This is a genomic window from Hydrogenivirga sp. 128-5-R1-1, from assembly GCF_000171895.1.
Genome location: NZ_ABHJ01000003.1, coordinates 164,298 through 212,333 on the forward strand (window position 1 = coordinate 164,298; position 48,036 = coordinate 212,333).

The window sequence follows — 48,036 nt, forward strand, 5'->3', positions numbered from 1 at the left end:
AGCTCCGTAAGATAGCGCCCAAGGGAGTGAAGATAGACGTAAACTACGACGCCTCCGTGTTCATAAAGAGGAGCATCAACGACGCTGTCCACGAGATAGTGGTGGGAAGCCTGCTGACAGCCCTCGTGGTGTTCCTATTCCTGGGGAGCGTCAGGTTCACCCTCATACCCGTGTCAGCCATACCCATCTCCATTCTGGGAACCGTCTTCGTCCTGCAGCTGACGGGTAACTCCCTCAACACTATGAGCCTCTTAGCCCTCGCCGTGGCCGTGGGCATAGTCATTGACGACGCCATAGTCGTCCTTGAGAGCATATACAGGAGGAACGAGGAAGGTCTCAGAGGAGTTCAGGCGGCGGAGAGGGGAACCCGCATAGTTATATTCGCATTGCTCGCCTCAACCTCTTCCCTGATAGTCATATTCCTTCCTGTGCTGTTCCTAAAGGGACCCATAGGGACTTTCTTCGGTGTATTTACCCTGTCCCTGATCACCGCGATAGCGGTCTCTTTCCTCGTATCGGTCTCCTTCACGCCCATGCTGTCCGCTCGCCTCGTTTCTTCAGGACATAAGAACCCCTTCATGCGTGCCTATGAGAGGTTTGAAGAGCTCTTTGACGTAGCCCTCAGGTGGTCCTTAGACCACAAGCTCGTGGTGCTGGCCTTTTCTGTTGGCTCTGTGGTGGTTGGCTTCCAGCTGGCTAAAGCTGTGAAGAAGGAGTTCTTCCCCCTCGTTGACGAGGGAAGGTTCATAGTGCGGTTTGAGACGCCCCTGGGCTCCTCCTTTGAGTTCACCAACGGGAAGGCAAAAGAGATAGAAAAGGTGCTCGTGAGCAACCCTCACGTCCTCAGGTACGGCATGGCTGTTGGGGAGGGTCTCGTCAGCCCAACGGTGAACGGGGGAATGTTCTTCGTAACTCTCAAGGACAGGAGGGAGAGACCCCACCAGAGGGAAGTCATGAACATGGTCAGGAGAGAGATAAGGAAGATAAAGGACGTCAGAGCTTCGGTTGATGTACCTTCCGTCATAGGAGCGCGCGGGGGCAGGCAGACGGACATACAGTACGTTGTCAGGGGAGACTCCCTTGAAGAGCTCGGCAGGATAGCGAGAAAGCTGAAGGCTTACCTTGACGAGGTAGGTGGTTACACGGACGTTGACACAGACATAAGGATCAACCAGCCCGAGGTCAGGATAACCATTGACAGGAACAGACTCTACGACCTGGGTCTGAGCGTGAAGGATGTGGGGGACACGCTGAACGCACTGTTTGGCAAGCTCTGGCTCGGGACATACGAGCTTGGCTCTGAGAGCTACGACGTCTACATCAAGGCGAGGGAGGGCTTCCTTAAAACGTACGAGAACCTGAACAGGGTTTACGTCAGGGGCAGGGACGGCGGTCTCGTTCCCATAACGTCAGTCGTGGAGTATGAGCTCGCACCGGGATACAGCGTGATAAACCGCTACAACAGGCAGTACTCCTTTATACTCTTCGCCAACCTCCAGGATAAGAGCCTAGGAACCGCCGTTGAGGAGATAGAAAACTTCTTAAGGAATACACTTCCACCGGGCTACACCTTCGAGCCCACCGGAGCGACCAAGGAGTTCAAGAGAGCCTTTGCCGGGCTCGCCCTCGCGCTGCTCGTCGCCGTCGTGGGAGTTTACATGGTTCTCGCTTCACTCTTTGAGAGCCTCTTGCACCCCTTCACAGTCATGCTCACCCTTCCCCTTGCCGTTGCAGGAGTCTTTGGACTCCTCTACCTGACCAATAACAGTCTTAGCGTCCCCTCTTACTTCGGGATAATCCTTTTGATAGGGATAGTTGCCCGGGATTCGGTGCTCTTTATAGAGAGGATAGTTCAGCTCAGGAAGGAGGGAGAGGGCGTAAGGGAGTCCATAATGAAGGCGAGAAAGGAGAGGCTCAGACCCATACTGATGACCACGCTGACGATAATGTTCGCCCTGCTTCCCGTAGCCTTTGGTCTCACGGAGGGTGCGGAGCTAAGGAAGCCTTTAGCTCTCTCGGTCATAGGTGGATTGATAACCGCTTTACCCCTGAGCCTCTTCGTTATACCCACCGTTTATGAGTTCTTTGAGGGTTTGAGACTCAAACTGAAGAGAGCTTAAGTACCGCCGCAGTCGGTCTCCTCCCGGTAGTAATTCAGGAGGGTTATATCAGAACCTTTCAGGTGCAGCCTTATCACCGCCCTCTCCTCTTCCTCGTAGCAGGCGGTTCCACCGTTCACGAAGTACTCATGGGCTGTAAGCCTATGCCCTCCAACTCTCCACTCCTCCCTGTAAGCCCAACCCGAGAGGGTTTCACCGTCTCCGGTCTTCACAGAGAAAGGCTCTATCCTTTTACTCCGGACACGCTCTCCATCAATCCCCTCCATACTGAGTATTAGAGGGTCTCTGCCGTCGGGGGAGTTGTCATAAAGGAGTGTGAAGTTCAGCTCAGGGCAGTTGACCTCTAACGTTCCGTAAGAACCTACGGGGTCGTCCACCACCGTGCAGGAACCAGCCCTCCTCTCCTCAACGAGAGCGGAGCAGGAAAGGACACTCGCCAGAAGTCCAAGGTAGATGACCTTAGTCAGCATGCTTTCTAAATATATGTCTTACACTCTTGTATAATTGCACTTGCGGAGGAAGGAGATATGTGGAGAGTTGTATATACAGGACAGAGACCTCACTATGAGAACATGGCTCTTGACCAGATAATGCTTGACCTCAAGTCAGAGGGTAAGATACCCAACACCATAAGGTTCCTCCAGTTCAAACCCGAGTGCGTTTTGGTGGGCTACCATCAGTCCGTAGAGGAAGAGATAAGGGAAGAGTACACCTCCAGAGAAGGTATAGACGTGGGAAGGAGGATAACAGGCGGTGGTGCCATATACTTTGACGAGACCCAGATAGGCTGGGAGGTGATAGCTGACAGAAGGGACTTTGGGAACCTCAGCTACGAGGAGATAACCCGTAAGATATGTGAGGCTGCGGCAAAAGCTCTCAACAAGTTGGGCATAAAGGCTGAGTTCAGACCCAGAAACGACATAGAGGTGGAAGGTAAGAAGATCTCAGGGACGGGAGGAGTCTTTGAAGGTAGCGCCTTCCTCTATCAGGGAACGGTGCTCGTGGACTTCAACGTGGAGAGGATGCTAAAGTCCCTCCAGATACCCGTTGAGAAGCTCACCTCCAAGGGCATAAAGGCTGCGGAGGACAGGGTCTCTTGGCTGAAGAAAGAGCTGGGAAGGATACCCGATAGAGAGGAGATATTCAAGGCGTTCGTGGAAGCCTTTGAGGAGGAGTTCGGCATAGAGACCCAGTGGGGAGACCTCACCGAGGAGGAGAAGAAGCTCTTAGAGGAGAAGAAGGGCTACTTCAGGAGCGAGGAGTGGGTCTATAACATCAAGCGTGCTCCCGATAGCTCAGAGGTTCTCTTCGGTATATACAGGTGTCCGGGTGGAACCTTCAGGGTCTCCGCCAAGGTGGACACGGAGAGAAACCTACTCCAGCAGGTGGTTATAAACGGCGACTTCTTCGTAAATCCCAAGAGGCTCATATACGACCTTGAGGCTTATCTCAAGCACACTCCCGTTCAGGACGTTGAGAAGAGGATAAGGGAGTTCTTTGAGGGCAAGGAGTTTGAGAGCGTTAACCTGAAGGTTGATGACTTCGTAGAGGCGGTCATGTTCCCGCTCAGAAAGTTAGAGGCTCAGGAGCTGGGGCTTAAAAAAAAAGAACTGAATAAGGTAATAGGAAGCATCGGGGGAGGGCTGAAGGAGAACATACAGAAGGCGAAGGTTATGCTCCTTCCCTACTGCGCAAAGCCCGCCTGGTGCGATTACAGACACACCGACGACTGCGGAGAGTGCGGTGGTTGCACCGTGGGAGACCTCTACCGTATGGCTTACGAGAGGGGTATGATACCCATTACCATAACCAGCTTTGAGATGCTCAGAGACACCCTCCAGTGGTGCGGTCAGAACGGCTACACCTACATAGGACACTGCTGTTACGAGTTCTACGAAAAGAGATACGAGATATTCAGAAAAGCCAAAGAGTGGGGGGCAAACGGCGTCCTAATAGATATAATCGGGACTACCTGCTACGACCTCGGCGTTGAAGAGGAAGAGAAAGCCTATCACGGAGAGTTTCAGGTAGAGCTTGACCTCTTTGTAGAAGATTCCGAGAAACTCCTCGCACCTCTCAAGAAGGTAGAAGATCAACACGAGAAGCAGAAGAGGGAAAGACCTAACCCTTCAGAACCTCTTAAGGAGTTCATACCCGAGTACTACAAGATACCCAAGGCGGTCTCCGGTCCCGAGGAGGATAGAACACGCCTGCCCATAGTCAAGGAGAAGGACAAGAACGTAGGCTTTATAAACGGCGAGAAGACCGAGTACGACAGAGCCCTTGATCTTGCGGTGGACATGCTCTTAAAGGCGGAAAGACCCACCATAATAGTGGGACCTCTGGTGCTCTGGAGCTGGAACGAGGAGGCGAGAAAGAAGGCAGAACTGGTCAGAAAGCTAAAAGACCTATTCCCGTATCTCAACGTTCACATACTCCCGGATTACAGACCCAAGAACAAGGAATTTGACCCTGCGAGGGAGATAGACCCGCCCAATCCTCACATATCCATACTCCACGGCAAACACGACCTAACCCTGATGCTGGGAGTCCACTGCTACAGAACGGACTTCGTAATAAGACTCCTCAGAAAACACACCGATACAAAGATAGTAACCTTGTGCAACCTATACGGACACCCGGAAGCGGACGTATCCCTGAGCGGTATGAACCCGGAAAAGTTAGAGAGGTTTGTCAAGAGGGCTCAAAAACTTCCCTCAGCCCGAGCCTAAAACCCTTTATGACCTTTGAGGAAACGGAGTCTTTTTCTCCTTCAAGACAGCCCTCATCGTGGAGCTGGTATCTGCCATTTCTAAGGGTTAGGACTTCAACGCATTTCATATCTGGATAGACAAGCCAGAACCCTTTAACGCCAAACCTTTCGTATATGGCTTTTTTGCGCACCGTATCCCTACCGAGGGTGGAAGGAGAGACTATCTCCACCATAAGGTCTGGAACGCCCATTATAGCTTTATCACCCACTATTTTTTTCTTTCTTCCGATATGAAGAGGATATCCGGCTGGAGGACGTTATTCTGGTCAAGAACCACGTCTATAGGTACATCGTAAACCACGCCGAGTTTTTTATTCTTTACATAATCCCACATAGCATAGGTTATGTTCCTTGAAACTGCCTGATGGTAGGGTGTTGGTGCAGGTGCTATGATAAGCTCTCCCTCTATAACCTCGTATCTTTTGCCGTCTCCGAGCTCAAGGTAGTCTTTGTAAGTCCAGAGCTTTTCCTTTGTGGTCATAGGACTAATTTAAAACACCATCATCACCCTGTAAACCACAAAGCCCATAAACCACGCCATCACGAAGCTGTATCCCAAGAAGAGTGTAGCCCTGATCTTGCCTATCTCCCTCACCATCACGGCGTAAGTCCCGAGACAAGAGGTGTATATGAGTATGAAGACCATAAACGCCATGGCACTTGCGGGCGTGAAGTCCTTTCTTATTAACTCTCTGAGTGTATCCTCACCCTCCTCTTCCACCTGCAGAGAGGTTATGCTCAGAGTCAGCATAGAACTGACCGCATCCTTAAATGCAAGCCCGAGACCTAACACCTGATCCTTCAAAGCCTCTGAGAACTTAAAATCCTCTTCTTCCTTAGGTTCAATCCCTTCCGCAGAAGTGTATATGGTTCCCATGGAGCTTATGACTATCTCCCTTGCGAGGAAGGCGGGTATCAGAGAGGTTGTAGCCTTCCAGTTGTCTATTCCCATGGGTTCAAAGATCGGGACGAGCGCCTTACCTATCCCACCCGCAACGCTGTCCGCAGGGTTCTTAACACCCGGAGGCAGGTTCAGGAGTAGCCATATCAAGATAGACGCTCCGAATATGAGCGTCCCAGCCCTGTAGAGGAAGTCTCTAACGTGAACCCAGATTATCGTGAGAACACTTTTTAGAGAAGGCAGTCTATAGGGCGGAAGCTCCATGACGAAGTGGATCATTGATCCCTTGTAAGCGGTCTTACGCAGGAGAAAGCCCGTCAGGAGAGCAACGAGTATTCCCAAAAGGTATAGGAATGTTATCACCAAAGCAGGGTTGTTCTTGAAGAATATTGAGACGAAGAAGGCAAAGACCACCAGCCTTGCAGGGCAGCTCATAAAGGGTATCATCATTATCACCAAGAGCTTGTCCCTCGTTGACTCCATTGTCCTCGTCGCCACTATGGCAGGGACGTTGCAACCAAAACCGAGTATCAGAGGTATAACGCTCTTTCCGTGAAGCCCTATCCGGTGCATGAACCTGTCCATCAGGAAGGCAACCCGTGGTATGTAGCCCGACATCTCAAGGAAGGTGATGAAGAAGTAAAGACTCGCTATCAGCGGAACAAAGGTGAGCACAAAGCCCACTCCACCAACCACCGCCTCCGCAAAGAACCTTAGGAACCATTCAGGCAGACCGAGTGCATTCAGGGCTGAGTAAGAGAGCGGAGCGAGGAAGTCGTTTATGAACCCATCTATCCAGTCCACGAAGGGAGAGGCGAAGTCAAAGGAGAACTTAAAGACGAGGTATATAACCCCTATGAATATCACAAAGCCCAGATAAGGGTGAAGGACGATCCGATCTACCGCATCCGTTATGTCCCTTGCGGAAACCCCCTTCTTCTTGACCACCTCCGCAAAAAGCCCGTGAGCGAAGGCGTATCTCTCATCGCTTATGAGGTCGTGAACCTTCTTACCTGCCTTTTCCTCCAGCTCCTTCTTTATATCCGAAAACTCTTCACCTTCGGTGATGTATTTGATGAGGTCGTGTTTGTTTACGTCTTTATTCGTTATCCTTTCGTAAACACTATTGAGACCCTCTTCCAAAACATCTCCGTAAACTATGGGCTTTGGTATGGCGTTGCTTTCGTAAGCTGAGACTACCGCAGGTAGTATGTCCTTTACCCCCACCCCAGTCCTACCTATCGTCTTGATCACCTTGGCTCCAAGGAGTTCCTCCATTCTCCTATCATCAACCTCTATGCCCAGCCGGTTAGCCTCGTCTATCATGTTCAGGACGACCACCATAGGCACACCGAACTCAAGTAATTCAGCGGTAAGGAGTAGGTTCCTCTCAATGTTGGGAGTTTCTATTATGTTGAGAATGACGTCGGGTTTTTCCTCTTCAAGGAAGTGAACCGCTATCCTCTCATCTTCAGATATGGGTTCAAGGGTGTATATACCCGGCAGGTCTATGAAGTGTATTTCGTAGTCATTGAACTTTACTACCGCTTCCTTCTTCTCAACCGTGACCCCAGGCCAGTTGCCGACCTTAAGGGAAGTCCCGGCTAATTGGTTGAGTATGGTGGTCTTTCCGACGTTGGGATTGCCTGCCACCGCGACCTTTATAACCTTTTTCATTCAAACACCTCAGAAAGATGTAAGCAATCCTAAGAGAACCCCGTAATCTACGAATGTAGTGTGCTCTGTAAGGGTTTTGTGGACACCTAACGCGATGTCCTTGTTAGGCTTGTGATGGTAAACCACGCCAGCAAGTATGTGCGTATCAAGGACTTGTATATCTCTGTCCTCTGGTCTCAGAACCTTCAGCTCTACTCCGTAGGATAGGACATCCCTGTATTCTTTGAATACGCCCAATATAACCCCGTATGAGTCCCTCAACTCCTCCACGTGCCCCGATTTAATATAAACTATGTTGGCGTTGTATATCGTTCCGCCCGCCTCAATCTCTCCTATTAGGTTCAGGTTGCCTGTCGTTTTACCGTAGCCTATGCCTTCCTTTCCGGTATCAAAGTTTATCTGGAGCAGGTAGCCAAACTTGAAATCTCTTTTGTATGGAACATGCTTCATGTAGAAGCCGGAGTCATTCAAGCCTTCAAGTTCACTGCCGTCATAGAACTTGCTGTAAGGGACAAAAACCGCCAAGTCAAGGTTTTTCTTCACTCCTACGGCGAGCTGGAATATATAATCCTGGTGGTAGGTTCCGTCGTAATACCTGAAATAGGTAAGGTTGTTCTCAAGCTCAAAGCCGAAAGGTCGCCCTATAGTCTGGGCATCTTCTCCCATAAAGGGGAAGTAGGCGTATGACTGAGTAACGAGCGTAAAGAGGAGCACAATTTTGAGACAAAATCTCAAAAAGGCACCAGAAAGAGGAGGCATAGTTAGGCGACTTCTATGAACCTGGCAAGGTCTCTATCTATTATCAGCCTTGAGTTATTTAGACGCAGCAGATAAACTCTACCGTTCTTGAGAAGGAGCTTAGCCCTCTTACCCTCTTTTAAACCCATAGCATACAGCTTTCTCATTATGGGGTTATCTTTGTCTCTGATGTGCTTTACAGTGAATTCCTGACCGAGCTGGAGCGCCTCCATGTTCATCCTAACTACCTCCTATTATGATATTAAGATACAATCTCAAAATTGGTTTGTCAACGTGTTTTGAGCCTGTAGAAAACTTCCTCTGATTACGGCGGGAAATAGGCAATGTGGGCGTATATCCACAACGGCACATTAGAACATGATAGACAACGTCCGGCTGGCGAGGATGTTTGAGAACCTTTCAACTCCACAACGGCACATTAGAACTAATAAAGCTGGTGAATATAGAGCCTTATTTGACGAACTTTCAACTCCACAACGGCACATTAGAACTATATGACACCTTTGCGTATAAAGCTGTTAGGTATATCCCGCTTTCAACTCCACAACGGCACATTAGAACAAGTGTATTAAAAATTTCTTAAGGAGGTAGTAGCTACTTTCAACTCCACAACGGCACATTAGAACCGCTTTATCCGTTTGGGTAATACGCTCAGCAAATTTCTTTCAACTCCACAACGGCACATTAGAACGAATACTGAGATACAAGTTCGTCCCCAAAGTTTTTACTTTCAACTCCACAACGGCACATTAGAACCAAGGAAAAATTTTTCTATCCCGTAATTGAGGAAAAAGACTTTCAACTCCACAACGGCACATTAGAACGAATGGGAAGGGCAACGGGTAAGGTTCGGGATATACACTTTCAACTCCACAACGGCACATTAGAACGTTCGTAAAGGGCTGTTCCTTTGACTATGTTCTTGGCCTTTCAACTCCACAACGGCACATTAGAACCCCAAACGAGCCGTCCAATAATATAAGCCAAATCAAAGAATTACGCAACACCCTGTCTTCGCAAATGAAGTTAATTTCCGAAAATCGTCAGTCCTGCAAAAAGGGTCAAAAATTAGGTGCTTCCAGCCCTTGCAAGTCAATAAGCTCAGAAGGGTATCATCAAGGCATCAAAACATCAAGGCATTTTGATGCACCATAAACCGCTACACCCTATTCAGTTGTCAAGGAGCCGGCAGGCTCTTACGTCCTGCTAATGCCTCTAATAGTATAGCATTATTAGTATGAGGAAAAAGAAAAGAGGCTACGTCAGAACTACTGTCTCCCTGCCCAAGGATGTGTGGGAAGAGCTGAGGATAGAAAGCATCAAGAAGAAGACCACCATGGGAGAGCTTATCGCCAAGAAGCTAAAGGAGTTAAAAGACCTTCGTTCCAAGCTAAACATGGTTGACCCCTAACCTTACAGGATATTGTCTGTCAGATCAGGCACGTCCGTAAGCAGTTGGCGCTCGTATTTGGCGCTGTCCTCAAGAACGTATATAATCACAGAATCCTTTTCTCTGTCCACCACCCTCAGTATCTCCGACTTCATTCTCTCCAGCTTGGACTTGGTCAGTTCTCCCTCAAAAACGGACTTCTGGACGTGAGTTATGTATCTTCTGACTATCTTCCTGACCTTGTTTAGCCTCTGCTGGTCTTTCGGTTCCTCCGTGGCTATGTCGTAAACGAGAATTACCTTCACCTTAAGCTCCTGTATATTAGAGGTTGATAGACCTTGTCTCCGACGAGGTGTTTTATTAGCTTGTAAAGCTCAAGCCTAATCAGACTACGGTGGGAAACCTTTCTCTTAAGCTTCCTGTGTTTTACGGTATTGTTCAAAAGCTGGTCAAGCTCCGAGAGGAATATCCTTGCCCCTTCTTTGCTGAGATAACACATGCCCGATTCGTTTACGAAGTGCTCTTCTTTTAGCTTTCCACTCCGAAGGAGTCTTAGTATGAGTCCGTCCGAAAGTATTGGCTTGAATATCTCCGCCACGTCCAGAGAAAGGGAGAACCTCTTTGTGGAGGGCTCGTGCAGGTAGCTGATGGTGGGATTGAGCTGAGTGAAGTATATCTCCCCCAAGACCTTGGCATAGACGAGGGAGTTTCCGAAGGAGATGAGGGCGTTGAGCGGATTCTGAGGAGGTCTCTTGCTCCTTGTTCCGAATTCAAGACCCGTCATCTTCTCAAGCTCCGTGTAGCATCTCTTCCTGAAGTCTCCCTCCACGCTCATGACGTCTTCTACAGTCTTGCATTCAGCGAGCCTTTTAAGGTAATCCTCTGCCTCAAGCTTGTATATGTCCGAAAGGTTCTCAATAGCTCCGAGGACGAAGGACTTGGCGAGGAAAAGCCTCTTCTCGTAGTCAAGATAGTGTTCGGACTGCCTGATTACCAGAAATCCTGATACGTTGGTCTCCCTCGGATAGAAACTCCCAGTATAAAAGCCGTAGCGGTTGAACAGGTGCAGAGCCACGCCTTTCCCAGCCATCAGCTTGAGAACCTTTGAGGTCAGAGAAACCTCTGCCAGCACGAAAATCTCATCTATATCCTCAATAGGTATAACCTTCCTCACCTCGGAGTTCTGAAAGAGAACGGTGTCCTCCTTTCTCTTTATACTGCCGTCGCTCAGGATAAAGTAGCTCCTACCCATAGCAGAATTCGTAGTAAGCACACTTCTTGCAGTAAGGCTTATCTATCACCTTCGGTGGAGTGTGAAGGGAGAGAACCTCTTCTATGCGGGACAGAACGCTTTCCAGTTCCCTTATGTCCTCCTCCGACAGATCCACCCTCTCTATTTTCCTCAACCTCGGATAGTGCAGAAGTCCGTGTGAGACCAGAACGCCTTTGCTCTTGAGATAGAAGACGTAATACTTGACCTGCAATATATGAGCCTCTTCCAGAGCCTTTGAGCTTTTGACCTCGTGAACAACTACACCTTCCTCAGAGGTTATGAAGTCAATACTCACGTTCTCGTCCGAAAAGCCCTCCTCACGCTTGAAGCTCTCCTCGTCTAAGAACTTTCCCAGAGCCACCCTGTCTGAGGCGTGTTCCATCGTAATCCCCTTGGAAAAGAGCCACAGCTTCCTCGGGCAGACCACAGCGTAGGCAACCTGAGTGCCTTTGAACTTAAGCTCCTTCTTCTCCTCAGAGGATATTACCCCCACCCTCTCCCTCCACAAAACCCGTCTCTGATGAGTAGTTCCCGCTTGCCCAGAAAATCCCCTTAAGACCCCTTACAGGCTGAAGTCTTACCTCCCGATAGTAAGGCAAACTGAAAGTGTATCCCAGCACCTCCGAGAAAAGCTCCAATTTCCTGATCGTATCCCTCTCCTGCAGGTATTCCTCCACCAGAGGCTCCACCTCCCCTCTGAAGACCTCAGGGATAACCACCTCGCTCAGGACGTCACGGAACATCTCCTGAGCTTCCCTCTTGTTGAAGAACTTTTCCCTTAGCACCCAGAGGTCGTCTATGTATCTCTTAGCCTCTTCGTATTTGCTGATGTATTCCCTGTCCCTTTCTTCAAGAGCAGAGTAAACCTCCTCCACAAAGCCCAGCTTCCACTCCTCATCAATCAAGCCTTCTTTGAGCTTCTCCTTGGTTATCTCGTGAATGCTCTTTCTGTAAACATTACCTATACCCGAACACTCTTCGGTAAACACAAAAACATTTGGCTCGTCCACCGGCTTTACTCCCTTCCTGTTCTCCCTTCCCATCCTCTGCAGGAGCGAGTCTGCAGTGGAGAGCTCTGTTATCAGAAAGTCCGCATCAAGGTCAAGGGAGACCTCCGCGATCTGAGTTGTTATCCACAGACCTTTTTCCTCAGAGTCAAAGAAGTCCTTTATCTCCTCCTCTTTCTTTTTTCTGTCTTTTTGAATAAACCATGAATGCAAAACCTCTCCCACCCCAAGAGCCTCTTTCAGCTCCAGAGCTTTAGTCCGTGTGTTGGTTATCACGAGGGCTTTACCCCTTTCGGAGAGGCTCTTTATTAACTTCAGCCCTTCCCCGCTTGTGATGGACATTGGGATCAGTTTTACGTTGTGCCTGACGGTATCCGTTATAAATCTACCCTCCTTGAGGTCTATACCTTGCAGGTCTCTGCGAACGTAGGAGGGAAGAGTTGCGGTCATCACCATTACCTTTCCGCCGAATTGGTGAGCCTTTTCTATCGCCTTCACCAGAAACCCGAGCGTCTGAGGTTCAAAGAGCTGGACTTCGTCAATCACCACCCTTGAGTAAGAGAACAGAGATAGAAACTTCTCAAAACCCTTAGGTCTGAAGACAAAGGGAAAGAGCTGGTCGGGAGTGGAGACTATCAGAGGCTTGGCAAAGTTCTTTGTCAGGAATATGTCGCTGACGATGGTGCTCTTGTCAAAGTTCCTCCTGTCTTCGGAGTTTTCAAGTAAAAACAAAGGTGCAGTGGAGTGCAGAAGCCCTACCTCTTCTTCGGAGAACACCTCCCTCGCCCTGCCGAATATGGCGTTTGCGGAGGTTCTGATAGGAATGGTGAAAAAGCCCTTGTCCTTGAGGAAGATAAAGCCCGCCTCCGTTTTTCCGTATCCCGTGGATGCGACCACGAGAAGGTTATCTTCTCTGTTTTCTAAGACAAACTTCTGGAGGTCGTTCAGCTCGCTGTTCTTTTTGGCAAGAAGGTAGTTCTTAACCCTCTCCTCGCTGTCTCTTAATCTTTTAATCTCCACGCTCGCACCGTGCTTTGAACTGCTGGCGTGGTCAATTCTCAGAAGAAAACCTTTAAGCAATGTGTAAAAGCGTGTGAACTCTTTTCCCTCCCTCTCCTCCAGCCTTTTGACCGCCTCCCACTCGGGCTGCTTGAGTATCCTCTTATGGCTCAAGTCCAGACTTTTGCCGAACTCCTCCTTGAGAACTCTCTCAACCTTATCTATGTTGTCACTTAAGGTTCGTAATCGTGGTGGTGGAGTATCGCAAGAGACACAAGCGTTTTTAGAGCCTTGTCCCCAATATCCGGCAAAAATGCGGGAGACAAGAGGTTGTGCTTGACCTCCGGCAGGGAAGTTTTAATCTTCTTAAAATCGGGATTACCTACCTTCTTCTGAAACCGGCAGTGGAGTTTCCCGTAGTCGTGATACTCGCAGGCAAGCTCAAGGGCTTTCCAGAAGGTTTCCCTCTCCTCAGGTTCAAGAGCGTCCTCTATCAGCTCGCCGTAGAGCTCTTGCAGTAATCTCAGGTTCTCCAGCAGTTTATCGGTATGCTCTCTTATGGTCGTACCGTCGGACTTAGCCCAGAGGGCGGAGAGAGCGGTAGACTCCACCTCACAACCCCTCTGTCTTTTTGCTCTTTTCCCTTATGTATTTCCTGTAGTAAGCCTCATCGCTTTTCTCCGCTTTCCTGTCCAAGGGAGTGTGAACGTAAAGGATATAGGTTGATCTACCTACCCATGGGCAGTACAGTTCAAGCTTAACATTCCCGAACCTCCAAACGGCTTCCCCATCGGACAGCCATGGCTTTCTGTAGGATGAAGGTTTCCCATATTTGGCTTTCAGCTGGTCAAAGTATAGGTAGAAGGTATTCTTCTGCATGTCCTCGCTAAAGGTGTAAACAATCTTAAACAAGGTGCCTTTGTAAAACCAGAATACGGCCTCACTGAGTTTATCAAGGTTTATACCAGAAATGGCGTAACCTGTTACATCCGGGTTAGTTATATCTGCTTCTATGATCCTGTAGCCTGACTTCTCTATATTCCAACCCTTTTGCTTTACCACCTTTAGAAACTCCTTCTCGGTTGTTTTACCCAGCTCAAGCCCAAAGGGAGCAGGCGGTTTGGCGAAAGAAAGAATAAACCAACTCAAAAGAAGAAAAACCACAGCTCTAACCATCACTCCACCTCCTCTTTACCTTTCCCATTCAACCCTATCAAAAAGGCGTAGGCTATCCTGTTAAAGCTCCCATCCTTGAGAGCTTCTACGAAGACGTAAGGTATCTCCCTCTCAGCCTCAAGGTAGGCACGTATGAGGTTCTGCTGGAAGGCGTCCGTGTCCCTTCTACGTATGGCGTCAAGGAGTCTGTAAGAAATCCCCTCTATCTTTCTGTTTGCCTTCTCCTTGCCCATGCTTTGCTCGTAGGTGTTCTTAAGAGTCAAGCCCTCGCTGTAAGCCCAATTAACCTGCTTGCTAACTCTCTCTCTGTCTTCCATCTCCAACACCTCCTGAAATTTGATGAAGTAGGTCAAGCCAAAAGGCAGATAACTTTTAAAGCCCATGCCACTCTTTATTAGCTGGGCATTTCTACCACTCAGTCTTTTATAACGCTGTTTATAAAAGAATCCTGACAGTATTTTGTATATGAAATCGTAAAGACTCCTGCCGGAGTAAACGTATTCAAGAAAGACCTCAAAGAGGTTGTTAAAGACTTGCGGATATTTGTCTATGTTTTCCTTTATAGCGCTCGCCAGCCTCGGAGTTATACTGAGCGTATAAATATTGGACTGAGCGTCCCCCACCTTCTCAATCTCAACGATGTAGATGTTCCTGAGAATCCAGTCCGCCTTCCTACCTGCGAGTATCTTTGATGCCTCAACGATTGTCCTGTTCATAAATGACCGAAGGTCTGTTTCGGCTCTTAGAAGGTCGTTCATTCTCTTGGTGTTCTCAAGGTCTGGGAGATACACGAACAGATAAGTCCTCGCAGGCGTTCTATGAAAGCCGAAGGCTGAGAAGTATAAGAATATCTCACACTCGGGACAGAGATACATGTTGCTTTTGCCTTCCCAGAAGAAGTTCTCTACCGTATCAAGACTGGCGGCGAGCGGCGTGAAGTTGGTTGCATCAAGGACTTTGACCTTGCCCTTCTTTATGTAAGCGTGCCTCTCTTTGCAGAAGTAGCAGACCTTTTTGCTCTTTTGATAGTTGAGGATCTCTGAGAACTTCTCTCTTACGAACTCTGCTATAAGCTTTTTACCTTCCGAGAATAGCTGTTGTATATCTTCTTCCTGTTCTAAAAGTACGTTGAAAGCCTCACCTACCTTCTTAGTTCCCGATGGATTGGTAAGAGGGCTGTTGGAGAAGAAGTCGTTTATCTTTTCATACACAACCGTGTTGTATAGGTTGAACTTCTCCTTCCTTTTCTCCAAAATCTCCCTGAACCTTTCAAGGCTGAGGTCTCTGAGCAGGTATTGGCTGTAAATCTCCGGCAGCTTCTCAAAAACTTCCTCATCAAGTTCTATGGTGTTCCCTTTTACGAAATCCTCCCACCTGTATCCCGTATTCTCCAAAGCTCTCAAAAGTCCTACACCCGCAGAGGCGGTAAGCCAGCTGTCTGCGTAAAACCTCACACCCATACCACGTCCCCCTCCCTATCAACAAGGAGCCTACCCTCCACTATGCTGGACTTAGGCAGGAAATACACCCGCTCCCACCGGTAGGTTTTCTCCTCACCTACCTCGTAAAAAGAAGGCAGGCGGAAAGGCACACCGGTTTGGTCAAAGAGCCGATACTTTGACTCGGGAACGAAAGCTAAGTATGTCGTCTCAAGTTCAACCTCTCTTTCCTCCACCTCTACTCTTCTCGGATTCTTTATCCACACAGGATACTCTCCTCCTCCCAGAAACAGGTACACCTTCGGTTTCTGTAAAGCTTTAATGAAACTGCCGATAATCTCACCCTCTCCCAATAGGTGAACCACACAGCGTAGGTTATAAAGCCTTGGCACTTCAAGAGGCAGAACCGCAATCTCCTTATCTTTGCGGTTATATTTCCTGAACCTTATATAGTCCCTAAATATCGCCTCGTAGTCCCCCTGAACCGAGATAGAAAACTCCTCGCCTCCCCACTTCCTGCCCAGAGCTGTGTATAGAAGTCCTATCACGGTAGAGTAAGGCGGGAGAGGGTAGGTCTCTATACCCTTCAGAGAAAACGGCGTTTTGAAGGTGGCGCAGGGAGAATATAGCTCAAACTTCAGACACTCCATAGTACTCCCTCACCTGTTCTTTGAGCCTCTTGAACGCTTCAGCAACCGACCCGGCGCCGAGAGCTTCCCTTATATCCTCCTCGTTTCCGAAGACCCCGGAAAGCATGCCCACAACAGCCTCTTCTCCTTCCGGCAGGTAGTCGTAGCTTTCACTTAGCCTTTGTGTGTTTAGCCAGAGCTTGTCCCTGTCCTCCACAGCCTCCACGCCTTCCATGAAGAAGGGATGCTTCACGCTGAAGACACCTCCCACTACGAATACGGGAGATAGGTTCTCCCACCTTCCCTTTATCTGACGGTTGAGCGTCTTGATTATCTCCAGCAGCTCAAGGACTCTCTTTGCCTTCTCTTTGTTGTCCAGAACATCTTCGGTCGTTCCATCCTCCTTCTCCCACACCCCAACCCTGTCAAGGTCAACGGTTACGGTGTAAAGGTAGTGAGAGGTGTGTTCTTCCGAGTTAGCTATCGCCTGCTCAGGCTTGTCTTCCACATGCTTTATGTATCTGTTGTAGGCGTCTATGTTGTTGAGGAAGTTCATGTCGCCCGAAAACTGAGAAATTGAGAAAGCGTAGGTCACCTTAACGGGACACACCCTTTTTACACTGTCGCCATAGCTAAGCTTGACCTTCTTGTCGGTCTTGAGGTTAGTAAAGAGTCCCCCGAAGAGGTCAAACTCCTCGTAATCCTTGACAAGAGCCTCGCCGAAGGAATCCACATCCAGAGTGCTGTTTTCGGTGTTCTTGGCAACGTACTCCTTTAACCTCTCGTCCAGCAGTCTCCAGCCCTTCTCTTCTTTACCCTTCCTGCGCATATCATACTTGAGCGCCTTGTCAGATACGAAGGTCTTCTGAGAGCCGTCTCCCAAAGAGAGCTTCTTGAGAACAGACACGTTCCCCACACTCTCGCCATAGTTAAGGCTGGTCGCTTTGGCGGTAATGATAGTTAGCGTTAATCCTCCCATGCTTTTTACCTCCTTGTTTATGTAATAACGCTCTTATGAAGAAAAATCTGACATCTACCTCCCCTCCGGACTGAAGGAGTATAAATCTTCAAAGCTTATGTTTATGGCAACGATATCTTTATTGTCTTGCCTTATATATTCAACTTGCCTTCCGTCTTTTACCGCAAATAAAGTAAGCGCAAGTGTAACTGCTGAAGTCCCTCCGCTTATATACACGGATATATCTTCATCGTTGTAGCCTTCACTTTTTATTCTTTTCAAAATTTTAAGTAGTTGGGAGCTTATGTCACTGTAATCATCAAAATTTGTTTTATAGGTTTCTATCCTTTCTTGGCAACCTATTATTTCCTTTAGTTTCTCTGGTTGGCTTTCTTCGCTAACCAAGATAAACCACTTGTGCAACCTGTCTTTATGGAACAGGTATAGCCTTAGGAAAGGAACCCAGTTATGCCACTTTTCTTGATTGAGTTCAATTAGAGCTTTTTCTCCCCTTATATAAGCTTCTTTCATATCTTCAAGGCTCGCTTTACCATTTGGTTTTGAAAGTGCAGAAATAAGAATCCTTTTTGGGGATTTATTAATTTCCGTGCCCAAGTTGTATCTGATATGTATGGCATATAAGGGAACAACTCCTATAGTAAAGAAAAGACTTGCTAAAGCTTTGTAAAAGCTCGACTCAGCTAAAAAATCAGCAAACCAAGATGTGTAAACAATAAATAAGACCATAACCATAAAAGTTGAGTAGCCGGGGATTGAACCTGAAATAAGAGACCGGACAAGAGAGCGAAGATCAATTTCTGGTCTTTCATGAACTTGCTTAGTTATCAGAAGAATCAGAATGAGCAAAGATACAAGAGGGCTAATGAAACTCGGAATCCAGAAAATTGTTATAATGGACGCTAAACCGTAAAGAAATATAGTTTTTGTTTCAACAAAGAAACCTTTAAACAACCTCAAACCATCCATAACCCTTTCTCCTCTTACCCCCCAGCCCGAACATCTCAAGCCCGCCCCTCAGGCATGATACGACTTTTCCAAGCTTTTCCTTGCCTTTCTCTTCATCAAGTCTCATAGGGTCAAATCCAACCGTAAAGCAGAACTCTACACCTTCCAGAGTTAAGAAGAATATAGGATTGGGTTTATCCCAATCTAATGCAGGATTTTTACCCTGACTCTTGTAATACTCCCCGTAGTGAGGGTTCATTATGTCTATTACAAGGTTATCTTTTGTTAGTTTTGTAGGATACGCATCAAAGAAAATAATTGAGCCTTCACACTTTTTGTTCCCGAAGATTAAAGAATATTCATTCTGTAAATCTTCATCTTCTTTGTATTCACCTTCTTCAAGATCTTTGATTTTGTACCTGAAATTTTCAGGTTCTTCAAACATGTCAGGGAAGTTTTCCAATAGGTAAACGTATCTCACCAAACCTTTCACAGATTCCCCGTGTATGTATGGAACTCCGTAAACATGGTGAAAGAGCATTCCATTTTCTACAGGAGAGGGATAACCCATACCCGTGATGAAGCGGTAGCCTATGGTTGCTTTAATGTTCTGGGATACATATCCGGAAGTTGCTGACTTTATAGAGTTTTCCAAAAAATAAACTCCTTTCTCTATAGCCTCAGCATCAAGATTTTTTATTAAGCTATCCAAAAATTTTTCCTTTTTCAACTGAGCGTTTCCGCCACTCAGGAAACCTTCTCTAATACCATGCAACTTGTAAAAGGCAAGGCTCAGATTGGAATACTCCTCTTCAAATGCTACCTCAAGCCCTTTAATTACTTTCATCTTCAATTTCTCCTTCCGCTATTCTCTTTAGCCATGTGGCAAAGGCAAGCACATCTTGAGTTACGAAGAGATATTCTTCAAGTTCTATATCTCCCATACGTTCTTTGAAGCTTTCATAACTGTTTATATCCATACCCCTGCTCTCAAGGTAGAAGATTAGGTGTTTGAGCAACTCCTTGTGAACCGTATCCTTATTTTCTTTGCCTTCCTTGGACTTCAAGAACACGAATGTGGTTATCAACCCATTGTGAACTATCATCGCAGGGAGTTTTCTAACAAGGCTTAGGTATTCCTTCTTTTTCTTTATATCTTTATTTTTCATATCCTTAACAAATTCATAAGCCTTTTTCATCCTCTCTTGCTCAAGGCTTTTCATAATTTGACCACCTCCACTATTCCCTTTCCGGTACTAGAACCACCGCCTATTTGGATTCTTTTGCCGTTCTCTATGTTGAAACCTTGATTTTTTGACACTTTAAAATAAAGAATGCTTTCTGCCGGCACGTACTCTTCAGTCCATAACGCCCCTTTATCAACAGTTCCACTTTCTATATCCACCTTTATGTGTGTCTGTATCTCCGTGAAGGTTTTAACAAAGTAAGTGAATAGGTCATCGTGGACTATGACTACTCTACGCTTATCTACTAATCCAGCAGCAGTGGGTATATCCATATTCTCCTTCTCCTCCTCAGCCTTTAAAGAAAACTCTTCAAGTACAACATATTTTTCGTTATCAATGGAAACAACTACATCGCTGCTGTTAAACACTTTGCATATGTTCTTATCTGATATCTCTATACCACTATATCCTTGCTCTGCATCCTCAGCAAATCTTTTTAGCACATAAGGACAAGTTACGTAGGCAAATATCCCTCTAAGGGATTTGACCGGGAAGTAAAGAATCCTTGCATCTGTGAAAACCACGTTTCCCTCTTTTCTTTGATTGCCAAACAATTCAAATAGCCTAACTATGCTTTCTTCTTCGTCATTTTCTTCAGGGTCGTAATCCATAAGCCGTTCTTCAATATCCTTGGCGCTATTTGCGCCATTGCTTAGCTTCCTTATTTCCTCCGTTCTAAAAACTCCCTTTATAGTTGATGCAGGGACGGCCGGAAAATCTGTGTGAGCTTCCCTGTATATGGGTAGGTCTATATAACCTAACCCTGTACCGGCTCCCACATGCATCGGAGTCAGCACTCTCATAAAATAGGTTTCAAAGGTCATCACTCTACACCTCCCTTGGCTAATATTCCTGTATTCCAGCCGGATTTTAAAAAGTTATCTTTAGGAATCCCATTAGCGTTAGGAATATTACATATTTGCACAATATCTTGTAATCTTGCATCTTCCATAGCCTCCAGCAGTATGACCGTGCCGGGTCTTAGCATCTCTACTGCAGGCTTGTCGTATCCGGATATCAACTCGGAACCTTTTGAGTAAATCCATACGACCTTAAAGCTTGCTTCATCACCGCCATGCACAGGCTTTAGCTTTAGTTCTATATCCGTGTGATTAGGCTTTTCCTCCGTGTTATTGTTCTCAATGTAGGTGTGGGTTAATAGATATAAGCGGTAGTATGAACCTTTTTTTACATTACAACCGTTGTCAAGACAGGAAGGTAGTTTTATATTCTTAACCTTTTCAATCTTTGCAGGGTTCCTTTCGCCGCCGATGAATCCTTCATTTAACACAAGCTTTTCTGCTATGAAAGATATATAAATACCTCGTTTCAATCTTATCCTTTCCTGAAAATAGAGCATACTTTCCTCCGCTGTTTTAGTGTCCTTGTTGATTTGCAATCCGACCTTAAGTTCTGTTTCCGCAAATTCACTCCAGTTCTTAATGTGCTTATCAGATATGCTTCCTTCCTTCCATTCTTTAAAGCCTTCTTCGGTTATAAAGTATCCCTCAGCGCTTTCAAAAGCCTTCAAGGTTCCCTTTATAAGCGGTAGCTGAAAAGCTTTCCCTTTTAGATCTAAATCATTGTAGAACTTTAAAACCCTCCAGTTCCCTCCCTTTTTCCTTTCACCGACTATGTCCGCCGGAGAGGGCAGGTAAATATTTCCGCTGTCATCACACAGAGCTACGCCGTAGCAGGCTCCTTTCTTATCCTTTTTAACAAAAGGGAAGAACGCCATTATGCTGGGTAGTCTCAGACTGCTCAGATAATGCTCCTCACCTCCGGACATATGCCTGAGTCCTCCGAACCACAGGGAGTTGTATGCTTTTACCCTAAACAATTTCATCAGTTTCCACCTCCCTCAGAGTTCCCACGAACCGCGCTACATACAGGAGATTTGCAAAGTTGGTTATGGGAGAGTCTTTTAAGTAGTGCTTTGTCCTTTTGATAAAGCATTCCATCTGAGTGAAGAGTTGCTCCCATTCGTAGTTTCTATCAGTTTTCCTTTTCAAGACTCTCCTGAGCAAAGATAGAAAGATACCTGTATTGTCCTCCGGGATAGAGCTTTCCAGATGCCTTATATCGTAAGCCAAACTTGAACTTACACTTCCATTTCTAAAAGCGTTGACGAGTTCCTCGTAAAGTCCTATATCTTCCCACTTTGCTACGAAAGAGGTTAGATTGCCTGACCTTGTCATTACTCCCAAACATATGGCACCTTTACCTTTCACATCCTTTGCCTTCTTTTCAAGTTTTCCAGCTTCATTAAGCGCTTTCTGAAGGCTCATCTTAGCATGGGTTATCAATGCCCCTGCACTTATGGAAGCCAATTTTTCCTCTTTGGCAAGATCTCCCACAGTGTTTTTAAACATTTGGGCGCACTTACTTGCATAGGTAACCACATCAAAAGGATGCATAAGAGCCATTATGTCTTCACCGCCTGCATAAACCATTAGACGAGGATATTGTTCTTGCCATAATTCTGCTACGTCCTTGGCATACTCGGACAGCTTTTTAGAGAAAACCATATGAAAATTCTCACTTAAAGGCTCTTTTCTTATAGTAGTCTTGATTCCCAACCAGTCTCCTACGCTGTCTCCGTCGGATATTAAAATCGCATAATATGGGTTTTTGTGCTCTATCCCGTATCTTTCCTTTATCTTGTTTGTTAAGGCAGAAACCTTCTTTCTGATTTCTTGGGTTTTATCCTTTCCGAGCATGTACTCCATGTCCTTGAATAAGCCTTCCCATCCGTCTTTTCTAAATAGTTCTGAATCAAGACATATGTAATAATCATCTTCCAAAAGCCTCTTTCTAAGCACGTAAGAAGCGTACTCACCTTTTCTATTGCCTTCTTTAATTTTGAATTCCTCCATTAAGCTATTCACGTCTTGCATTATGTCTTCATTATCACTATCACCTCCAAGCTTTTCAGCTAAAGCTACTTTAAACTTCGCTCCAGCTATTTCTTCCGTTGAAGGATAATGCCAGAAATCACCTGCCAGTTTCTCTTTGAAGTAATACTTAACAGCAAACCTCTTTGTTAAACAAACACCGCAGAGCTTTTCTCCCTTTCTTATGTGTCGTGCATCTTCTTTTTTAAAGACATCTTCAAGATCATCTCTGTCCCAGCTTATAGCTAAGTGGAGCCGCTCTCCACACATAGTGCAGCCGTTGGGATGCTTACCCTCATATTTATTGTCGTCTATTATGGAATGGTAAGGTCTCCAAGACTTTTTAGCTCCCAGAACTCTCTCAGCAAGGTCGTAGGTGTAGCCGTAGTCCGCCGCGTCTATGTTTTCAGAAATATCAAGGAACTCCTGCCAACCTTGTTTATTTACCATGGGAATACATACGGAAAATACATTGAAGTAGTTCTCAACTTGTTTCATAAATTGTTTTTCTGCGTCTTCGTTTAGGTTAATTTGTTCAAGAACCGAGAGATATATACATTCCCACGTCTTATTAAATATGTCTCGTGCTTCTTTCTCTATATCTTCATCCTCTACCAAAGCCACCACTCTGTTGGTGTAGTTAGCAAGATTCTTTGAAAGTTCGCTTAGCTGAGGGTATATAACTTTTCCTTTTCCTCTCTTTTCAAGCTCTAATCCTTTAACCACTTGCTCAGCCAGATATGAGAGTATATAGCTTCCCGTGAACAAGTCTCTGGGTCTCCTCGCTGCGGATATGAAGCCTTGGACAGGTGAGAAGGTGAAGATGAGGAGATGTTTCATGAAAGATCCTCCCTAACAAATTTCGCGCTTCTTCTAATAAATTCATCAACTATATCGGGAGATGGTTTATGCACCTGTATCTGGTTGTTTCCATCGCTCAAGGTTATTTGGTCAGGCAGAGATTGATTTTTTATGTGTATTAGCAGGCAAGAGTATAGATTGTTTTTGGCTCTAATGACCTTGAACCTAATCGGACTAGCAAATCTTCCCGTGTCTGTATTAACCTCTGCTTCTTTGCCATTTAGACTGGAAAATCTAAATCTCAGTGGTAGACCAAAGTAAGCTCGCTTAATCTCCACTTTACCTCCTTCATCTTTTATATCTCCCGATATAAAGCTCTTAACAGTTTCATAGTCAGGTTGCATCCGTTGCCTGAAGTCTCTGAACAGTTTCCCTGCCTCTTCTAAAACTTTCATGGGTTGAGATTGCCTGTAATCCATCCTATAAAATTCCAAGTTTTCAGGTATTCTGCCGCATACAACTTTAAAGGCTTTTTTTAGTTCTTCTGCATCCCACACATCCCAGTTTTTAAAAGGGCTTTTGTATTTTGGTATGAGGCATAAGCTTCCCCATCCCCTTCTACTTCTTGAACCTATGCACCCTATCTGAGATACTATAAACGCAAGTGCTTCTATAGTTTCCTTTATTGCTTCAGGAACAATTACTTCCAAGCTTGCCTGTGGCTTGTTATTTTCACCGCCTAACCAAGGTCTCACTGAAAAGTTCCCAGACCTTATTATGTGATTGCCTTCTTGCTCTCTACACTTTTTCAGAAGATTCTTGTACTTTTCTCTATTTTTATGTGCTCTGAAATTTACGTAAATTATGTTTCCATAACCCATATATACCTTTCCCCAATCTTTACCTCCATCTTTCCACGCTTCCCATCTCACACAATTGGACAGTTCTTTTTTCACATTCCCCTTAATCCTCACCCAAACCTTTCCCGCCCTATCCTGACTACCAAAAAGCTCGCTTTCCAACTTAAAAAGCTCTTCGGGTTTTTGAACATACGCACCCACTATAACCCTGAACCAATACCTAAGCAGTCCAACAAAGCTTGCAGGTCTCAGCTCGGCATACTTGTTAGGTTCAGCTCCCCCGATAAACGCCGGGGTTATGAACTCAATCTCATACTCAAGCTTTTCCATCTTCCACCTCCAGATATCCGAAGCCCTGCCCCGTTCTGAGCCCGAGGCCATATTGGTATATAAAACGCAAAAGCTCCTGAGAGTCTGACACGATTTTAAACTTCCCAATAAAGCCCCTCAGATAACCTCCGTAGTGTTTAATAAACTCCTCTTTAGTTTTTAACCCCTCAAAGGAAAATCTGTTTACCTTCAAGTCCGTTCCCCTTATGTCCCTGTATCTCCTGAGAATATTCTCAAGGAGAGACTCTTCAAATCCCTCTTCAGAAGGGATTATGTACCTTTCCGTAGGCTTTGGCGAACTGAAGCCCATGCGTTCTACAACGACCGGAGATAGTGTCCTATAAACCCCCGTAGGGTCTTTCTCCTCTTCCTGTCTTATCCACTCAACAGCGAACCTGCCTTCTCCTATCGCATGGTCAGCCTTTTGCTTCTTTAATGCCAACGCTCCGTTATAGAACTTAACCGCCAAGATGCTATCGCCCGTTGAGAACCGGAAGTTTATATGCCTTATACCCTCTATAAAATCCTTTGTTATCTTTGCCTCCTTCCCGAAGTAAACCGCAAAGGTGTAAGGTCTCGTCTTTACCTTATCGTATTCGTCCTCCAGAATCCTTTTAAGAAGGGAAATAAATCTCCTTCTGTAGTCTATACCTACCCTAACGGGTGCGTCGCTGACGCTTTTTAGCTTAAGGAGAAACCTCACCCCCTTCCTCCCTGATCCTTCTTATGCTCTCAAGCCCTATCACTTTTGCATAGCTTTTGCCTTGGTAATTATAAACGTAGCCCGGGTTGTAGCAACCGAAGGCAACTCCCACCATGAAAGCCACCGGTACCGGCACCGACAGGAAGAAGTGGAAGCTCTCGTAGTCTTTGCCGCTCCTCAAGTCCTGTATCAGACTGGCGCTCTCTTTTGCTACCTCAAACATCTCCTCCACAGGCACGTTGCCAGAACTCTTATGGCGCACCACGAGGAGCGTAGAGTCCATACCTTGGGTGAATTCCTTTACGCTCGCAACCGGGTCGTGGTAAGCTATCGCAAAGGCAACCACAAGCTCTCTCCCTTCCCCTTCAAGCTGATGGTCTATGTGCTTATAATCCGTGAGCCTCTCTTTGAGACTCCTTACGTTCTCCACCTTTATGGGTTTGTAGTCTCCGTTCTGATAGTGATAGAAAACGAAGGGCTTTTGACTGCCGAAGACAGCTCCCAAGGCAAAGGCAAGGGCGCTGGGCGCGTTCATGGCTATATGCAGAACCTCTCTCGCTCCGAGAGCGCTCTCTATCTCCTTAACTCTGAGGTAGAACTCCCTAACTATCTCCTCCCACACCGACTCCTCGGGCGGTATCTGACCGGTGAGCACAACGAGCCTTTCCTTTGGTATGCCGTTTATAACCTCTAAGAGATCTAAGGTCTTTTCAGGCTCTTCAAAGGTAAGGTGGGAGTGAAAGCTCTGCAGCTCCCCTTCATAGTTCTCCTTGCTCTTGGTTATGTAGAAGGGAATGTGGTATCTCTCCGCATCAAGCCAGTCCTTTAGAGCCCGCACGCTGTCAAGGTATGAGGGTTCAATGAGCCTCAGACCCTCCTTTTGAGCCAAAGCCCTCTTTTTGGGAATGCCATTCACCTCGTAGATGTTCCCTTCTTTATCTATTTTTCCTGTAAAGACCACCTTCGGCGGTGGGTTTTCTATATAAAGACTTACGACCGCAGGTAGCATGTAGCTCTCGCCGCTGAACTCCTCATCAAAGAAGAGTCCGAACCCGCTTCCTAAGAAGTCCTTTATGACCTCCATTGAGCCTTTGAGGTGCTCGTGGTTGGTGATAACGCTCTCCAGACCCCTTATGGTGATTCCCCTCACCAGCCTCTCACCCTCTCCCACCACGGGAACGAAGAACTCCCTGTAAGGGTTTCTGAGAAACCTCTTGGCGTCCTCTTTATCAATACCGAAGGTGGAAGACAGAACCCCAAGGCTCGGATTTGCTCCTTTCTCTTTAACATATCTGACCAGCTCAAACTGACCGAAGGAACTCAGCTCCCAGAGCTGCTCAAAGACCTCGTCCATGTACTCGTCCAGCTTCCCGCTCCATAGGAAGCCTTTAAAGTGCCTGTCTTCAATCTCCGAGAACCTGAACACTCAGCTCCTCCTCCAAGAAGGTGTAAGAGGAAGCCTCGGGAACGTTCTCAATGGTTATGACTTCCTCCCCAATTCCTTCGTATATCACCTCATCGCCGAGGGTGATGACCACCTTCTTGCCGGCATAATCTTTTGGCAGGTGAAGTATCAGTCTGCCTTCCTCCACTACACCGATCCAGTTTTCTCCTTTGAGGTAGCTTGTTGGCTGGGCGGCACGGGCAAGCTCCGTCCTGCTTTCTATCCTTTCTTTAAGAGCTGTCGGGAACGGTATCACTATGCCGGGCTTTGCCTCCTCTCCGCGCACAACCTCGTAAATCAAGCTTGAGAGGCTCAAATCCTTAAAGCGCTCTGCTGTCTTTTTAATGAACTTCTCCCTCCACTCGCCGATTCCGGCAGTTCTTGCGGTTTTAACGTAATCTCTTATCTTGTCCAGCTCTTTTATCTTGAATACGGGAACCGAGTATTTTTCAAGCAATTTCTCGTTTGCATATACCCAGAATGGAAGTGGGACAAGATTGTATCCCCTCCATTTGACAAGAGGAGGGTACTTATCCGTTATCGCAAGTTGGAGGTAGCTTGTCAGCGGGACTATGACGTTTAGGTTGTCCTTTTTATTAATAACCAATACAAACTCCGGCGGAGTCATAAAAAAGAGTCTCACCTGTCCGACTTCTGGAGGCTTTCTCTCTTCTTCCTTGACTTCAACCAGTTCTTCACCGAGGCTCTCTTCGTAGTTTCTATAGAGTATCTCCTGCACGTTATTCTCCATCGCTGTCCTTCCTCTCTATTGAATAACCTTCTTTATCGCACACCTCTGACAGAAACCTCTCCGCAAACTCCCTAAACTCTTCCTCCGACGGGACGTAAGGCATCTCCTCAGCGAGCTTTTTCTTCAGCCTCTCCCAACTTTTGTATAAGTTAGCCTTTGAAAGCCCATCTAAAGCTATCTCCTTTGCGTAGAGACTTTTATAAAGGTAGTAACACATCACCTTCTTGTCCTTCTCTGAAAGTTTGTTCACCAGCTCGCTGAACAGATCGCCTACGGTTATACTCAGGTCTTTGTCCTCCTCAATTCCTACGTTCTCCTCAAAGCTGACTACGTTGCCCTCTTCATCTTGGTAGTTTAGCTCCTCCATGTTTACGAGATTTAGCTTCGGGTCTCCGTTGAGGGCGTCAACTATGCAGGATCGGATCATCTTCCTGACATAAAAGGTGCTTATGAACTCCTTCTCCTCCAACTTGCCCGATTTGAGCATCAGCAGAACCTTCAACTTGAAGTCAGCCAGTATCTCTTCGGCGTAATCGTCACCTATGCGATTTCTCAAAAGAGATTCCGTATTACTCTCACGGGCGACAGCCCGTATCTCTTTAATTAAAAAATTCCTTGCCTTCAAGTCCTCTTTGCCCTGTGCAAGGGCTATAAGTATATCCTTCATATCTCAAAAATCCTGAGCTTATCAATAATTTCCAAGTCATCACACCTTCCGCAGAGGACGTAGTCTCCTTCACCAAGGACTTTGAACAAATACCTGCCGTACCCCCTCTTTTGGTCGTAGAAGGCATAAGACCTATCTCCTATCCACGAACAGGAAGAGGTCATCTTTTCACATACATCAAGTGTTATCTTATACTTCTTTTTATTCTCTGTTAGAAAGCACACCTCAAGGCTATCTCCCAAACGTCTGCCGATGAAAGGTCTCCTATTTCTCGGCGGTTCACCTTTAGCTTCCCTACCCCTTATGCCCAAATCCGTATCCAATAGTTCTTCAAGGAAGCGCAACTTTTCTTGATGAAAGAATCCCAAAAATTTATACCCTCTTTCTTCTACAATTTGCCTGTATATTTCCTCCAACCCCTCCATCGCAATCTATGATATAAAATTTTTAAGGTTGTAGCAGGACATAAGAGCCTGCCGGCTCCTTGACAACTGAATAGGGCGGAAGAATTTAAGGTGCATCAAAATGCCTTGATGTTTTGATGCCTTGATGACACCCTTCTGAGTTTATTGCCTTGCAAGGGCTGGAAGTGCCTAATTTTTGAGCCTTTTTGCAAGACTGAGCATTTCCGGAAATTAACTTCATTTGCGAAGACAGGATGTTGCGTAATTCGTTGATTTAGCTTATATTATTGGACGGCTCGTTTGGGGTTCTAATGTGCCGTTGTGGAGTTGAAAGAGTCTCATATTTGGGATTTAGAAAAGGAGGTGAGCAAGTTCTAATGTGCCGTTGTGGAGTTGAAAGTACCGTAGTCTATGAATACGAAATAGCGGGGTAAGGTGTTCTAATGTGCCGTTGTGGAGTTGAAAGGAAGCTTACAGTTGAGAACTGGGAGGAGTGGTTCGAGAGAGTTCTAATGTGCCGTTGTGGAGTTGAAAGTTCCGCCTCAACGATAAATTGATATTCAGTAGGAAGTTTTGTTCTAATGTGCCGTTGTGGAGTTGAAAGTCCCCTAACCCCAAGCCCATCCTTGCGGGAATGATTGTGTTCTAATGTGCCGTTGTGGAGTTGAAAGTACCGTAGTCTATGAATACGAAATAGCGGGGTAAGGTGTTCTAATGTGCCGTTGTGGAGTTGAAAGGAAGCTTACAGTTGAGAACTGGGAGGAGTGGTTCGAGAGAGTTCTAATGTGCCGTTGTGGAGTTGAAAGTTCCGCCTCAACGATAAATTGATATTCAGTAGGAAGTTTTGTTCTAATGTGCCGTTGTGGAGTTGAAAGTCCCCTAACCCCAAGCCCATCCTTGCGGGAATGATTGTGTTCTAATGTGCCGTTGTGGAGTTGAAAGTCCTCAGGTCTGAGATAAGAACAAGGGCTACCGAAAGTTCTAATGTGCCGTTGTGGAGTTGAAAGAGCACATGAAGAAGGGGAAGATGAGCGACGAGGAAAAGTTCTAATGTGCCGTTGTGGAGTTGAAAGACTGAGGTATCAAGCTATCCTGCAGCCGAGCAACAGGCTTGTTCTAATGTGCCGTTGTGGAGTTGAAAGTATACACCGATGTACACCCTTTGCCTCGGCTTGAACTGTTCTAATGTGCCGTTGTGGAGTTGAAAGTCCAGCCACACAACTTCGGTCGGGAAAAAGCAGAAGAGTTCTAATGTGCCGTTGTGGAGTTGAAAGTAATGGCATCCATAGCCTGCTTTGCCTTGCTCTGGCTCGTTCTAATGTGCCGTTGTGGAGTTGAAAGGAACTCTCCAGTCCGGATTTCTCACCTGATTGGACAGAATGACCCTATTTATCTTTGTTCCTTTTACAAAAACCTCAAAGGGTAGTCTTTAGCTTTTTAGATTATCATAACAAATATACCGAGGGAGGTTTTCTCATTGTACTTTTTTTAGACTTAAGCACAGAGCCGGACTCCTCATGCTTGCTCATATCCCATTTGAGGATTAAAGGTAAGCCACACTATACCACCTCCATCGGGTATGTGTTTACCAGGGTTCATTTCCCTCCCTTTTGCCCCAGTCAACCTCGCTATGAAGGTTTTCAGGAGTTATTCTATCCAGGAGCTCATCCAAATTCCTGCTTCTTTCGGGCTTAATCACTATTCCTTCTCTGCTTATCTCAATAATAAGTTTTGAACCTTGATGTAGATTCAATAGCCTGACTATATCTGCAGGAATCTTCACTGCCATACTGTTTCCCCATCTTTGAAGTTTTGTTTTATACATAATGTTTTGAAGTATATGCGAAAGACATAATTTTCTTATCGGGGAGATCTGAAGGCAAGGGAACTCATATTTTGCAAAAACTTATTAGATAATTTAACCATCTTCCCCTATTCTGTATTAGGTGGCTTTAGAGGTTCTTTATTAAAAGGGCAGTAGGGGCGGACTGCCCCGAGCTTATGCTCGTGGAGGGAACGTTCGTTCCCTGTAAAGCGGAAAGTCCCTCAATTTATTAAGGGAGGAAGTCAGTAGCATCGCAGGTTATCAGTACGGTTCTACCTTCCCCTCCTCCACCTCTTTGAGAGCTTTTAAGGAAGACTCAGACAATTCTGCATCTCTTACTTTTGCAAGCCCTCCCTCATAGGGATAGGGTGGCACCACACCTTCAACCTTTAGTTCAAATGGTATTCCTCTGTTCCTTACCACAGCCTTCAGGAAAGCGGATATGGCAGAAGACATCGGAATGCCGAGCTTCCTGAATATCCTTTCCGCTTCCCTCTTGGTTTCTTCATCTACCCTTGCAGTTACGGTCGCCACCTTACTCATTTCAATTACCCCTTAATTAAGGATAATAGGTTTATTGTTAATTGAGGTTTTTAAAGGTAGAGTTGATTTCTGAAGTCCTTGAGAAGATTAAGGAGCTACCTTTTGTAGAGGACGTGGAGACACTGACCGAACTTCCCGAAGATGTTGAGGCCGACCTCGGGATAAGGGTAAAGCTTACGAAGGATGCAGGCAAGTATCCGGTAAGCAGGATCATCTCAAAGGTTCTCAACGAGATTAGCTGGAAGGAATTTGAAAGTTCGGGCAGATATCCGGCTATATACTGGGAGTAAGATAAAAAGCCCTAATCTTTTATCTCCCTTATTATATCCATCTGTCTGCTGACCACGAAGTCGCTTATCAGATCTTCTGTATGTAGGTCAGCGTTGAAAAATACTCCGATCCTCATTACGTTGTTGAATGGGGTTATGTGTTTTACCTCTCCCGATACGGAGACGGATCCCTTGGGAAGGTCAAAACTCACTTTCACCTCATCACCCACCTTGATCCCGCCGACATCCCTAACATACATACCCACTCCGTGGACAGATATATCGGCTACTATGCCCTCTATTTCCTCGCTCGCACGTATAATCCTGACCTTTATATCTGTTTCGGGAACTACCCTCACATGCTTTCTATTCTCCTCAGGTAGGTTGATAAAGCCTTTCACTTGCACCTCTATGATCATGTTGTCCGTGTCCACGTCCACCACCTCCGCCTCTATAGCCTCCGGTATGCCGGCACCCTTGAGATATAGCACAAGTCCCTCGTGGTAAACGCTCATGTGGGAAGTCTTTATCTTCAGACGGCTGTCTCTTAAACTCAGGAGTTCGGACTTGGTGTCCACAAAAAGCCCCTTGTACCTGGCGTGGACTACCACCTTCTTTATGCTCTTTTTGAGCAATTTATTCAGCAGGTCTATCGCCAGGTGCTCGCTCTCTGCACGACGAAGCTCTTTTTCCTTAGCTATATCCTCCTTCAGACTCTTTACATAGTCTATGTATGCGTCTTCAACCACTCCCACGTACACGTCTATAAGGTCTACGAAGCTCTTTATCCTGTTGTAGTCAGACAGGTTCTTAGCTATGTGGTCTATGTAGTCCTTCATCATCTTCAAGCAGGTGTCAAGGAGGATCTTCTTGAAGGCGAGCTTGTTCCTCGCAAGGGTTGAGGCAAGGGCAAAGAGGTCTTTCCTCGGGTCTCCCGACAGGGAAAAGAGCAGGGAGTATATCCTGCCCACCATGGTATTCAGCACGGGTGTGTCTTTCATGGAGGGCTTTTCGCTCGTCAGCGCCTCCATAAAGTTGGATACGAACTTCTCCTTGTAGCTTTCAAAGAAGTCCATATCCTCCCTCAACTTCCGTTGTATATCCTTCAGTTCCATTTTTCTCTATACAACCTCTCAAACTCTTCCGCAGGTACGGGCGGTGAGTAGTAAAAGCCCTGAGCGTAATCACAGCCCATACGCCGCAGATGCTCTGCCTGATCCTCCGTCTCCACACCTTCCGCAACCACCTTTAGACCGAAGGTTTTGGCAAGAGAAAGTATCACCTTCACCATCTCGTAGCTATCCCTGTCGGACGGGAAGTCCTTTATAAACTCCCTGTCTATCTTTATGGCATACACAGGGAGCTTCTTGAGGTAGGCAAGGGACGAGTAGCCCGTTCCGAAGTCGTCTATGTAGGTCTTTATGTTCAGAGATGCGAGCCTCTCTATGAATCCAACCGCCCTGTGGAAGTCGTCCATAATGGCAGATTCCGTTATCTCAACCTCTACTAACCCGGAGCTGCAGTCCTCCCTCTGGAAGGATAGAGCTTTAGAGAAAGCCGGGGATCTTATTTGGGAGGGTGACACGTTAAGGGCAACGGGCACCCTTATTCCCTTCTCGCTCCAGTCTTTGACCTGCCTGCACACCTTCCCGATCACTATCTCGCCCACCTCGTGGATAAGCTCCCCCTCCTCTATCAGAGGTATGAACTTCATGGGAGGAACTACGGTTCCGTCCTTTATCCACCTTATCAAAGCCTCAGCACCGACGGCTTTACCCGTGGAGAGATCTATCTTAGGCTGGTAGTACATGACGAACTCGTCCTTATCTATAGCCTCCCTCAAATCTGACCTGATCTTTATAGAATCTCTGGAGGCTATCGCTATAGACTTTGAGTAGAAGACACTGGAGTTGCCTCCCATAGATTTGGCTTTATTCATAGAGGCAGATGCGTTAGCCCACAAGGTCTTATCATCTTCAGAGTCAAGGGGAAATACGGATATACCTGCGGAAAAAGTCACCAGAATCCTGTGTTCGTCCAGGATTACGGGCTCCCTGAAGGCATCCTTCAGCCTCTGAATAAAGCGTGTTGTGGATAGAATGGGATCGCCGGATACCATGAGTACACTGAACTCGTCGGATCCGGTCCTTGCAATCACATCGGACTTACGAACTATTGACTTAATAATGAGAGACACCTTGATGAGCAGCTCATCCCCGTAAGCGTTACCGAACGCCTGGTTGATGTTGTTGAACCCGTCTATATCAAGGAGAATTAAGACAAGAGACTTTTTCTTAGCTCTTGCGATCTCTATGTGTTTTGACATAGAAGACGTAAAAGCTATCCTATTAGGTAGTCCGGTAAGCTCGTCGGTGAGGGACAGAGCCTCAAGGCGAGATTCGGCGACCCTGCTTTTGAGTCCGTAGTATATGTCGTTGGCTACCTCCGAAAGGAGGTTTATCTCAAGAGGAGAGAATATTACGCCTTCCGGCTTTGAGACTACCATGTAGTAACCATATCTGTTCTTGCTCACCTTTATGGGGAAGCATAGCGTATCCAGCTTTGGGTTGCGGAGTCCCTCCTGCGCTATAGGATCTTTCTCGGTCAAAGAATATATCGCAACATAACTGAACATTCCGCTGCGGAAAAGCAGAGAGGCTATACTCTTTATGAGAGCTACCTCGTTACTATCCGTAGTAATGAGCTTGTTAACGTCACTCAGCACTTTGTACAGATTTTTTATATACTCCACGCTGTCGTCAGAGGGTGCAGACAGATCCCTAATGACAAGGACAAAGGAGTTCTCCGGCCCCTTGCTACCGATGGTAAGTTCAACCGGGATGAGCCTTTTATCCGACAAATTTTGCAAGTAAACCCTTTCCCTGCAGGGCTCTTCCCTCTCAATGCACTTCCTGATCATGCTGACCATGCTACCCTCCAGGTGTGCAGGAAAGAGCTCTCCAATGTACGGCTTTTCTCCTTCACCTATGCCGAGGAGATCCCTACAGGGAGGATTCGCATACCTTATCCTGAACGTAGGTATATCCACCACTATCGTGGGGTAAGGGATAGCCCTGAGAGTGCTTTCCTCTGAGGAAGCTCCCATTTTAGAGAAAATATGGATTTTTCTGTAATTATCAACTCTGCTGGAGCCGAGCCTGTTGGAAAAGTACCTAAAGCATGGAAAGAAAGGGGCAGCAAGCTCATATATACCTTCAGAAGGTTGAAACACAATAAAAGGAGTCTGTGCAGGAGGTATTTCTGAATGTCTCTTAGATATACGTCCCTGAAGTAAAGCAAGACTGCTTTTGCCTTGACACTTGGAGGGCGTTCCTTTGCTTTAAAAAGTTGACATCCTCAGTCTAAAAGCTTTGATAGACCTATCCTTGGAGCCATTCTTCCCTCCTTCTCAGTCGCATTTTATTGTGTGCCAGTCGCATTTTTTTAGTGTTCAATCTCACTTTATGCTGTTTTCTACAAGGGTGGTCGGGGCGACAGGACTTGAACCTGCGACCTCCGGTTCCCGAAACCGGCGCTCTACCACCTGAGCTACGCCCCGTTAGGTAATTAATTATAGAAAAAGGGCGTGGAGAAAGAGGAAGGGCTTAGCCTTCCTCTTTTGTGTCTCCGCTCGGTGTGGTAGCAGGTTCGTGTTCCTCTTCGGGTATAAACTTGAACTCCCCATCCTGGAAGTCCACGATCACGGTCATTCCGTCCTTTATCTCGCCCTTTATTATCTTGTCGGCGAGGGGTGTCTCCACATACCTCTGGAGCGTTCTCTTCAAAGGTCTTGCTCCGAAGGCAGGGTCGTATCCCCTTGCAACGAGCTCTTTCTTGGCTTCTTCGGTCAACTTTATGCGTATATTTCTCTCCGCCAACCTTCTGTTCACGTTAGCCACGAGCAGGTCTATTATCTGTGAGAGCTCCTTCATGGTCAGTGGCTTGAAGACTATCACCTCGTCCACCCTGTTGAGGAATTCAGGTCTGAAGAAGTTCTTCAGCTCGTCAAGGACTTTCTCCTTAGCCTTTTCAAACTCTCTCTCAACCACATCTTCGCTGGCATCAACGGGTATGTTAAGCAGGTATTGAGAGCCTATGTTGGAGGTCATTATTATGACTGTGTTCCTGAAGTCCACGGTTCTACCGTGAGAGTCTGTGAGTCTTCCGTCGTCAAGCACCTGCAGGAAGAGGTCAAAGACCCTCGGGTGAGCCTTCTCTATCTCGTCAAGGAGTATCACGGAGTAAGGCTTTCTCCTCACAGCCTCGGTAAGCTTTCCACCCTCCTCGTATCCTACGTATCCCGGAGGCGCACCTATGAGTTTTGCTACTGAGTGTTCCTCTTTGAACTCGGACATGTCCAGCCTTATGAGGGCGTCTTCCTCTCCAAACAGAAGTTCTGCTAATGCCTTTGATAGCTCAGTCTTACCAACACCGGTGGGACCCAAGAACAGGAAGCTGGCTATAGGTCTCTTGGGGTCTTTAAGTCCGGCTCTCGCTCTCCTTATAGCCTCGGATACGGCTTTGACCGCATGCTCCTGGTCAACCACCCTCTTGTGGAGCTCGTCTTCCAGCTTGAGGAGCTTTTCCATCTCCTCCTCTTTGAGCCTGGTCACGGGTATTCCTGTCCACTCGGAGACCACCTGGGCAACGTCGTCCCAGCCGACCACGAGCTCCTCCGCCTTCTGGGACTCAAGGGCTTTTAGCTCTTTCTCCAGGTTTACCTTCTCTATCTTTAACTGAGCTTCCCTTTCGTAGTCTCCGCTCTCGGCAGCTTTCATTATCTCCTTATCCAGCTCTTCTATCTTCTTCTTCAACTCCTTTACCTTTATATCAAGTCCGCCCAGTTTCTCCGTGAGCTCCTGTTTCTCCTTCTCAAGCTGAGCCTTCTGAACTTTTAGCTGGGCTTCCTTCTCGTAATCACCCTCAAGGTTCGCCTTCATTATCTCCTCGTCCAGCGCCTTCAGCTTCCTCTCAACCTCCTGTATCTCCGGAGGTACGCCTATAACCGAGAGCTTCTTCCTGGCGGACGCTTGGTCAAGGGCGTCTATAGCCTTGTCAGGCAGCTTTCTGAAGGTCACGTACCTCTTGGTGAGCTTTACGGCAGCCTCTATGGCTTCGTCGGATATCTTTACCTTGTGGTGCTGTTCAAGCTTGGGGCGCAGACCCTTGAGAATTTCCATAGCTTCCTCTTCTGAAGGCTCATCAACGTATATGGGCTGGAACCTCCTTTCAAGGGCAGGGTCTTTCTCTATGTACTTCCTGTACTCGTCAACGGTCGTTGCACCTATGACCCTTATCTCACCCCTTGCGAGGGCAGGCTTCATTATGTTGCCTGCGTCAACCGCGCCTTCAGCCTTTCCTGCGCCCACTATGGTATGTATCTCGTCTATAAAGAGTATTACGTTACCCTTCTCCTTAACCTCGTCCAATAGTGCCTTTAACCTTTCCTCAAACTCACCTCTGTATTTGGAACCTGCAAGGAGTGTAGCCATATCAATAGCCCATATCTCCTTGTCCTGGAGCTCGGGAGGGACTTCCTTGTTCACTATCCTCTGGGCTAAACCTTCCACTATGGCCGTTTTACCCACACCGGGATCTCCCACCAGGACGGGATTGTTCTTTGTCCTCCTGAGAAGGACTTCAACCACCTGGTTTATCTCCCTCTCTCTACCTATAACTGGGTCAAGCTTTCCCTCCCTTGCCATCTCGGTGAGGTTGACACCGAACCTTTCAAGGGGAGACTTCTCCTCCTCCTTAAGCTCCTGACCTACATCCTTCATCTCCTTTTCACCTCCTATTACCTGATTTATTAATCTACCGCCTATCGTATCCTTTGCCTCAATCAAAGAGGCTCCTATGTGAGAGGGCTGAACCTGGCTCTCGCCCTCACTCACAGCCCTGTTCTGGGCATTTTCAAGGACTCTTATAAGGTATTCGCTGTAGTCAAAAGCCGGTTCCTTGCCGAAAACCCTCTTGGCTATCCTGTCTATTACCCTGTCGGGTGATATGCCTATCTCCTTGACCTGCTGAATTAAAGAGGAATCCTCAATAGCCTTCCTTATCAATCCATCTATGGAGAGCCTGTTGTCAAGGAACGCTTTTACGTCCTCTGGTTTGAACACAGAGCTGAGGCTCTTCTCAACGCTCTCAAGCTGTCTGCGGTAGTTCTGTTCAAGGGAATTGAGCCTTCTGAGTTCAAGCTCAAGGCTCTCCATCGTCCAGTAGTCCCCGTATCTGCGCGCCTGTTCTAACTCCCTCTCTATTCTCGCTCTTGCCTGTCTGAGCTTCTGAAGTTCAGCCTGAGTGCCTCCTATGTCCGACTTGACCTGCATTATTTGAGAGCGGAGGTTTATGAGCTGTTTAGCCTCCTGCTCAACCGCCTTTTCTATCTGCTCTTTGAGGTTTCCGAGGTGTTCCTTTATCCTCTTTACGAACTCCCTTCTGTCCACACCCCTCTTTTCAAGGAACTTAGCGAGAGGCGAGTCTTCCTCAGACAGAAGGGCTATCAAGAGGTGGTCTGTATCAACCTTTGTGTCCCCCTCTTGACGGGCTATCTCCTTTGCCCTGTTCAGGTATTCAAGGGATTTAGCTGAAAACAGATTCTCGCTTATCATTCCTCCTACCTCCTTTCTTCACTTTCATTATAATATTTCTTGAGTATAATTTTGTCAAGTTTTTGTGGGGCTCACGGAGAGCCGGAGATCAAAGGCGGATCTGTGTAATGGTCAAGGAACGGTATAGTTGGATGTTTTTACGAAGTCTTGTGATGACCCCTCCCTATTTTCTCGTAAGACACGAATACTGCCCGGCGGTCAGTTGGGTGTGGAGAAGCCTTCCCTCCCGAAGCTCTCATCAACTACAACCACATCAGCCCTCTTAACAAAGTCAGAGTTCAGGTCTCTAACGTCGTTCACAACGGCGACAACCTTCCTGTTCTTCAACACCCTTCGTTCAATCCTCTCCCTTTCCCTTCTGCTCTTCACCTTAAATACCTTCATGCACGTACACCTCCTTTAATTCAGCAGTATGGAGTTCAGCAAGACCTACTGGCAGCACTCGCCCTTACTCTTTTTTCTGGTACCTTTCCACAGCAGGAGCGCGCCGGCACCCGCCAGAAACGATATCAGAATTATGTCTGTGGCTTGCATGTATCCTTATTAAGTAAGTTATGGCAAGAGTTAAAGAATGTCCAGAGGATTTCTACGTAAGGGAGATCAAACACTTAGATTTTGAACAGAAAGGACGCTTCGCGTACTTCCTGATGAGAAAGAAGAACCTCAGCACCCTTGAAGCTGTCAGGGAGGTTGCGAAACGCCTCGGAGTTCCCGAAAAGAGGATCGGGTTCGGTGGTCTTAAGGACAAGAACTCTCTGTCAGAGCAGTTCATATCGGTGGACAGACCCCCCGAGATAAAGGAGTTTACGGAGGAAAACCTGAGCCTGAAGTTCCTTGGCTACGGAAACAGACCCGTAAGCCTTGGAGACATAGAGGGGAATTACTTTGAGATCACCCTTAGGAGGATCGGAGATAGGAAAAGGGAGTTCCTAAAGGAGAGGATACCCTTCGTCAAAAGGTTTGGCTTTGAAAACTACTTCGGGGAACAGAGGTTTGGGTCGGTCAGGTACGCCGGGAACTTTATAGTGAAGTACCTTCTCAGGAACGACTACGAAGGTGCCGTGAAAGAGTACCTCACCTCTCTGAAGGACAGAGGCAGAAAGAAAGCCCTCCTGAGAGCTTGGGGAAGGTGGAAGGAGTTCCTCAGGATCATGCCCCAGAGTTCCCACCCCGAGATAAACCTCGTAAAGTCCCTCATGAAGGGTAAGTCCTATGAAGAAGCCCTCTCGGGGTTGCCCAAAAGTATCAAGCTCATGTTCTTGTTTGCTTACCAGAGCTACCTCTGGAACAGATACCTGAACACCTTCGTCGTTCGGTACTTCAAACACTGTTCCGTTCCGTTTTTGAAGTGGAGGCTCTCCTTCATAAAGGAGGTGGATGAAGGGCTCTTTGAAGAGATAAGGGAGCTTGAGATACCCTTCCTGGGAACTGAGTTCAAGCCTAAGAACAAAAAGGTGGAGCTGATAATTAAAGAGGTTCTCAGAGAAGAAGGTATAAACGAGGAGGTGATCCGCGCCCGGAGGATAGGGGTAAAGCTCTTCACCGACGGTGTGAGAAAAGCCTTCGCCTTCCCTCAGGGTTTGAGAGTTCTTGAGGAGGGCAGGGGATACGTAAAGCTATCCTTCACGTTGCCCCCCGGGAGTTACGCCACCGTCCTCTTGAGGAAGCTACTCTGTTCGTCCCTGGACTACTGAGGGAATATATTTATCAAACTATGAAGGTCTCCTTCGTAACCTTAGGTTGCAGGATGAACCAGTTCGATACAGACCTGATGCGTTCCAGGTTCGCGGAGTCTGGCTATGAGGTGGTTGATTTTGAAGAGCCTGCGGACGTTTACGTTATAAACACCTGCACAGTGACCTCAGGCGGAGACCGTTCCTCAAGGCAGGCGCTCTACCGGGCTAAGAGGAGAAACCCCAATGCCCTCGTGGTGGCAACGGGTTGCTACGCCCAGGTAAAACCGGAGGAGCTCGCCTCCCTTGAAGAGGTTGACCTCGTCGTCGGCAACACCCATAAGGACGAGATACTGAAGCTGGTTGAGGAAGCTCTGGAGAACAGGGACAGAAAGGTGGTCGTTGGGGAGATATTCCGTCAGAAGGAGCTCAAGAACTTTGATACCGTCCTCTACTTTGAGGAGTCAAGACCCTTCATAAAGGTTCAGGAAGGGTGTAACAAGTTCTGTACCTTCTGTGTGATACCCTTCGCCCGTGGGAAGGTCAGGAGCGCCCCTAAGGAGAAGGTCATAGAACAGGTGAGGCTTCTCGCCCTGCAGGGCTTTGAAGAGGTTGTCCTCTCGGGAACCCAGCTCTCCCAGTACGGCTGGGATGTGGGCAGTTCCCTCTACGAGCTTCTCCTTGAGGTGCTTAAGGTGGAGGGTATAAAGCTTGTGAGGCTTTCCTCCATGCACGTGAAGGAGATCTCCGACGAGCTCCTTGAGCTCGTGGTTTCCGAAAGAAGGATAGCGCCCCACTTTCACCTCTCCCTTCAGAGCGGCTCGGACAGGGTGCTCAAGCTCATGGAGAGGGGCTACGGAAGAGAGGAGTTCAGAGAGGTGGTTGAGTTCATAGTGAAGAGGAGACCTGAGTCCGCCGTAGGAACGGACGTTATAGCCGGTTTTCCCGGTGAGAGCGAGGAGGACTTCAGAGATACCCTGAAGTTCGTGGAGGAGATTCCCTTCGCGTACCTCCACGTGTTCCCTTACTCCGATAGACCTTTCACCAAGGCGAGCAGGTTCGGGAACAAGGTGCCGGAGGGGGTTAAGAAGGAGAGAGTTAAGCTCCTCGGGGAGCTTGATGAGATCAAGAGAAAAGAGTTTTACGAGGGTAACATGGGCAGGAAGCTCAGAGCTACCGTCCTCGGGAACGGAAGACTGCTAACGGAGAACTACATAACCCTTGAGAGAAAGGTGGACGTCCCTGCGGGCAAGGTTGTGGAGATAACCCTTTAGCTCAGGGTAACACCCAGCTCAGCCTTAGCCTTCTCCTTGAGCCTATCAACCAGCTCCTTGGCGGACTCGCCCTCCTGGGGGTACACCACGTAAGAGAACTTCATCTCACCGCCGAGGAACTCAGAGACACCCTCAAGGATGTGGATCGCGCCCATCTCGTCCGTGCCGGGGAGCAGGAGTATGAGGTAGCCCTCACCGGGGAACATGACGTCCGAGTCCCTGAGCACCCTCTTGATTGGTTCCGTAACCTCCTCCACAGCCTTTCCTCTCACGGGAACGACCGCCACGGTGACGTTGTCTATGGCTGGAACGTGCTCGGCGAGGTTTAGCTGAGCCTTTATCCTGGACAGCTCCTTAATTTCATGGGTTAAGAGGCTCTCAAGGAATTCCTTCTTAACTATCTGCGCCATGATAGGATTTTACAATAAATCTCCATGAAACTTGCAAAGCTGCTCGCCCTCCTTGTCCTCCTGACCGGTGCGATGGCACGTTCGGAGGAGTGTGCCGTCCAGACTAAGGAGGTAGTCAGGGCTGTTTACGGGTCGGGATACGTCAAAAGCGACCTTTATCTTTCGGTTCGCTCTTCCGTTTCGGGCTACGTTAGGAAAGTCTTCGTGGACAGGGGGGACAGGGTTAAGAAAGGTCAGACCCTCGCCCTCATAGACAGCGGCGGTCTGAGAGAAAGGATAGGAGCCATAGAGAAGAAAATAAAGCTCCTTCAGGACAGGCTTAAGGAAGATTCCGACTTCATGAAGAGTCTTGAGCACGGCATCAGCACCAAGAGGGAGAACCTTGATAAGGCTGAGAGGAGATACAGAAGGAGGCTAAGGCTCTACGAGAGAGGGGTCATACCTAAGGAAGCCCTTGAGGAGGCTGAGAGACTTTACAGGCTCGCAAAGGAAGACCTAAGAATAGCCGAACTGAGCCTCAGGGACAGGATAAGGGAATTAGAGACGGAGCTATCCTACCTTGAAAAGGAGAGGGACTCGCTCAGAAGAGAGCTCAATAATTACACGATAAGGAGTCCCATAGAGGGGATCGTTCTGAAGAGGTTCGTTGAGGAGGGCGATTACGTCAATCCTATGAGCAGGGAGAACACGCTCTTATCCCTCGGTTCTCTGAAGAAAAAGGTCGTCCTCCTGGTGGACGAGGAGTTTGCACCCTTAGTGAGAAAGGGGCAGAAGGTTTACATAACAACGGACGCCGTCCCGGGGAGGGTGTTTGAGGGCACGGTTGAGAGCTTTGACCTTGAGAGCGAGCCATCGCGTCGGGTCGTTGAGGTTGAAGTCGCCGTTGATCTACCGGAGAACGTCCCGGTGAACTCAGTCGTTGAGGGGAACATCGTGGTCAGCAGACTTAAGACCACCGTGGTGCCTTTAGGTGCTGTGAAGGACGGCTTCGCCGTGCTTGTAGTTGATGGAGAAAGAAGGAAGGTTAAAGTGAACAGGGTATTTGAGAGGTATGCGGAGGTCATAGGTTACCCCCCAGGAACTCCCTGTCTTGTTCAAGAGTGACCTCTCTTTCTGAACAGGAACTTAAGGGTCTTTCTAAGCTCTATAAACAGGAATACGCCTATTGAAGTGGTTAGGACGAGGAACCAGCCTTCCGTAGGCAGAGGCTCGGCGTGCAGGTAGGAGGGGAAGAGGTACAAAGCTCCGAGCTGTAAAAGTACTCCGGCAACCAGACCGAGATATATGTAGGGGTTCATGGTGAAGTTCCTCCAGGGCTTGTAGAGGAACGGGAGCTCTCTGATCGTCTGCATCCCTATGAACCACTGGTTTACGACTACGGAGGTAAAGGTTATGCTCACTGCGAGAGGGTAGCTCTCCTTCCCCAGCAGGTAGTAAAAGAGAAGCAGGTTTACGGTTCCCATGAAAGCCGCCGTTGAGAGTGTGTCCAGAAGGAGGCTCCTGTCAAAGAATAGGCTCTCCGGCTTCTTCGGTCTTTCCCTCATGAGGTCTATCTCCTCCCTGTTGAAGGGGAAGGCTTTATCCTGCACCCCGTCTGTCACGAGGTTTATCCAGAGTATCTGGGTCGGGTATAGGGGAAAGGGCAGGTTCATGAGAAAAGAGCTTGATATTAGGAACACCTCACCGAAGCTCGCCGACAGGAGATAGTGTATCGCCCTGCGAATGTTTCTGGCTATCACCCTGCCCCACCTGACAGCCTCAACTATGACAGAGAGATTATTGTCCGTTATGACCATCTTCGCCACGTCCTTCGCTGCCTGAGCGCCCGAGCCCATCGCTATCCCTATGTCCGCGACCTTGAGGGCTGGAACGTCGTTAACGCCGTCCCCCGTGACCGCCACTATCTCGCCCCTGCTCTGGAGAACCCTCACTATCCTGTACTTGTCCTCGGGTAGCGCCCTCGCTACGACGGCGGTCTTCTTCAGGAGGTTGTAGAGCTCCTCGTCCGTATAGCTCTCCATCTGCCTGCCCTCTATAGCCCAGTCTCCCCTCCTGTATATCCCGACCATGCTTCCTACCGCCTTCGCGGTCTTGAGGTTGTCTCCCGTTATCATGATCACCCTTATACCAGCCTTCCTTGCAGTTTCAACAGCTTCCTTCACACCCTCCTTGGGAGGGTCTATAAACCCTACGAGACCGACTACTTTGAGTTTCACGCCCTCTAAGGACTCGGGGGGCTCTCCTAACCTGGCTATACCGAAGGCGAGAACCCTGAGCCCCCTCTCAGCCATTTCGTCGTGCACCTTTTTAAGCTCCTCCCGTATCTCCGTGGTCATCTCCGATAGGCTCTCAAGAGCCCCCTTGACGAGGAGGAGGTAGCCGTCTTCCGTTCTGTGCACCGTAGCCATGAGCCTTCTCCTCGTGTCAAAGGGGAACTCCCTGACCCTTGGAAAGGACTCCCTGATAGCTCTCCAGTCTATCCCTTCCTCTTCCAGCCACCTTACGAGGGCTACCTCAACGGGGTCTCCTCTCTTGCCGTCGGAGTTGTTGCACAGAGCCGATACGAGGATGAGGGCATCTCTGTCAAGGGCGAAGCTCTCCTGAGCCTTCAGCTTCCCTTGGGTGATGGTCCCGGTCTTGTCCGCGGCTATGAAGCTCGTGCTCCCAAGGGTCTCCGCAGCGGGCAAGTACCTTATGTAGGTCTTCCTCCTTGAGAGCCTGAGGGCACCGACAACTAAGACGAGGGTTATCACTATGGGCAGTCCCTCGGGAACGGCGGACACGAGCTCCGCTATAACGAGCATACCCACCTCGTAAAAACCTCTTCCCTGAAGAATGCCCACCAAGAAGAGGAAGGAGAGCAGGCTCACCAGAACCGCCATCCATCTCTTCGAAAAGCTCTTTAGGGCTCTCGTCAGGGGTGTATCGGGAGATGTTTCGCCAGCCCTGAGGCTTATCTTTCCGAGCTCGGTGTTGAAACCCGTTGCGTAAACCACACCCTTACCGTATCCCCTGACCACGAGTGTCCCTTTGAAGGCTAAGTTTTTTCTCTCGTAAAGGGGTGTGTCCTCGGGAAGGAGGGCTTCATGATCCTTCTCAACGGGCACTGACTCCCCGGTAAGCAGAGATTCATCTATAAGCAGACTCCTGCTGTCAATCAGCCTGATGTCTGCGGGAACCACGTCCCCCTCCTCAATCAGGACTATGTCTCCCGGAACCACCGTAGAGGAGGGTATCTCCCTGAGCCTGCCTCCCCTTATGACCTTTGCGCTCAGCTCCGTCATCTTTCTGAGGGATTCCAGGGTGGTCATAGCCCTGTACTCCTGAAAGAAGCCTATTAGAGCGTTAACGGAGACTATGCCCACTATCAGGAGGAAGTCCACCCTCTCACCCATCAGCAGGGCTACGAGTGAGGCTGTAAGGAGTATGTAAACGAGGGGACTTTTGAACTGCCGCAGGAGTATGGACGCTGCACTCTCCCTATCCGTCTCTACCTCATTTCTGCCGTAGAGCGCCAGCCTCTTTTCAGCCTCTTCCTCACCTATCCCCGAATGGGAGCTCTTGAGAACTTCCAGCAGTTTTTCTACGCTCAGGGCGTGGGCTCTTATATCTTCCATTCCCTTAAAATTGTAAAGGCATGCGTCATGTGTTGTTCGTCAGCCTGAAGCTTATCCTTCAGAGGAGGAGGCAGACCGTAGTTTCCACCCTGGGGGTGGCTATAGGCATGGCGGCTTTCGTGGTGATGAGCTCTCTTATGCTTGGTTTTCAGAAGCACTTCATAAAGCAGGTTATAGACCTTGACGCCCACATATCCATAAAGCCCAAGTTTAACTACGACGAGAAGAGGATACTCTCCCGTGTCTTTGATGAGGACGTGATAGTTGAAGTCCTCGGTTCCAAGCCCAAGGAGGTTAGGGACAAGCTGGGGGACTACAGGAGGATCATAGAGGAGTTCTCGTCCCTTGAGGGTATCCTGGGAATGTCCCCCCACCTGAGGGGGAACGCTATAGTCAGGTTTGGACCCAAGGACGTTCCCGTAAACCTGTTCGGCATAGACCCGAACCTTGAGGGAAGGGCGACGAGCGTGGAGAGATACCTTGAGAAGGGAAACCTTGACTCTCTGAAGGTCAGGAGGAATGGGATTATACTGGGCAAGCTCGTGGCGAGGGATCTGGGCGTCAGGGAAACGGGTAAGAAGGTCATACTGATATCCCCCAGAGGTACCTCTCAGGTGTTTGAGGTTGTGGACTTCTTCAACTCTGGTATAACCACGATAGATAAGAGCAGGGCTTACATACACATAAGGGCTATGCAGAAGCTCTACGACAGACCCAACGAGGTGAACGAGCTCGTGGTGAGGGTCAAGGATGTGGACGAGGCTGTAAGTATAGCCAGACACATAGAGGCGAGGACGGGGCACGATGCCCAGAGCTGGCAGGAAGCCTACAGTAACTTTCTTCAGCTCTTCAAGATACAGAAGACGATAACCTACATGGTGGTCGGAGCTATACTCCTGGTTTCCGCCTTCGGGATATTCAACATACTTATGATGACCGTTCTGGAGAAGCAGAGGGACATCGCCATTCTCAAAGCTATGGGTTACTCAAGCAGGGACATAACCTACATATTCCTGCTGCAAGGGTTCCTGATAGGTGCGATGGGTGTGGTCATAGGGGGTGTGTCCGCTTACGTAGCTCAAGAGTACCTTGCGAGCATAGAGATAGACCTTGAGGGTCTGATAAGGGCTAAGGGCTTCATACTTGACCGTTCCCACTGGTACTACGTCGGCGGTGCTCTCTTCGCCCTCGCCTTCTCATGGTTCGCCTCCGTCTACCCAGCCAGGAGGGCTGCAAAGCTCAACCCCGTTGACATATTCAGGAGCGGAGGAGCTTGAAGGCTGCCACCGTACCGAAGGTGTATAACAGGTGCACGGTTAGGAAGGTCAGGACTGGTCCAAAGACCAGAAGGGGTGTGATAATGACCACAAGAAGGTGAGCCAGGAAGAACCCAAAGGTTATCAGGGATATAACCGCCGAAGACCTCAGGTAGTCCCAGTTCAGTATGGTCTTCCAGCTTATCTCCGCATACAGGGAGGTTACGAAGCTCTTCAGGGTTCCGCTGAAGCCCCTACCTCTCAGCATAGCCCTCCCGAAGAATATGGGAAAGGAGGTCACCACCGAAAGGTATACGAAGACGGCGAGAAGGGTGCTTATGAGTAGCCCAGTCCAGCTGACCTCTCCGCCCTCAAGCAGAGGTCGTATGACCGACCATACCCCTCCCACGCTCAGCACGACAAGTGCAAATATAACCGCACCAACGCTCAGGATAATCTGTCCTACGAGGACTGCCACGGTCTCGTAAAAGTAAGTGAAGAGGGCTCTTGTGGAGTTCTCTCTCATGCTCCTCTCCACGTAGCTAAGGCTGCCCTCTCCCTCAATGAACTTCTTTGACACGAAGACTACGAAGGAAAACAGTATGTAGTAGTTAAGGAGGAACGCCATCATGCTGAAGGGTGGCAGGAAGGTAAGTAGGTTTAAAAGGGTCAGAAGTGCTATAACGGTTCCCGTCAGCGGGGGGCTGGCTTTAAGGCTGAGCTTCCACAGGAGGAGCGCCTCTCTCCACACGGGAGATATTATAGAAGGGATTATAATACTTCCCTATGGCTAAGAGGGTCGTGCTCGCTTACTCGGGAGGTCTTGACACCTCCGTTATAGTCAGGTGGTTGACGGACAAAGGCTACGAGGTTATAACCTACACGGCGGACGTTGGTCAGGGTGAGGAGCTCGCCGAGATACCCGACAAGGCGCGGGCTGCAGGTGCCGTTGAAGCCATAGTGGAGGACATAAAGGAGGAGTTCGCGAGGGACTTCTGCCTGCCGACCCTGCGGGCTTTAGCCCTGTATGAAGGTAAGTACCCCCTCACAGCCTCCCTCTCAAGACCACTCATCTCTAAGAAGCTCGTCCATTACGCTGATAAGTTCAGGGCGGACTATGTGGCGCACGGCTCAACGGGAAAGGGCAACGATCAGGTGAGGTTTGAGCTGTCCGTATGGGCTCTGAACCCCGATATAGAAGTCCTCGCTCCGGTGAGGGAGTGGGAGTTCAAGGCGAGGGAGGAGCAGGTTGAGTACGCCAAGAAGCACGGGATACCCGTGAAGGCTACGAAGGAAAAACCCTACTCCATAGATAGAAACCTCTGGGGTGTATCGGTTGAGTGTGGTCCCCTGGAAGACCCCTGGCAGGAGCCGCCCGAGGACGCTTACCAGATAACTACCTCTCCCGAAAGGGCGCCTAACGAACCCGAGTACGTCACTATAGGCTTTGAAGAGGGTGTTCCCAGGAGTCTGAACGGCGCAGAGTACAGACTTCTCAGCGACCTCATACTTGAGCTAAACGAGATAGCGGGCAGACACGGGGTCGGCAGGATAGACATGGTGGAAAACAGGCTCGTGGGTATAAAGAGCCGGGAGATATACGAGGCTCCGGGGGCTCTCGTCCTCTACGAGGCTTACAGGGACATCCTATCTCTCGTTACCGACAGGTTCACCTTCCACTACTTCATGAATCACGTTCCCCACGAGTATGCAAAGCTCGTTTACGAGGGTCTATGGTTTACACCCCTGAGAGAGGCTCTGGACGCCTTCACGGGCAGGCTTGCCCGGGACGCCAGCGGCGAGGTCAGACTCAAGCTCTACAAGGGCAGCGTCAGCGTGGTAGGCAGGAGATCGCCCAACTCCCTCTACGAGGAGGATCTTGCCACCTACACCGAGGAGGATGCCTTTGACCACATAGCGGGCAAACACTTTACCAAGGTCTGGGGACTACCGCTCAAAGTTCTTGGTAAGAGAAGGTCTTAGGTAAATACCCGCATACTAACTTTCAACCCTCTGTCTCTCAACGTTTATCCGATAATTATGATAACTTGATAAACAGGTAAAAAAAGTCTATACTTATTTACATGACCTATGTCATGTGATGTTTATCAGCTATAGGAGGGTATAGTCATGGCTGAGGCTACTGTTAAGGAAAGGGCTCCCGGCAAGGGAGTTTCCCGGAGGGACTTTTTAAAGACGGCTGCCGCCGTTTCTGCAGCAACCGCCGTTGGGATGAGCGTCCCCAAGGAGGCGCTCGCCAAGGCAGCGAAGGCAGAGGCAGGCTGGCGCTGGGACAAGGCTGTCTGTAGGTTCTGCGGGACGGGCTGTGGAGTCATGGTCGCCGTCAAGAACGACCGCATAGTTGCGGTGAAAGGTGACCCGAAAGC

The 48,036-nt window shown here is 48.1% G+C and carries 46 protein-coding genes, 1 tRNA gene and 2 CRISPR repeat arrays (1 of these 49 cut by a window edge); of the genes, 10 read left to right on the forward strand and 37 right to left on the reverse strand.

Annotation, left to right across the window (positions count from 1 at the left end):
* A protein-coding gene (locus HG1285_RS12975; RefSeq protein ID WP_032496394.1) for an efflux RND transporter permease subunit crosses the window boundary here: on the forward strand, window positions 1-2,120 show its 3' portion. 892 nt of this gene lie to the left of the window's left edge; 2,120 of the gene's 3,012 nt are visible here — the last part of the coding sequence; its start codon lies beyond the left edge, outside the window; it ends in the stop codon at window positions 2,118-2,120.
* Here the strand turns inward: HG1285_RS12975 and HG1285_RS12970 are convergent.
* Window positions 2,117-2,590 (reverse strand): hypothetical protein, encoded by a 474-nt coding sequence (locus HG1285_RS12970; protein ID WP_008286664.1) that lies wholly within the window; start codon window positions 2,588-2,590, stop codon window positions 2,117-2,119. The genes HG1285_RS12975 and HG1285_RS12970 overlap by 4 nt on opposite strands.
* A 57-nt stretch (window positions 2,591-2,647) precedes the next feature.
* Between HG1285_RS12970 and HG1285_RS12965 the strand changes: the two genes are divergently transcribed.
* Window positions 2,648-4,852, forward strand: coding sequence for a carbon monoxide dehydrogenase beta subunit family protein (locus HG1285_RS12965; protein WP_008286665.1), 2,205 nt, complete (start codon window positions 2,648-2,650; stop codon window positions 4,850-4,852).
* On the opposite strand, the gene HG1285_RS20450 is transcribed toward HG1285_RS12965, so the two are convergent.
* Genes HG1285_RS20450 through HG1285_RS12955 form a run of 5 tightly spaced genes read right to left on the reverse strand, consistent with a single transcriptional unit; the run spans window position 4,815 to window position 8,448 of the window.
* Complete coding sequence (locus HG1285_RS20450; protein ID WP_008286666.1) at window positions 4,815-5,102, reverse strand: Uma2 family endonuclease; 288 nt, start codon at window positions 5,100-5,102, stop codon at window positions 4,815-4,817. The genes HG1285_RS12965 and HG1285_RS20450 overlap by 38 nt on opposite strands.
* The gene (locus HG1285_RS20455) at window positions 5,102-5,374 is read right to left on the reverse strand and encodes a Uma2 family endonuclease (protein ID WP_008286667.1); all 273 of its coding nucleotides are present in this window, start codon (window positions 5,372-5,374) and stop codon (window positions 5,102-5,104) included. Before HG1285_RS20455 ends, HG1285_RS20450 begins: the two co-directional genes overlap by 1 nt.
* A gap of 9 nt (window positions 5,375-5,383) precedes the next feature.
* Window positions 5,384-7,471, reverse strand: a complete 2,088-nt coding sequence (feoB, locus tag HG1285_RS12960; RefSeq protein ID WP_008286668.1) for a ferrous iron transport protein B — start codon at window positions 7,469-7,471, stop codon at window positions 5,384-5,386.
* 9 nt (window positions 7,472-7,480) lie between these two features.
* Window positions 7,481-8,185 (reverse strand): hypothetical protein, encoded by a 705-nt coding sequence (locus HG1285_RS17215; protein ID WP_008286669.1) that lies wholly within the window; start codon window positions 8,183-8,185, stop codon window positions 7,481-7,483.
* A gap of 47 nt (window positions 8,186-8,232) precedes the next feature.
* A complete protein-coding gene (locus tag HG1285_RS12955) occupies window positions 8,233-8,448 on the reverse strand; it encodes a FeoA family protein (RefSeq protein WP_008286670.1) in 216 nt (71 codons plus the stop codon).
* A gap of 110 nt (window positions 8,449-8,558) precedes the next feature.
* Window positions 8,559-9,186: a CRISPR direct-repeat array (repeat unit 29 nt; unit sequence CTTTCAACTCCACAACGGCACATTAGAAC).
* Between the two features lie 281 nt (window positions 9,187-9,467).
* Between HG1285_RS12955 and HG1285_RS12950 the strand changes: the two genes are divergently transcribed.
* Window positions 9,468-9,641: a hypothetical protein gene (locus HG1285_RS12950; protein ID WP_008286671.1), complete on the forward strand. Its 174-nt coding sequence runs from the start codon at window positions 9,468-9,470 to the stop codon at window positions 9,639-9,641.
* Between the two features lie 2 nt (window positions 9,642-9,643).
* Here HG1285_RS12950 and cas2 read toward each other — a convergent pair whose 3' ends face one another.
* From cas2 to HG1285_RS12855, 23 genes are all read right to left on the reverse strand, one after another.
* Window positions 9,644-9,925, reverse strand: a complete 282-nt coding sequence (gene cas2, locus HG1285_RS12945) for a CRISPR-associated endonuclease Cas2 (protein ID WP_008286672.1) — start codon at window positions 9,923-9,925, stop codon at window positions 9,644-9,646.
* Window positions 9,922-10,893, reverse strand: coding sequence for a type I-B CRISPR-associated endonuclease Cas1b (gene cas1b / locus HG1285_RS12940; protein WP_232219454.1), 972 nt, complete (start codon window positions 10,891-10,893; stop codon window positions 9,922-9,924). The genes cas2 and cas1b overlap by 4 nt, the downstream gene beginning before the upstream one ends.
* Window positions 10,865-11,386, reverse strand: a complete 522-nt coding sequence (gene cas4, locus HG1285_RS12935; RefSeq protein ID WP_008286674.1) for a CRISPR-associated protein Cas4 — start codon at window positions 11,384-11,386, stop codon at window positions 10,865-10,867. Before cas4 ends, cas1b begins: the two co-directional genes overlap by 29 nt.
* Window positions 11,367-13,073 carry a CRISPR-associated helicase Cas3' gene (gene cas3 / locus HG1285_RS18095; RefSeq protein WP_008286675.1) on the reverse strand — a complete coding sequence of 569 codons (1,707 nt, stop codon included), beginning with the start codon at window positions 13,071-13,073 and terminating at the stop codon, window positions 11,367-11,369. Before cas3 ends, cas4 begins: the two co-directional genes overlap by 20 nt.
* 59 nt (window positions 13,074-13,132) lie before the next feature.
* Window positions 13,133-13,510 carry a CRISPR-associated endonuclease Cas3'' gene (locus tag HG1285_RS18705; RefSeq protein WP_008286676.1) on the reverse strand — a complete coding sequence of 126 codons (378 nt, stop codon included), beginning with the start codon at window positions 13,508-13,510 and terminating at the stop codon, window positions 13,133-13,135.
* A gap of 1 nt (window position 13,511) precedes the next feature.
* On the reverse strand, window positions 13,512-14,075 hold the full coding sequence (locus tag HG1285_RS12930) for a hypothetical protein (protein WP_008286677.1): 564 nt from the start codon (window positions 14,073-14,075) through the stop codon (window positions 13,512-13,514).
* A complete protein-coding gene (cas8a1, locus tag HG1285_RS12925; protein WP_008286678.1) occupies window positions 14,075-15,535 on the reverse strand; it encodes a type I-B CRISPR-associated protein Cas8b1/Cst1 in 1,461 nt (486 codons plus the stop codon). The genes HG1285_RS12930 and cas8a1 overlap by 1 nt, the downstream gene beginning before the upstream one ends.
* Window positions 15,526-16,164, reverse strand: coding sequence for a type I-B CRISPR-associated protein Cas5b (gene cas5b / locus HG1285_RS12920; RefSeq protein ID WP_008286679.1), 639 nt, complete (start codon window positions 16,162-16,164; stop codon window positions 15,526-15,528). Before cas5b ends, cas8a1 begins: the two co-directional genes overlap by 10 nt.
* Window positions 16,145-17,122, reverse strand: a complete 978-nt coding sequence (gene cas7i, locus HG1285_RS12915; protein ID WP_008286680.1) for a type I-B CRISPR-associated protein Cas7/Cst2/DevR — start codon at window positions 17,120-17,122, stop codon at window positions 16,145-16,147. The genes cas5b and cas7i overlap by 20 nt, the downstream gene beginning before the upstream one ends.
* Window positions 17,123-17,176: 54 nt before the next feature.
* Entirely contained in the window at window positions 17,177-18,088 is a 912-nt protein-coding gene (locus HG1285_RS12910) for a hypothetical protein (protein ID WP_008286681.1), read from the reverse strand.
* The gene (gene cmr6 / locus HG1285_RS12905; RefSeq protein ID WP_008286682.1) at window positions 18,066-18,914 is read right to left on the reverse strand and encodes a type III-B CRISPR module RAMP protein Cmr6; all 849 of its coding nucleotides are present in this window, start codon (window positions 18,912-18,914) and stop codon (window positions 18,066-18,068) included. The genes HG1285_RS12910 and cmr6 overlap by 23 nt, the downstream gene beginning before the upstream one ends.
* On the reverse strand, window positions 18,901-19,290 hold the full coding sequence (gene cmr5 / locus HG1285_RS12900) for a type III-B CRISPR module-associated protein Cmr5 (protein WP_008286683.1): 390 nt from the start codon (window positions 19,288-19,290) through the stop codon (window positions 18,901-18,903). Before cmr5 ends, cmr6 begins: the two co-directional genes overlap by 14 nt.
* Window positions 19,287-20,138 carry a type III-B CRISPR module RAMP protein Cmr4 gene (gene cmr4 / locus HG1285_RS12895; RefSeq protein ID WP_008286684.1) on the reverse strand — a complete coding sequence of 284 codons (852 nt, stop codon included), beginning with the start codon at window positions 20,136-20,138 and terminating at the stop codon, window positions 19,287-19,289. Before cmr4 ends, cmr5 begins: the two co-directional genes overlap by 4 nt.
* Window positions 20,138-21,160: a type III-B CRISPR module-associated Cmr3 family protein gene (locus HG1285_RS12890; protein WP_008286685.1), complete on the reverse strand. Its 1,023-nt coding sequence runs from the start codon at window positions 21,158-21,160 to the stop codon at window positions 20,138-20,140. The genes cmr4 and HG1285_RS12890 overlap by 1 nt, the downstream gene beginning before the upstream one ends.
* On the reverse strand, window positions 21,147-23,048 hold the full coding sequence (cas10, locus tag HG1285_RS12885) for a type III-B CRISPR-associated protein Cas10/Cmr2 (RefSeq protein WP_008286686.1): 1,902 nt from the start codon (window positions 23,046-23,048) through the stop codon (window positions 21,147-21,149). Before cas10 ends, HG1285_RS12890 begins: the two co-directional genes overlap by 14 nt.
* Window positions 23,045-24,199 carry a type III-B CRISPR module RAMP protein Cmr1 gene (cmr1, locus tag HG1285_RS12880; protein WP_008286687.1) on the reverse strand — a complete coding sequence of 385 codons (1,155 nt, stop codon included), beginning with the start codon at window positions 24,197-24,199 and terminating at the stop codon, window positions 23,045-23,047. The genes cas10 and cmr1 overlap by 4 nt, the downstream gene beginning before the upstream one ends.
* Window positions 24,186-24,902: a CRISPR-associated endoribonuclease Cas6 gene (gene cas6, locus HG1285_RS12875; protein WP_008286688.1), complete on the reverse strand. Its 717-nt coding sequence runs from the start codon at window positions 24,900-24,902 to the stop codon at window positions 24,186-24,188. Before cas6 ends, cmr1 begins: the two co-directional genes overlap by 14 nt.
* Entirely contained in the window at window positions 24,886-26,328 is a 1,443-nt protein-coding gene (locus HG1285_RS12870; RefSeq protein ID WP_008286689.1) for an SAVED domain-containing protein, read from the reverse strand. The genes cas6 and HG1285_RS12870 overlap by 17 nt, the downstream gene beginning before the upstream one ends.
* On the reverse strand, window positions 26,306-27,097 hold the full coding sequence (locus tag HG1285_RS20210) for a hypothetical protein (RefSeq protein ID WP_008286691.1): 792 nt from the start codon (window positions 27,095-27,097) through the stop codon (window positions 26,306-26,308). Before HG1285_RS20210 ends, HG1285_RS12870 begins: the two co-directional genes overlap by 23 nt.
* Window positions 27,087-27,764, reverse strand: coding sequence for a sigma-70 family RNA polymerase sigma factor (locus HG1285_RS12865; RefSeq protein WP_008286692.1), 678 nt, complete (start codon window positions 27,762-27,764; stop codon window positions 27,087-27,089). Before HG1285_RS12865 ends, HG1285_RS20210 begins: the two co-directional genes overlap by 11 nt.
* Window positions 27,761-28,180: a hypothetical protein gene (locus tag HG1285_RS19655; protein ID WP_008286693.1), complete on the reverse strand. Its 420-nt coding sequence runs from the start codon at window positions 28,178-28,180 to the stop codon at window positions 27,761-27,763. Before HG1285_RS19655 ends, HG1285_RS12865 begins: the two co-directional genes overlap by 4 nt.
* A gap of 293 nt (window positions 28,181-28,473) precedes the next feature.
* A CRISPR array of direct repeats spans window positions 28,474-29,509; the repeat unit is 29 nt; unit sequence GTTCTAATGTGCCGTTGTGGAGTTGAAAG.
* A gap of 244 nt (window positions 29,510-29,753) precedes the next feature.
* Window positions 29,754-29,993 (reverse strand): AbrB/MazE/SpoVT family DNA-binding domain-containing protein, encoded by a 240-nt coding sequence (locus HG1285_RS12860; RefSeq protein WP_032496398.1) that lies wholly within the window; start codon window positions 29,991-29,993, stop codon window positions 29,754-29,756.
* 261 nt (window positions 29,994-30,254) lie between these two features.
* Window positions 30,255-30,536 (reverse strand): type II toxin-antitoxin system RelB/DinJ family antitoxin, encoded by a 282-nt coding sequence (locus HG1285_RS12855; protein ID WP_008286696.1) that lies wholly within the window; start codon window positions 30,534-30,536, stop codon window positions 30,255-30,257.
* A 62-nt stretch (window positions 30,537-30,598) separates the two neighbouring features.
* On the opposite strand from HG1285_RS12855, the gene HG1285_RS12850 reads away from it, so the two are divergent.
* On the forward strand, window positions 30,599-30,826 hold the full coding sequence (locus tag HG1285_RS12850) for a hypothetical protein (RefSeq protein WP_008286697.1): 228 nt from the start codon (window positions 30,599-30,601) through the stop codon (window positions 30,824-30,826).
* A gap of 11 nt (window positions 30,827-30,837) precedes the next feature.
* Here HG1285_RS12850 and HG1285_RS12845 read toward each other — a convergent pair whose 3' ends face one another.
* The 5 genes from HG1285_RS12845 to HG1285_RS12830 all read right to left on the reverse strand — a co-directional run bounded on the left by HG1285_RS12845 (window position 30,838) and on the right by HG1285_RS12830 (window position 37,803).
* Window positions 30,838-31,920, reverse strand: coding sequence for a PilZ domain-containing protein (locus HG1285_RS12845; RefSeq protein ID WP_008286698.1), 1,083 nt, complete (start codon window positions 31,918-31,920; stop codon window positions 30,838-30,840).
* Window positions 31,911-33,911, reverse strand: coding sequence for a GGDEF and EAL domain-containing protein (locus HG1285_RS17235; protein ID WP_008286699.1), 2,001 nt, complete (start codon window positions 33,909-33,911; stop codon window positions 31,911-31,913). The genes HG1285_RS12845 and HG1285_RS17235 overlap by 10 nt, the downstream gene beginning before the upstream one ends.
* Window positions 33,912-34,288: 377 nt before the next feature.
* Window positions 34,289-34,364 (reverse strand) — tRNA-Pro (locus HG1285_RS12840).
* A gap of 46 nt (window positions 34,365-34,410) precedes the next feature.
* Complete coding sequence (locus HG1285_RS12835) at window positions 34,411-37,419, reverse strand: ATP-dependent Clp protease ATP-binding subunit (protein ID WP_008286700.1); 3,009 nt, start codon at window positions 37,417-37,419, stop codon at window positions 34,411-34,413.
* A gap of 198 nt (window positions 37,420-37,617) precedes the next feature.
* Window positions 37,618-37,803 (reverse strand): hypothetical protein, encoded by a 186-nt coding sequence (locus HG1285_RS12830; RefSeq protein WP_008286701.1) that lies wholly within the window; start codon window positions 37,801-37,803, stop codon window positions 37,618-37,620.
* Window positions 37,804-37,973: 170 nt separating this feature from the next.
* On the opposite strand from HG1285_RS12830, the gene truD reads away from it, so the two are divergent.
* Window positions 37,974-39,113: a tRNA pseudouridine(13) synthase TruD gene (truD, locus tag HG1285_RS12825; protein WP_008286702.1), complete on the forward strand. Its 1,140-nt coding sequence runs from the start codon at window positions 37,974-37,976 to the stop codon at window positions 39,111-39,113.
* Window positions 39,114-39,133: 20 nt separating this feature from the next.
* Window positions 39,134-40,366: a tRNA (N(6)-L-threonylcarbamoyladenosine(37)-C(2))-methylthiotransferase MtaB gene (gene mtaB, locus HG1285_RS12820; RefSeq protein WP_008286703.1), complete on the forward strand. Its 1,233-nt coding sequence runs from the start codon at window positions 39,134-39,136 to the stop codon at window positions 40,364-40,366.
* Here mtaB and HG1285_RS12815 read toward each other — a convergent pair.
* Window positions 40,363-40,776 carry a hypothetical protein gene (locus HG1285_RS12815; RefSeq protein WP_008286704.1) on the reverse strand — a complete coding sequence of 138 codons (414 nt, stop codon included), beginning with the start codon at window positions 40,774-40,776 and terminating at the stop codon, window positions 40,363-40,365. The two genes, mtaB and HG1285_RS12815, sit on opposite strands and share 4 nt — an antisense overlap.
* Before the next feature lie 24 nt (window positions 40,777-40,800).
* Between HG1285_RS12815 and HG1285_RS12810 the strand changes: the two genes are divergently transcribed.
* A complete protein-coding gene (locus HG1285_RS12810; protein WP_008286705.1) occupies window positions 40,801-41,880 on the forward strand; it encodes an efflux RND transporter periplasmic adaptor subunit in 1,080 nt (359 codons plus the stop codon).
* On the opposite strand, the gene HG1285_RS12805 is transcribed toward HG1285_RS12810, so the two are convergent.
* On the reverse strand, window positions 41,871-44,393 hold the full coding sequence (locus HG1285_RS12805) for a cation-transporting P-type ATPase (RefSeq protein WP_008286706.1): 2,523 nt from the start codon (window positions 44,391-44,393) through the stop codon (window positions 41,871-41,873). The genes HG1285_RS12810 and HG1285_RS12805 overlap by 10 nt on opposite strands.
* 20 nt (window positions 44,394-44,413) lie before the next feature.
* Between HG1285_RS12805 and HG1285_RS12800 the strand changes: the two genes are divergently transcribed.
* Window positions 44,414-45,670 (forward strand): ABC transporter permease, encoded by a 1,257-nt coding sequence (locus HG1285_RS12800; RefSeq protein ID WP_032496399.1) that lies wholly within the window; start codon window positions 44,414-44,416, stop codon window positions 45,668-45,670.
* Here the strand turns inward: HG1285_RS12800 and HG1285_RS12795 are convergent.
* Window positions 45,651-46,400 carry a hypothetical protein gene (locus tag HG1285_RS12795; protein ID WP_157560488.1) on the reverse strand — a complete coding sequence of 250 codons (750 nt, stop codon included), beginning with the start codon at window positions 46,398-46,400 and terminating at the stop codon, window positions 45,651-45,653. The genes HG1285_RS12800 and HG1285_RS12795 overlap by 20 nt on opposite strands.
* 35 nt (window positions 46,401-46,435) lie before the next feature.
* Between HG1285_RS12795 and HG1285_RS12790 the strand changes: the two genes are divergently transcribed.
* Both HG1285_RS12790 and HG1285_RS12785 read left to right on the forward strand, forming a co-directional pair.
* A complete protein-coding gene (locus HG1285_RS12790) occupies window positions 46,436-47,632 on the forward strand; it encodes an argininosuccinate synthase (RefSeq protein ID WP_008286710.1) in 1,197 nt (398 codons plus the stop codon).
* Window positions 47,633-47,779: 147 nt separating this feature from the next.
* A partial coding sequence (locus tag HG1285_RS12785; protein WP_008286711.1) for a twin-arginine translocation signal domain-containing protein occupies window positions 47,780-48,036 on the forward strand: 257 nt, incomplete at its 3' end.

What these genes read in the sequence shown, in the direction of transcription:
- HG1285_RS12970 (WP_008286664.1), bottom strand. Translation starts at nt 2,590, where the DNA reads ATGCTGACTAAGGTCATCTACCTTGGACTTCTGGCGAGTGTCCTTTCC.
- HG1285_RS12965 (WP_008286665.1), top strand. Translation starts at nt 2,648, where the DNA reads ATGTGGAGAGTTGTATATACAGGACAGAGACCTCACTATGAGAACATG.
- HG1285_RS20455 (WP_008286667.1), bottom strand. Translation starts at nt 5,374, where the DNA reads ATGACCACAAAGGAAAAGCTCTGGACTTACAAAGACTACCTTGAGCTC.
- feoB (WP_008286668.1), bottom strand. Translation starts at nt 7,471, where the DNA reads ATGAAAAAGGTTATAAAGGTCGCGGTGGCAGGCAATCCCAACGTCGGA.
- HG1285_RS12955 (WP_008286670.1), bottom strand. Translation starts at nt 8,448, where the DNA reads ATGAACATGGAGGCGCTCCAGCTCGGTCAGGAATTCACTGTAAAGCAC.
- HG1285_RS12950 (WP_008286671.1), top strand. Translation starts at nt 9,468, where the DNA reads ATGAGGAAAAAGAAAAGAGGCTACGTCAGAACTACTGTCTCCCTGCCC.
- HG1285_RS12930 (WP_008286677.1), bottom strand. Translation starts at nt 14,075, where the DNA reads ATGGTTAGAGCTGTGGTTTTTCTTCTTTTGAGTTGGTTTATTCTTTCT.
- cas8a1 (WP_008286678.1), bottom strand. Translation starts at nt 15,535, where the DNA reads ATGGGTGTGAGGTTTTACGCAGACAGCTGGCTTACCGCCTCTGCGGGT.
- cas5b (WP_008286679.1), bottom strand. Translation starts at nt 16,164, where the DNA reads ATGGAGTGTCTGAAGTTTGAGCTATATTCTCCCTGCGCCACCTTCAAA.
- cas7i (WP_008286680.1), bottom strand. Translation starts at nt 17,122, where the DNA reads ATGGGAGGATTAACGCTAACTATCATTACCGCCAAAGCGACCAGCCTT.
- HG1285_RS12910 (WP_008286681.1), bottom strand. Translation starts at nt 18,088, where the DNA reads ATGGATGGTTTGAGGTTGTTTAAAGGTTTCTTTGTTGAAACAAAAACT.
- cmr6 (WP_008286682.1), bottom strand. Translation starts at nt 18,914, where the DNA reads ATGAAAGTAATTAAAGGGCTTGAGGTAGCATTTGAAGAGGAGTATTCC.
- cmr5 (WP_008286683.1), bottom strand. Translation starts at nt 19,290, where the DNA reads ATGAAAAGCCTTGAGCAAGAGAGGATGAAAAAGGCTTATGAATTTGTT.
- cmr4 (WP_008286684.1), bottom strand. Translation starts at nt 20,138, where the DNA reads ATGACCTTTGAAACCTATTTTATGAGAGTGCTGACTCCGATGCATGTG.
- HG1285_RS12890 (WP_008286685.1), bottom strand. Translation starts at nt 21,160, where the DNA reads ATGAAATTGTTTAGGGTAAAAGCATACAACTCCCTGTGGTTCGGAGGA.
- cas10 (WP_008286686.1), bottom strand. Translation starts at nt 23,048, where the DNA reads ATGAAACATCTCCTCATCTTCACCTTCTCACCTGTCCAAGGCTTCATA.
- cmr1 (WP_008286687.1), bottom strand. Translation starts at nt 24,199, where the DNA reads ATGGAAAAGCTTGAGTATGAGATTGAGTTCATAACCCCGGCGTTTATC.
- HG1285_RS20210 (WP_008286691.1), bottom strand. Translation starts at nt 27,097, where the DNA reads ATGGAGAATAACGTGCAGGAGATACTCTATAGAAACTACGAAGAGAGC.
- HG1285_RS12865 (WP_008286692.1), bottom strand. Translation starts at nt 27,764, where the DNA reads ATGAAGGATATACTTATAGCCCTTGCACAGGGCAAAGAGGACTTGAAG.
- HG1285_RS12860 (WP_032496398.1), bottom strand. Translation starts at nt 29,993, where the DNA reads ATGTATAAAACAAAACTTCAAAGATGGGGAAACAGTATGGCAGTGAAG.
- HG1285_RS12855 (WP_008286696.1), bottom strand. Translation starts at nt 30,536, where the DNA reads ATGAGTAAGGTGGCGACCGTAACTGCAAGGGTAGATGAAGAAACCAAG.
- HG1285_RS12845 (WP_008286698.1), bottom strand. Translation starts at nt 31,920, where the DNA reads ATGGAACTGAAGGATATACAACGGAAGTTGAGGGAGGATATGGACTTC.
- HG1285_RS17235 (WP_008286699.1), bottom strand. Translation starts at nt 33,911, where the DNA reads ATGGGAGCTTCCTCAGAGGAAAGCACTCTCAGGGCTATCCCTTACCCC.
- HG1285_RS12835 (WP_008286700.1), bottom strand. Translation starts at nt 37,419, where the DNA reads ATGATAAGCGAGAATCTGTTTTCAGCTAAATCCCTTGAATACCTGAAC.
- HG1285_RS12830 (WP_008286701.1), bottom strand. Translation starts at nt 37,803, where the DNA reads ATGAAGGTATTTAAGGTGAAGAGCAGAAGGGAAAGGGAGAGGATTGAA.
- truD (WP_008286702.1), top strand. Translation starts at nt 37,974, where the DNA reads ATGGCAAGAGTTAAAGAATGTCCAGAGGATTTCTACGTAAGGGAGATC.
- mtaB (WP_008286703.1), top strand. Translation starts at nt 39,134, where the DNA reads ATGAAGGTCTCCTTCGTAACCTTAGGTTGCAGGATGAACCAGTTCGAT.
- HG1285_RS12815 (WP_008286704.1), bottom strand. Translation starts at nt 40,776, where the DNA reads ATGGCGCAGATAGTTAAGAAGGAATTCCTTGAGAGCCTCTTAACCCAT.
- HG1285_RS12810 (WP_008286705.1), top strand. Translation starts at nt 40,801, where the DNA reads ATGAAACTTGCAAAGCTGCTCGCCCTCCTTGTCCTCCTGACCGGTGCG.
- HG1285_RS12805 (WP_008286706.1), bottom strand. Translation starts at nt 44,393, where the DNA reads ATGGAAGATATAAGAGCCCACGCCCTGAGCGTAGAAAAACTGCTGGAA.
- HG1285_RS12800 (WP_032496399.1), top strand. Translation starts at nt 44,414, where the DNA reads ATGCGTCATGTGTTGTTCGTCAGCCTGAAGCTTATCCTTCAGAGGAGG.
- HG1285_RS12790 (WP_008286710.1), top strand. Translation starts at nt 46,436, where the DNA reads ATGGCTAAGAGGGTCGTGCTCGCTTACTCGGGAGGTCTTGACACCTCC.